Genomic DNA, 56,518 nt, shown 5'->3' on the forward strand with positions numbered 1-56,518 from the left:
TCACACGCCGCCGGCGGGTCTGAAGATGACCAACACCCAGCACTACAACGCCTATATGTCGGGCGACCTGAAGCCCTTCATGCCGGAAGGCGCGGCGACCCCTCCGGGCGGCTTCATCGCCATGCCCCCGCCGCTGGCCCAGGACGGTCTGGTCACCTACGACGACGGCACCAAGGCCACCAAGGACCAGATGGCCAAGGACGTCGCCGCCTATATCGCCTGGGCGTCCGAGCCCCACGCGATCGAGCGCAAGCAGGCGGGTCTGGGCGTGCTGGCCTTCCTGGCCCTGTTCGCCGGCGTGACCTATGTCAGCTACCGCCGCATCTGGAAGAACGTGGCCCACTAGGGCGCGCCTTCCTCGCCAAATGATCAGCCCGCCGGAGTTCGCTCCGGCGGGTTTTTTCATGCCCACAGTTCTGGAGGGCAGGGGGAGGTGCATTCCGATCCGACCCTTGCTAATCCGCTGGCATGATCGCTCGCCTTCGCCCCGTCCCGTTCGACCTCGGTCCCGTCCACTTCGTCGGCATCGGCGGTATCGGCATGAGCGGCATCGCCGAGATCATGCTCAAGATCGGCTATTCGGTTCAGGGCTCGGATGCGAAATCCAGCGCCAACACCGAGCGGCTGGAGAAGCTGGGCGCGAAGATCTTCATCGGCCATGACGCCGCCCATGTGACCGAGGGCGTCTCGGCCGTGGTCTATTCGACGGCGGTCAAGGCGACCAACCCGGAGATGATGACGGCTCGCGAGCGCCGCATCCCGCTGGTCCGCCGGGCCGAGATGCTGGCCGAGCTGATGCGGCTGCAGTTCTCGATCGCGGTCGGCGGCACCCACGGCAAGACGACCACCACCTCGATGGTCGCGGCCCTGCTGGACGCGGCGGGTTTCGACCCGACGGTGGTCAACGGCGGGATCATCAACGCCTATGGCACCAACGCCAAGGTCGGCGACGGCGACTGGATCGTGGTCGAGGCGGACGAGTCGGACGGCAGTTTCCTGCGCCTGAAGTCGACGGTGGCCATCGTCACCAATATCGACCCCGAACACCTCGACCACTACGGCGACTTCGACAAGGTGCGGGCCGCCTTCGTGGACTTCGTCGAGAACATCCCCTTCTACGGCTTCGCCGCTGTCTGCCTCGACCACCCCGAGGTCCAGCGTCTGGTGGCCTCGATCGATAACCGGCGCCTGGTCACCTACGGGCTGAACCCGCAGGCGATGGTGCGGGCCGAGGGCTGCGAGATGGGGCCGGACGGCTGCCGCTTCGACGTGGTCTTCCAGTCGCGCGATCCGAGCGTCGAGCCGACCCGGATCGAGGGGCTGCACCTGCCCATGGCCGGCTGGCACAATGTCTCCAACGCGCTGGCCGCCATCGCCGTGGCGCGCGAGCTGGACGTCTCGGACGAGGCGATCAAGTCGGGTCTGGCAGGCTTCGGCGGGGTCAAGCGCCGCTTCACCACCACGGGGGTCGTCAACGGCGTGCGCATCGTCGACGACTATGGCCACCACCCGGTCGAGATCGCCGCCGTCCTGAAGGCCGCGCGTCAGGTGACCGAGGGCAAGGTCGTCGCGGTCATGCAGCCGCACCGCTACACCCGGCTGCGCGATCTGATGGAGGAGTTCTCGACCAGCTTCTCGGACGCCGACGTGGTTCTGATCGCCGACGTCTATCCTGCGGGCGAGGCCCCGATCGAGGGCGTGGACAAGAACGCCCTGGTCGACGGCGTGCGCCGCTACGGCCACCGCCAGGTCTCGGCTCTGGACAGCGTCACCGCCCTGCCGCGCATCGTCGCCGAGGCCACTTCTGCGGGCGACGTCGTGGTCCTGCTGGGCGCCGGCGACATCACCAGCTGGGCCTACGCCCTGCCGGCGCAGCTGGAAGCGCTGGGGTAGGGTGACCGACTGGTACTCCCGCCCGGTCCTGTTCGTCGCGGACATCGAGCGGTCGGTGGCCTTCTATCGGGGGCAGCTCGGGTTTCGCGAGGACTGGCGCTACGACGAGGACGGCGGGCGGCTGATCGTTCAGGTGAGCCGTCAGGAGTGCGAGCTGATCCTGTCGTCGCAATGGCCGGACAAGGTGGGCGGCGGGCTGATCTTCGTCTCGCTGGATCTCGACCTGCTGTCGGCGACGCGGGCCGAGTTCGAACGGCGCGGGGTGTCAGTCGAGGACGGCCATTGGGGTTATCCGCTGATGATCGTCACCGATCCCGACGGCAACCAGCTCTACTTCCCCTATCCGGCGGATGACCAACCCGCCGCATGATCTCTGACCTCTTGCCTTGGCGAGCCCGAGCGGGCATCGCAGGCCGATGAGCGACTGGCGAGACACCCTTCCTTCCGTGCGCGGCAAGCTGCTGCGCGACGAGCCGCTGGGGCCCTTCACCTGGTTCCGGGTGGGCGGGGCGGCCGAGGTCCTGTTCATCCCGGCGGACGCCGACGATCTGGCCGACTTCCTCAAGGGTCTCGACGCCGCCGTGCCGGTTCTGGTGCTGGGCGTGGGCTCCAACGTCATCGTGCGCGACGGCGGGGTCGAGGGCGTGGTCATCCGTCTGGCGGGCCGTCCGTTCGCGGGCGTGACGACCGAGGGCGAGACCATCACCGCCGGGGCCGGGGCGCTGGACGCCATGGTCGCCAAGGCTTCGGCCAAGGCCGGGCTGGCCGGGCTGGAGTTCTATGCAGGCATTCCGGGGACCATCGGCGGCGCCCTGACCATGAACGCCGGCTGCTATGGCTCGGAGACCAAGGACATCCTCGTCTCCGCCTGGGGCCTGACGCGGGCCGGGGCGCGGGTCGACTATACGCTGGCCGACTTCGGCTACACCTACCGCCACTCCGAGGCGCCCGCCGACATCATCTGGATCGAGGCCGTCTATCGCGGCGCGCCAGACGCGCCTGAGGCCGTCTCGGCCCGCATCGCCGAGATCACCTCGCGCCGCGAGACGACCCAGCCGATCCGCGAGAAGACCGGCGGCTCCACCTTCAAGAACCCGCCCGGCCATTCGTCGTGGAAGCTGGTCGACGAGGCGGGCTGGCGCGGCAAGCTGCACGCCGTGACCGGGGGAGGGGCCATGTTCTCGGACCTGCACTCCAACTTCATGATCAACCCCGGCGAGGCGACCGCCGCCGACATCGAGGGTCTGGGCGAGGCCGTGCGCGCCGACGTCCTGGCCAAGACCGGCGTCCAGCTGGACTGGGAAATCAAGCGGATCGGGCGGCCGGCCTGATCCGTCATCCTCGGGCGGCTACCGACGGATGGCGGAGGGCTGAGGTCCGCTAGATGGTAAGGTCGGCTTACGACCCATTGCGGACATCGACCCGCTCGCGCATCATCGCCTTATGAAACGAACGTTCCTCGCTAGCTTGGCCGCCGGAATGTTCCTAACGGCACTAACATCTTGCTCACCGAGCACCCGCATATCTCTGCGCAATGAGACCGGGTCTGAGGTCGCAACGCAGGTAAACGGCGAACTCATCCGCCTTGCCTCAGGGGAAACCAGCAAGGCTTTCATTCTGGCTTGGGGCAACCAAGGCCACTGGAACAAAGAAGTCCGAGCCGGTGATTGCGCCTACATTTACATGGCTCGAGGCTATGAGCAGGAGCTAAACCTTCCGCGAGCGAACATGGCGCAGGGGCCTACCGTGTTGATCCTCGATGCAGATTTTCGGCTCACTGCGACGAGTGAGAATGGGGAACCCTTGGGATTCGTCATGCCGGAGCGCCGCTGCGGGTGATCTATCTTTCGTTTCACGGTTTCAAAGGCTGCTAACCACCCTTAGCTGCCATCCGGCACGTCCGCTCAGGAGGGAATTGCAGGTCGCGGTAGTTCGCGTGGTGGCCGTTGCCCGCGTGTGGTGACGCTTCGGCGTTCGCCGTCGCTTTCCGATTTTGTCGAACCGTGGGTCCTCGGGACGAGCCCGAGGATGACGGAGGTGGGGAACGGCGGCGGCATCTAACTTTTGGCCTTTGGCCTCGTTCGCGTCGTCTTCATTGACGAGGTGTTAAGGACGTTTCGGTCATTGAGGTCAGACCTCCCGGAGCGCTCCATGTCGTCGTCCAAACCCTTTTCCGAATTGCACGTCGCCGTCCTTCTGGGCGGGCTGTCGGCCGAGCGCGAGGTGTCGCTGGTCTCGGGCAAGGGCTGCGCCGACGCCCTGGAAGGGCAGGTGGCCAAGGTCAGCCGCGTCGACGCGGGCCGCGATCTGGCCGCCGTCCTGACCGCGCTCAAGCCCGACGTCGTCTTCAACGCCCTGCACGGCGCCTGGGGCGAGGACGGTTGTGTCCAGGGCGTGCTGGAAACCCTGGGCATTCCCTATACCCACTCCGGCGTCCTGGCCTCGGCCCTGGCGATGGACAAGAACAAGTCCAAGGCCGTGTTGAGGGCCGCGGGCGTCGCCGTGCCCGGCGGCGGCCTCTATGACCGGCATCAGGTGGCGCGCGAGCATGTCATTCCGCCCCCCTATGTGATCAAGCCGAACGCCGAGGGCTCCTCGGTCGGGGTCTTTCTGGTGCGCGAGGGCGCCAACCGTCCGGTCGCCGAGGTCGGCGAGGACAGCTGGACCTATGGCGAGACGGTGATGGTCGAGCCCTACATCCCCGGCAAGGAGCTCTGCGTCGCCGTTGTTGGGGAAAAGTCGGGCCCGCGCGCCCTGACCGTGACCGACATCACCCCGACGAAAGGCTTCTACGACTACGAAGCGAAGTACGCCCCGGGCGGCTCCACCCATGAATTGCCTGCGGTTTTGCCGCCGCACGTGTTCGAGAAGGCCCTGCGGCAGGCCGAGCTGGCCCACGCCGCCATGGGTTGCCAGGGGGTTTCGCGATCTGACTTCCGTTATGACGATGTTAAGGACGAATTGGTCTTTCTGGAGGTCAATACGCAGCCCGGCATGACGCCGACCTCTCTGGTGCCAGAGCAGGCCGCCTACGTCGGGATGTCCTATCAAGACCTTGTCCGGTGGATCGTGGAGGACGCCTCATGCCCGCGGTAGTACGCGGCGGCCGGCGACAGATTTCGAATTCGGCTCCGAAGCGTGGCGCGTCTCCTTCTGCGAAGAAGGGCGGTCAGCGCGGGGCCCGTAACGCTCCCGTCGTCGCCGGCAAGTTCGCCGCCGTCGGCAAGCTGGATCTGTCGCCCCGCGCAGTCGTCATCTCCATCGTCGCCGGTGTCTGCGTCCTGGGCGCGGTCCTGGCCACGGGCGCTCGCGCCGAGCGCATCGGCGCCTCGATGGGCCGCGGCATGGACAGCCTGGCGACCGGCATGGGTCTGTCGCTGCGCCGCGTCCACATCACCGGCGCCTCGGCCGAGGCCACGCCCGCGATCCGCGCGGCCCTGGACGTTCACGCCGGCCAGCCGATCACCAGCCTCGACCTGGCCGCCATGCGCGACCGGGTGCAGGGCGTGGGCTGGGTCGAGGAGGCGCGCGTCGTGCGCCTGCTGCCCGACACCCTGATCATCGAGGTCAAGGAGCACGACCGTCTGGCCGTCTGGCAGACCGGCGGCCAGAACTACGTCATCGACAGCCACGGCAAGACCATCCCCGGCGCCGACGCCGGCCGCTATCCGGCCCTGCCGCTGGTGGTGGGCAAGGGCGCCGATGTCGCCGCCGCCGAGCTGCTGCCGCTGCTGGCCCAGCGTCCACGCCTGATGGGCCGGATCGACGCGCTGGTTCGCGTCGACGAGCGCCGCTGGGACCTGAGGCTCAAGGACGGCAGCCTCATCATGCTTCCGGCCATGGGGCTGGATTCGGCCCTGATCCGTCTGGACGCGCTGGATCAGCGCGAGCGGCTGCTGGACCTCGGCTTCTCGCGCGTGGACCTGCGCGCCGAGGATTCCGTCGCCGTGCGCCCGGGTCGTACGGTTGCTGCCGTGCAAACTGCGGCTCCGGCCGAAGACGACGTCTGAGTACAGGGTAGGGCAGGGACGATGACCGGACGCAAGAACGACGCTGTGGCCGAGGCCGCCAAGGCCAACCGCGCGCCGGTCGTGGCCGCGCTGGACCTGGGCCAGTCCAAGGTCGCCTGCTTCATCATGAAGCCCGACGGCGTGCGCCACGCCGACCGCACCATCCGCGTCGCCGGCGCCAGCCATGTCCAGTCCAAGGGCGTGAAGGGCGGCTCCATCATCAATATGGACGAGGCGGCGCAAGCCATCGGCCATGCGGTCGAGCGCGCCGAGCGCGCCTCGGGCGCCCCCGTGTCCGGCGTCATCGTCTCCACCGCCATCGGCCAGATGGCCAGCCACCGGGTTCAGGCCCGGGTGTCGGTCGGCGCCCATCCTATCGGCGACGCCGACCTGGCCCGCGCCATCGGCATGGCCCTGGCCCAGATCCGCCTGCCCAACCGCCGCCCGATCCACGTCCTGCCCATCGCCTGGTCGGTGGACGGGGCGCGCGGCGTGCACGACCCGCGCTCGATGCGCGGCGGCTCGCTGGGCCTCGACCTGCTGGTCGTGTCCATGGCCGAAAGCGCCTTCGCGTCGCTGAGCCACTGTCTGGAGCTGGCCCACCTCGACCTGCAGGGCGTCGCCGCCGCGCCGGTCGTGTCGTCCCTCGCCGCCCTCGAGGAGGACGAGATGGATCTGGGTTGCGTCTGCATCGACATGGGCGGCGGCTCGACCAGCGCCGCGGTCTGGAGCGGCCGGTCCCTGCTGCACATCGAATCCGTCAACGTCGGTGGCGATCACGTCACCGCCGATATTGCGCGCGGCCTGTCGACGTCCAAGGCGGGCGCCGAACGGCTCAAGACCCTGCACGGCTCGGCCATGGCCTCGGCCAATGAGGACCGCGAGATGCTGGAAGCCCCGCCGCGCGGCGAGGATCCGGCCGCCGGCCCCGTCATCGTGCCCCGCGCCATGCTCAAGACCGTGATCGCCCCGCGCGTGGAAGAGACGCTGGAGCTGCTGCGCGATCGCCTCCGCAATGCGGGCGTGGCGCTGGATCCCGGCGCAAGCATCGTCCTGACCGGCGGCGCCAGCCAGCTGAACGGCGTGCGCGAACTGGCCATCCGGGTGTTCGACCGTCCGGTGCGTCTGGGCCGGCCCCAGCGCGCGCCCCACCTGGCCGACGCCGCCTCGGGCCCGGCCTTCTGCTCCTCGGCGGGCGTCCTGCTGCGCGCCGCCTATGGCCCGCGCGAAGCCGTCTCGGCCCGCAAGCTGATGTCGCGCCAGATCACCGCCGCCGACGCGCCCAAGGTCCACCGTGGCAATATCGTCGCCCGGGCCGCCGGCTGGCTGCGCGAAAACCTCTGAGTCTCCGCCCCGGAGGCGCATCCGCGCCTGCCTCTCACGCGGCGAGATTGTGGCCGCGCCGCCGTTCGCGGAACGCGGGGCGGTCGCCATTAACGCCCGTCCGTCGCCCAAGTGTGACAGACCGCCGTTCGCAAACGCAAAAAACTTTTAAAAATCAGTGGATGGACCGTCGCACTCCCGTGGCAAGACTGTGTCCCCTTTGTAACAGAAGTTCCGCGCAGTAGCCGTATTGCGGTCGCAATGCTTGCGGGAGCGCTGTTTTCCTCTAATCCCGATGACAACTCGTAAGCCGACTCTCCTCGGGTTGCGGTTCTGTTTTAACGGTTGGGGCCTATCCACATGCTGCTTCGCAACTACCTCTTCGGCACGACGATCATCGCGGGCGTTATCGCTTCCGCGGCGCCGTCGTTCGCCCAAACGACGTCGACCTCGTCGACCTCGTCGTCGTCGTCCTCCTCGTCGCAAGACCAAACCGCGACCGAAGTGCAGGAAGTCACCGTCACCGGTTCGCGCATCCGCGGCGTGTACAACTCGCCGTCGCCGGTCACCGTCGTGACCAAGGACGAAGCCACCCTGCAGGGTCTGGCCTCGACGACCGAGCTGCTGCAGAGCAACCAGATCACGGGCGGCACCTCGCAGATCAACAACCTCTACACCGGCTTCGTCACCAACGGCGGCCCCGGCGCCAACACCATCGGCCTGCGGGGCCTTGGCCCGACCCGCACCCTGCTGCTGCTGAACGGCCGCCGCGTCGCTCCGGCCGGTTCGCGCGGTTCGGTCGGCTCGGCTGACCTGAACGTCCTGCCCTCGGCCCTGATCGCCCGCGTCGAAGTCCTGAAGGACGGCGCCTCGTCGATCTACGGCTCGGACGCCGTCGCCGGCGTTATCAACATCGTCACCCAGGACAACCTGGAAGGCTTCGTCGTCGAAGGTCAGTACAACGCGACCACCGACGCCAACGGCAACGGCGACAAGTCGCGGATCTCGATCTCGGCTGGTCACCAGTTCGACAACCTGAGCCTGATCGCTTCGGTCGAGCGCTACGACAGTGAAGCGACCCTGGTCGGCGACCGCGAGTTCGCGCGCTGCCCGACGCAAGGCTTCACCGACGGCACGGACACCATCGACCCGCTGACCGGCAAGTCGAAGTGCTTCTCGATCGACAACGGCGGCGTCACGATCAACACCCTCGGCATGGCCAACCGGGCGGCCATCGGCGCGACCGGCACCCCGGCCCCCGGCGTTCTGGGCACCTACAACCGCTTCCGTCCGAACTCGGCCGTGACCACCGGTCTGGTCGGCTTCGAAGGCGTCGGCGGCACCGGCCTGAGCACCGACATCCGCGACACCTACGACCCGCGCATGCTGGACGCGACCCTGTTCTCGCCGGTCACCACCACGACCGCCTTCCTGGGCGCCACGGCTCACCTCGGTTCGGCCGAAATCTACTCGGAAACCCTGTTCAACCGTCGTGAGTCCTCGCAGCTCGACTACCGTCAGCTGACGCTCGACTACGCCGTCGGCAGCCTGCTGATCCCCTCGAACATCGCCGCCGGTGGCGCGATGTCGGTCGACCAGGGCCTCAACGGCGGTCGCAACGTCCAGGCTCGCGCCTTCATCGGCTTCGGTCTGTATGAAGCGACCCAACAGGTCGATTTCGGCAAGCAAACCCTCGGCGTCCGCGGCGATCTGCCGTTCCGCGACTGGCACTATGACACCTACGCCAGCTACACGCGCTCCAAGTCGGAGTACATGTACCAGCAGTTCCTGACGTCGCAGCTGATCGACTCGCTGAACGTCGTCGCCGCTCCGGCCGGTTTCGACTCGACCCTGACCCGTTCGGGCAACGGTCCGGCCGGCGCCGTCACCGTGACCTGCGCCGTCAACCTGACGAACCCGCTGGCCCGCTGCGTTCCGGCTCCGTTCCTGAACAACGACACCATCGGCGGCAAGCTGCCCCAGAACTGGCTCAACAACGTCCTGCGTCCGGTCATCGGCACCACGGAATACACCGAGACGGTCTTCAGCGGCGGCATCGACGGTTCGCTGTTCACCCTGCCGGCCGGCGACCTGCGCTTCTTCCTGGGCGCCGAGTACCGCAGGGCTGACATCGACGACACCCCCGGCCTGGATTCGCAGAACGCCAACACCTACAACTTCTCCACTGCCGCCATCACGCGCGGTAAGGATGCGGTGCGGGAGATCTTCGGCGAAATCGAGGTTCCGCTGCTGGCTGACCTGCCTTTCGCCCACGATCTGACGCTGTCGGCGTCGGCCCGCTGGACCGACTATGACTCGTACGGCGACGACACCACCTACAAGCTCGGCCTGAACTACTCGCCGACCGACTGGCTGCTGTTCCGCGCCACCTACGGCACCTCGTACCGCGCCCCGGCGCTGTTCGAGCAGTTCCTGGGCGCCACCGCCGGCTTCCTGGCCAGCTCCAACGACGTCTGCAACAACTACGAAGCTCCGACCGTCAACCCGAACCGGGCCGCAAACTGCGCCTCGCAAGGTCTGCCGGTTGGCTTCACCCAGACGTCCAGCGTTCGTCAGCTGACCGCTGGCGGCGCCGCCGCGGGCCTCTCGGCTGAAACCTCGACCAACTTCACGGGCGGTCTGGTCATCACTCCGCCGATCCCGGAAGCTCTGGGTCGTCTGTCGTTCGCGGTGGACTACTACGAGATCAAGCTGGACAACTCGGTCGCCAACGTCAGCACCGCCTACATCCTGTCGCAGTGCTATAACTCGCCGACGGCCGACTTCGCCGCCAAGGCCGGTTATTGCGCCTTCGTCAGCCGCGACCCGGCGACCCGTGCTCTGACCGTCATCAACGGTTACGTGAACATCGCCACGAACCAGGTGAAGGGCATCGACTACAACGCTCGCTACACCAAGAGCGAAGTCTTCGGTGGCCGCGTCACGGCCAACCTGGCGGTTACGCAGTTCCTGGAACGCTACTCCAAGCTGTTCCCGACGGACCCGACCTATGACGTCATCGGCAGCCTGAACGACCCGGAGTACACCGCCCAGTTCGACGTGAGCTACGCTCGCGACAAGTGGCGCGTCCGCTACGGCGTCGAGTGGGTTTCGGCGGTGTCCGACGAAGGCCTCTACGCTGCCCAGAACGGCGGTACGAGCCTCGCCGCCAACGGCATCAACTCGAGCCTCAGCGACTACTACCTCCACAATGCGTCGATGCAGTGGGCTGACAAGGACATCACGGTCACCGTGGGCGCCCGCAACCTGTTCAACACCAACCCGCCGTCCGGGTCGGGTTACTGGACGGGCGGCATCGGCAACTCGCCGATCTACTCGGGCTACGACTTCGTTGGCCGCACGGTCTTCGTGAACGTGTCGAAGAGCTTCTAAGCCTCTTCGAGAGACTGAAAGAGAGGCCGGCGGACCCTGGGTCCGCCGGCCTTTTCTTTGCCTGACGACCGGGCGGCGAAGCTCGCCTGAAGGGGGAGAAATGACGATTATCCCCGTCCTTCCTGCGGCTCAGGTTAACGAAATCGTTCGACGGCCACCCGACTCACGCTAGTCGGTAACCTTCTCTTAACGGTGACGGGTGTTTCCTTAACGGGCCCGTTAACCACTGCGAATCGGCGGGGATTTCGCAGTGGCCGTTCAGGGGGCAGGGTCGGAAGGTCGGAAACAGAATTATGTCTACTCTCTCGCTGGTGCGGCCGCAGGCCACGGAACTGAAGCCCCGGATCGTCGTCTTCGGCGTCGGCGGCGCAGGCGGTAACGCGGTCAACAACATGATCGACGCCGGCCTTGAAGGGGTCGAGTTCGTCGTCGCCAACACCGACGCCCAGCACCTGAGTTTCGCCAAGACCGATCGCCGTATCCAGCTGGGTGAGACCATCACCCAGGGCCTCGGCGCCGGCGCCCACCCCGAAGTCGGCATGAACGCCGCCGAGGAGAGCGCCGACGAGATCCACGCGCACCTGGACGGCGCGCACATGGTCTTCATTACCGCCGGCATGGGCGGCGGCACCGGCACCGGCGCCGCGCCGATCATCGCCAAATGCGCCCGCGACCGCGGCATCCTGACCGTCGGCGTCGTGACCAAGCCCTTCACCTTCGAAGGCCGTCACCGCATGCGTCTGGCCGATGCGGGCATCGCCGAGCTGCAACGCTACGTCGACACCCTGATTGTCATCCCGAACCAGAACCTGTTCCGCGTCGCCAATGAGCGGACCACCTTCGCCGACGCCTTCGGCATGGCCGACCAGGTCCTGCACTCGGGCGTGCGCTCGATCACCGACCTGATGATCCTGCCGGGCCTGATCAACCTCGACTTCGCCGACGTCCGCGCCGTCATGTCCGAAATGGGCAAGGCGATGATGGGCACGGGCGAGGCCACCGGCGACGATCGCGCCCTGCTGGCCGCCCAGAACGCCATCGCCAACCCCCTGCTGGACGAGACCAGCCTGAAGGGCGCCAAGGCCGTTCTGGTCAACATCACCGGCGGTCTGGACATGACCCTGCTGGAAGTCGACGAGGCCGCCAACGCCATCTCGGCCGAGGTGGACGGCGACGCCAACATCATCTTCGGCGCGGCCTTCGATCCGGCCCTGGACGGCAAGATCCGCGTTTCGGTCGTGGCCACCGGCATGGACGAGGGCGTCGCCGCGCGCATCGAGCCGACCGCCGCCCCGACCTTCGCCGACACCCGTCGTCCGGCTGCGCCCTACGCCGCCAGCCGCGCCGAGCCGGTCCGCCACGAACCCGTTCGTGAACCGGTCCGCGAGCCTGTCCGGTCCGAGGCCTATCGTGCGCCCGAGCCGGCCCCCGTCGTTCCCAGCTTTCAGTCGACGGCTTCGGCCGTAGCTCCGACTGCCTCGACCGTCGCCGCGCGCGCGCCTGAGCCGGCTCCCGTCGTCCATGCCCCGGAGCCGGTGATCCATCACGTCGCCGAAGAACGCACCTTGGCGCCGATCGTCGATCCGTGGGTCGAGGAGTTCGAATCCGACCGCGGCCGCCGTCCGGCCGCCGCCACGCCGGCCGATCAGGGCGACCTCTATATGGAGCGCTCGCAACCGGCCGCTGAGCCCGACTACGCCGAACCGGCCTATGACGACCGCGATCACCGCAAGAGCGGCTGGAGCCTGTTCGGTTCGAAGAAGCCGGCCCGTCCGCAGCCCACCTATGTGCAGCAGCCCGCGCCGCAGATGCGCTCGAACGCCTCGGCCCAGCCGATGCCCGAGCCTCAACCGGCCGCCGAGGACGACCTTGAAATCCCGTCCTTCCTGAGGCGTTTGGCCAACTGAAAGGCCGCCCCCAAAAGCGATTGAGTTCTGCGAACGCCCCGGGAAATCCGGGGCGTTCTGCATTTCAGCGTTCTGTTAACCACGGAAACAATCCGAAACCCGAGTTTCGTTTTCCGCTTGAGGGTCGTCCGTTAGACAGATCAACGACCCGGACCGTCTGCGTCCGGGCCGGGGCCTTTTCCGAAACGAGACACCGCCTTTGCCGCCACGCCATGATCATCGCGAACGGACGATCGTCGCACCCGCCATTATCGCGGGCGTCGGCGTTCACACCGGTGAGCGCGTGCGTCTGGCCATCCGTCCGGCCGCGCCGGGCGTGGGCATCGTTTTCGTCCGCACCGACATCACCGACCGCGACAACCGCATCCCGGTCTCGGGCGACGCCGTCATCGACGCCCGCCTGAACACCATGATCGAGAACGCCGAGGGCGTTCGCCTGTCGACGATCGAGCACCTGATGGCCGCCTTCGCCGCCCTGGGCATCTCCAACGCCGTGGTCGAGGTCGACGGGCCGGAACTGCCGATCCTGGACGGTTCGGCGCTGCAGTTCGTCCAGCTGCTGGATCGCGCCGGCTTCCGCCGCCAGTCGACCCCGGTCCGCTATATCGAGATCCTGGAGCCGATCCGCGTCACGGAAGGCGACAAGACCGCGGCCCTGCTGCCCTGCGACCGCTACGAGATGCGGTTCGAGATCGATTTCGACAACGCTGTCATCGGCAACCAGGTCGTGGACTTCGTCGTCGACGAGGAAACCTTCCGCACCGAGATCATGGCCGCCCGCACCTTCGGCTTCGCCCATGAGGTCGAGGCCCTGCGCATGGCCGGTCTGGCCCGTGGCGGTTCGCTGGAAAACGCGGTCGTCATCGACGGCGACGAGATCCTGAACCCCGGCGGCCTGCGGATGGAACGCGAGTTCGTCCGTCACAAGGCCCTGGACGCCATCGGCGACCTGTACGTTCTCGGCGCGCCCCTGCTGGGCCGCTACGAAGGCTACAAGGCCGGTCACGCCGTCAACAACCTGCTGGTCCGCGCCCTGCTGGCCAATCCGCAGAGCTGGCGTGAAGTCGTCCGCGTCCCGGAGCTGGCCGAGGTCGGCTGACCCCTGCCGGGTTCGCCCGGTCTTTCTGACATTCCCTCAGGCCGCGTTCTTTCGAACGCGCTCGTTCTGTGCGTTTGTATACAACCTATAGTTAAACTTCCGCGTGTACGGTCGCTTCATCAAGAGGGGGCGTCATGTACCGGAAGGCCATCAGGACAGCGCAGAACTGGTTCCCGGGGCTGAGGGAGGCCAAGAACCGGTTCTACCACTGGTCGCGTTCGACCTTCGGACTGCTGCATGACCGCGACTTCGCCCTGGTGGGTCGGTTGCCGGTGCGGGCGGACGATCTGTTCATCGACGTCGGCGCCAACCGGGGTCAGAGCATCCTTTCGCTGAAGCGCGTGCGGCCGGACGCAGCGATCGTGTCGTTCGAGCCCAACCCGGCCATGTTCCGCTGGCTTCTGGCCCGGTTTGGTGGGCGGGAAGGCGTGCGGCTGGTCAATGTGGGCCTCGGGCGGCGGGCCGAATGGCGCACCCTCTATACGCCGCGCTACGGCGGCTTCGCCTATGACGGGCTGGCGACCTTCTCGGCAGAGGCGGCGCGGGCCTATCTGTCGCCGGAGACGCTCTACGGCTTCGACCCCGACAGGCTGACCGTCGAGGAGGCGGAGTGCGAGACACGCACCCTCGATTCCTTCGACCTGAAACCGACCTTCATCAAGATCGATGTCGAGGGGCTGGAGCACGAGGTCCTGGCCGGCGGCGCCTTCACCCTGATCGCCAACGAGCCCGTGCTGATGGTCGAGCGATTTCACGACAATCCGACGCTGGCGCCGATGCTGGCCTCGCTCGGCTATATCGAGGTCAGGCCGGAAGGGCGAGGCTTCACGCGCGGCCATACGGACAGCGAAAACATGATCTGCATGACGCCCCGGCGGCTGGCCGAGGTGCAAGCCGCTCTTCAAGCCACGTCTTCAACCCCGGTGGCCTCTCAGGCCCCGTCCGATCTTGTGAGCGCCCGATGAGCCTGATGCGACGCGTGCGGAAACTGACCTCGCAACCGGCGTTCCGGGCCGAGCCCGCGCGGGTGCTGGCCCGGGCGGGGGTGCTGGCCGCGACGGTGGCCATGGGCCGGGGCGCGGCCTTTGATCTGACGCCGAAGGGCGGAGAGCGGATGCGCACCCCGGCGGACCTGAAATACACCTCCATCACCGCCTTCCTGCTGCGCGACTGGGTCGAGCCGGAACTGCGCGAACTGGAGCGGCTGCTGCGGGCCGGCGACGTCTTCATCGATGTGGGGGCCAATATCGGCCTCTACGCCCTGAAGGCGGCGCGGCTGGTCGGGCCGACGGGGCGGGTGCTGGCGCTGGAGCCGGGCGAGGCTGCGTTCGGGCATCTGACGTCCAATCTGGCGATGAACGCCTATCCGTGGGCGAAGCCGCTCAAGCTGGCGGCCTCGGACCGGGACGGGGAGGCGGTGCTGCACCATGTGCCGCTGGGCGACGACCCCCAGGCCTTCTCCCTGATCGCCAATGCGGCGACGACCGACGGCGAGACGGTACGGACCCTGACGCTGGACAGTCTGGTTGCGTGCGAGAACCTGTGGCGCATCGACCTGATCAAGATCGATGTCGAGGGCGCCGAGCCCATGGTCATCGCCGGGGCCAGCCGGACGCTGAGCCGGATGCGGCCGGCGGTGATCTTCGAATGCAACGCCTGGATCAACGCCGGCGGGGCCTCGGGCGCGGCGAGCGAGACCTGGGACATGCTGGCGGAGGCGGACTACCGCTTCTTCCGCCTGAAGGACGGGGCGTTCGGCGAGATCCCGGCGCCGCCCGCCGACTTCTGCAATGTGCTGGCCGTGCACCGCGAAGAGACGCCGCCGTTCGAGCGGTGACTACTTCTTCTTCGCCGGCTTCGACTGGTTCAGGGCGATGGCCGCGCGGACCAAGGCCTTCAGGGCCTCGCCGTCGATGGTCGCGCCCTCGGGAATGTCTATGGCGCGGCGGACGTTGCCGTCGAGGCTGGAGTTGAACAGGCCCTTGGGGTCGGGCAGGGCGGCGCCCTTGGCGAAGGTCAGCTTGACGACGGCCTTGTAGGTCTCGCCGGTGCAGATCATGCCGTCGCGATACCAGACGGGAACGCCGCGCCATTTCCAATCCTCGGTGACTTCGGGATCGGCCTCGAGGATCAGGGCACGGCAGCGGGCGAGGGTCTCGCCACGCCAGTCGCCCAGCGCCGCGATCCGGCCGTCGATGAGTTGGGAAGGTGTCGGGGCGTCTGTCATGACGCCAGATTTACACCTGCGGCAGCCTGCGTCGAGCCGTGACGGCGAGGGCGAGGGCGCCGCCGATCCAGATGGTCGCGCTGGCCAGGGCCGCCCCGACCGCGCCCCACACTGGAATGGCGGCGAAGCAGAGCACTGTGCAGGAGACCAGCTGCCACAGGCTGAGCCGACGCAGGATCCGGCCCTCTCCGGCCATGGCCAGCAGGACGTCGCGCGAAGGCAGCACGCAGAAGACCAGCTGGCCGCAAAGCAGGATCAGCAGGACCGGGACGCCGCGCGTCGCCTCGACATCGAGCAGGCCGAGAACGGGAGCGGCGCCGATCGCCATGGCCGCGATCAGGGGCAGGCAGAAGGCCAGCGTCAGGCGACGGTTATGGCGCACGGCAGCCTTCAGCGAGGGCCAGTCAGCCAGCCGGTAGCAGCGGGCGAAAGCCGGGGCCGAGAGGACGCCGAGGCTGAGCACCACCGTGGTCACCAGCATGGACAGGCGGCTGGCGAGGCTGAAGACGCTGACCGAGACCGGATCGGCCAGGGCGCCGAGGATCAGGACCGGCAGGCTGAGCAGACTCGCCTGCGACACCTCGACCACCAGCAGGGGGCGTGCGCCGTGCCACAGGCTGGGCAGAGGCTGTAAGGGTGGGGCCCAGTCCGGCGGGGTGGTCAGCCGCCTCCGTTCGCGAAGGACGCAGGCGAGGCCGAGCAGGACGCAGACCCCGAAGGCGGTGGCATAGGCGATCAGCAGCCGGGTCAGGTCGCCCGCGCCCAGCATCAGGGCCGTCAGGCTGAGCGCCGGGGCCAGGGCGTTCATGACCATCTGCCCCGCCGCGCCGCGCTCCAGCCCGATCAGGGCATAGGCGAGGGCGTAGGCGAGGTTCTGGAGCGGGATGATCAGGGCGGCCAGCCTCAGCACCCCGATCATGTCCGGCTGGCGCAGCAGGTCCTGGGCGACGATGGGGGCCGCGAGGAAGAGCAGGGCTCCCGCCGCCGCGCTGGCCATGCAGATGGCCGCTGACCCGGTCAGGATGGCGCGTGCGGCCGCCGCCCCATCGCCGACGGCCAGCTCGGCCGCGACATGGCGGGTCAGGGGGCGCTCCAGCCCCAGCCGGGCCACCGTCGAGACGATGTGGACGACGCTGAGCGCGAGGAAGAACCGGCCCGCGTCGTGCCCGCCCAGCGCCCGGGCCGCCAGGGCGTAGAGGCCGAACTTGGCCGCCGCCTCCAGAGCCCGCGCGCCCAGCGACAGGACGACATGGACCCGGGCTCGGGTGAGGACGGGAAGGGCGGTCGCGGTCACGGGCACAGGCTCCGGCGGCTGGATGCAACTCGTTTACCTTCTTGATGCTACCCAAACGTGTATAAATGAGTCGTCCGCAACCGGGCGACGATCCGGGGTTGGGTCTTGGTCGCAGCGGCTGGAACGTGGACGGAAGAGGGCGCCGCGCAGGCTTGTGCCGTGCAGGCGGGCGTGGGGCCGACGTCGGCCGTGCGCGGCGCCTGGTCCCTGCGTGATGGCCTGACCCATCTGTTCCGTGAGGGACGGCTGGTGCTGGCCTGTCTGGCCGGCGGGCTGGCTCTGGGCTTGGTCGTCGCAGTCGTGACACCGCCGAAATTCACGGCCGAGAGCCTGCTGCTGCTGCGCGTCGGGGCGACCGAGGCGGCGCAGGAAGGGTTGAACGGACCCCAGGCCTTTCAGGGGGCGGAGGCGGTGCAGCGGGTGCTCCAGTCCGACGCCCGGATCCTGCACAGCGAGCCGGTGATCCGCGCGGCGCTGGAGGCGACCGACGGGACCACCCGACCTTCTGCGCGGGCCATGGCGAGGTTCTCGAAGGCCCTGAAGGTCGAGGTCGATCCCGGCACCAATATCCTGCGCGTGGCCTTCGCCGACCCGGACCGGGCGCGGGCGCTGCGGGCGGTTCAGGCTGTGGTCGACGGCTATGTGGCGCGGCGAGCGGGACTCTATGTCAACGGGGCGCGGGCGCGGCAGGATCAGGAGATCGACCGCTATGTCGCCGACCTGAAAGCGACCGAGGCGGACATCCAGACGGTGCGCGCCGACCATGGCGTGCTGGACGTCGAGACCGACATCCGGCTGGCGTCCGACCGGCTGGACGGGCTGAGCCAGAGGGCGGCCCAGACGCGCGAACGGCTGGGCGTGGTCCGGGCCGAGCTGGCGGCCACAGGGCGGACGCTGGCGGCGACGTCCGATCGGGTTCTGGACAGTCAGGAACGCACCAATTCGACGCCCAATGACGAGGCGAGGAACACCCTGCTGAGGCTGCGGCAGGAGCGGGCCCATGTGGCAGGACAATACGCCCCCGACTGGCCCGGTCTGGTCGAGCTGGACGCCAAGATCGCGGCCGCCCAGGCCCAGATCGTCGAGAACGCCCAGGACATCCGCTCCAGCGACCGCACGGTGCGCAATCCGGTCACCGACATGCTGGCCCAGCGCCGCGCGGCCCTGACCGTCGAACAGGCGGCCCTGACGCGGCAGTCGGCGGAGCTGGCGGGGCAGGTGGCGGCGGCCGAGGCGCGGGTGCGCGACCTGGCCCAGGCCGAGATGCGACTGCACGATCTGGAGCGCAGCCGCAGCGCGTCGGAGACCATCTATCGCACCCTTCTGGTCAGCCGCGCGGGCTCCTCGCTGGAGGATCAGGCGGTCGACGATCACAATACGACGCTGCGCATCGTCCAGCCGCCGACGGCGCCGATGGCCGGACGGGAGCTGAGGCCGGCTCTGGTGCTGGCGGGTCTGTTCGCCGGTCTGGCGGCGGCGGCGGTGGCGGTGACCCTCGCCGTCGTGCTGCGCCAGACCTTCGTCACCCCGGACGAGGCCGAGGGGGCGCTGCGCCTGCCCGGGCTGATGATCTTCGAGAGCGAGGCGGCTGATCCCGGCTCGCCCGAGGGACAGACGGCGGTGCGGCGGCTGGCGTCCCTCCTGACCGAAGGTGTCGACGGCCGGCCCGCGCGGGTCGTCCAGATCGTCGGCGAGGGACCGCAGAAGAGCCGCATCGGCCTGGCCCTGGCCCAGGCGTTGGCGACCTCGGGGCGGCGCGAAGCCGTGCTGCTGCTGGATCTGGATGCGGCGGACCACTACCGGCGCAAGGCCTCGGCGACGACCCTGCGCCGCCTGCCGATCGCAGCCCATCATCTGGACGTGGCCCGCTCCAGCCTGCCGGGCCTGTGGGTCGCGACGGGGGAGGCGGAAAGTCTGAACATCGTCGGCGGCGTCACCGCCGTCGAGGCCGCGCCCGAGACCTTGATGGAGGTCCTGCGCGGCGCCTTCGGCCGGGTCGTGGTGGTCGGCCGCGCCGACGTCGAGGCGCCTGATGCGCGTCGTCTGCATCCGCTGGTCGACGCCACGGTGATGCTGGTGGCGGCCGAACGCACGCGGGGACCCGTGGCCTTGCGGATGCGCGAGGCGGTGCTGGCGGCGGGCGGCGACCTGCTGGGCTTCGTCTTCACCGGGCGACGCAAACACATTCCGGAGGCGATCTACCGATGGCTTTGAAACGGCTTCTTCCGCTGGCGCTCCCCGTTCTTGCGAGTTTGGCGGCTTGCGGGACCACCCAGGACATCCGACCCGTCGAGCGGGAGCCACAGGGCTTCGCGCCGTGGAGCGAGGCGGCGCCCGTCTATCGGCTCGGCGTCGGCGACCGGCTGAAGGTCGACTTCCTGATGACGCCGGAGATGGCCCAAGAGGCGGCAGTCGAGCCCGACGGCTTCATCAGCCTGAAGGCCACGGGCAGGGTCGAGGCCCAGAACCGCACGGCCGCCGAGCTTCAGACCGCCGTCGCCGCGGCCGCCGAACCCCGCCTGCGCCATCCGGTCGTGACCCTGTCGGTGACCGAGGCCCGGGCGGCGCGGATCATCGTCGGCGGGGCGGTGTCGCGGCCGGGCGTCTATCCCCTGCCAGCGCGGGCCTCGACGCTGGAGGCAGTGATGCTGGCCGGGGGCTTCAGCCCCGAGAGCCGCATGGATCAGGTAGTGATCATCCGCCAGAGACCGGACGGGCCGCCCATGCTGAGAACCGTCGACATGCGCCGCTTCGTCTCCAGCGGCGCGCCGGGCGAGAGCCTGACGCTGGCGTCGGAGGACATTGTCTTCGTGCCGCGTAGCCGCGTCGCCGAGGTTAATCTGTGGATCGACCAGTACGTCAACCGGATGCTGCCGTTCAGCCGCAACATCTCCTACACCAACAGTCTGGAGGGGGTGCGATGAGCGACCTTCTCCCCCGTCGCCGCTTTCTCGGCGTGGCCTTCACGCCCCTGACGCTGGAGGCCGCGACCCGGGCGGTCGCCGACCGGCCAGAGACCGCGCCCTTCGCCTTCGTGGTCACGCCCAACGCCCAGCATGTGGTCGCCGCCTATTCGGGCGAGACCCGGTTTCGCGGACCGCAGGGTGCGGCCTGGATGGTGCTGAACGACAGCCGGATCCTGAGGCTGTTGTCGCTGGGCCTGTTCGGGCGGGACTTCCCGCTGGCGGCGGGCAGCGACCTGACCGCGCGCCTGTTCGAACTCGGGGTGCCCGGGGATGCGCGCCTGACCCTGATCGGCGGCGATGCGGAGGTCGAGGCGCTGCTGCGGTCCCGCTTCGGCCTGAGCCGCATCGCCCGCTTCACCCCGTCGATCGGCTTCTGGCGCGATCCTGAGGAGGTGGAGCAATGCCTGCGTTTCGTGCGCGACCATCCGGCCCGCTATGTCTTTCTGATCGCCGGAGCGCCGCAGAGCGAGATGCTGGCGATGCGGCTGGCGCAGATGGAGGGGATCACCGGTGTCGGTCTGTGCGTCGGCAGCGCGCTCAACTTCCTGACCGGGCGGGTGAAGCGGGCGCCGTATTGGGTGCGGGCGGCGACGCTGGAGTGGGCGTGGCGGCTGGCCCAGCACCCGCGCGGCCATTTCCGCCGGGTCTTCATCGAGTCCGCCCCCATCCTGTGGATCGCCCTCAAGGAGCGGCTGAGGACGTGGAGCGGGGCGGGGCCCTCGCCGGCGTGAGCGCGCACCCGCGCGGACGAGTGCTGGGTCTTGTTCGGGAGCAGCCCCGGCATCCGGTCTGGCCCGCCGCATGGGGACGCACGGCCCTGCTGGTCCTGACCCTGCCGATGTTTGCGGGCCTGTTTCAGTACGTCATCGACGCGCCGGTCCTCTATGGCCTGTCCAAGGTCTGGCCCGTTCTGGTTCTGCCGCTGACCCTGATCGCGGCTGCGAGGCTGAAGCCGGGCTATCAGCCGCTGCTGCTGGCCGCCCTGGCCTGGCTGCTGGCCCTCGTCCCCTTCATCAGCATGGGCCAGCTGGGAAATGACGTCCTCGGGGCGGTGGCCTCGACGGTGAAGATCTGGCCCCTGAGCGGGGCGCTGGCCGGGGCGGCGGCGCTCAATCTGCTCAGGCCGTCGGGGCGTGAGCTGTCGCGGGCGGTGATGATCCTCTGCGCGGTGACCTTCGCCTTTCTGGTCGGGGCGTGGTTCCTCGCGCCCGACGAGGCGTTCAACGGCACCATCGAGACGACCAAGGTCTTTCTGACGGACCTTGAGCGTGGCCGCCGGATCAATGCCCCGATGATGTTCGGCGTGCTGGGCCTGTTCGTCCTGAACCGGTCGTTCTGGGCGCGGCCCGTGGTCTGGAAGCCGGTGCTGATCGGTCTGGGCCTGCTGGCCATGGTCTGTATCTACAAACAGCGGGCCCAGATCGCGGGAACGGGGCTGGTGCTGGTTCTGGGCGCGGCCCTCAGCCTCGGCCGGTGGCGCGGGCCGGCCCTGATCGCTCTGGCGGCGGGCGGGTTCGCAATCCTGATCCCCGCGCTTCTGTGGCTGCAGGGTGGGGCGGCGACCGAGGGGCTGGGCGGCTCCCTGACCATGCGCCAGACCGAGGCCGAGGCGGCGCTGCGTTTCCTCAACGACCAGCCCTGGCGCTGGATTACGGGCGTGGGCTCGGCGACCCGGATCGGCGGGGTGACGATGGGCGACATCGTCGGCACGCCCTTCTTCTTCCCGTCCGACCTCGGCTGGCTGGGGGTGGTGTTCGAATACGGGCTGGTCGGCGCGGGTCTGATGCTGGCCCTGCACCTTTGGGCCGTGCGGCAGGCGTGGGAGGGGGCGCGCCGGGGCGGGACGCTGGAGCGGGCCCTGTTCGACTACGCCCTGTTCCTGATCGTCGTGTCGTCGATCGTGTCGGTGGTCCTGTCGCCGGGCGAGCTGGCGACGGTGCTGGCGCTGGGGTGGTGGCTTAGAACACCTTCGGCCCGGCCATATGCAGGGTCAGGGTCTTGATCATGATCCTGAGATCCAGCTGTAGCGACCAGTTGCGCATATAGTGAAGGTCGAGATCGACGCCGCGTTCAGCCTTTTCCAGGGTATCGATCCCGCCGCGCATGCCGTTGATCTGGGCCCAGCCGGTGATGCCAGGCTTGATCTGATGACGGGCGGCATAGCTGCGAACGGCCTCGGAATAGGCGCCGCTTCCGACGCGCATGCCCGCGACATGGGGGCGGGGGCCGACGATCGACATCTCGCCGCGCAGGACGTTGAGCAGTTGGGGCAGTTCGTCGATCGAGGTCCGGCGCAGCAGGGCGCCCAGCCGGGTGATGCGGGGATTGTCACGCACCTGTCCGCCCGCGCCGTCGTCGGCGGCGTCCACAGTCATGGTCCGGAATTTGTAGATGCTGAAGGGGCGGCCGTTGAAGCCGATCCGGTCCTGTCGGAACAGGACGGGGCCGCCGCCAGAGACTTTCAGCGCCGCCGCCGCCCCGATCAGGATCGGCGAGACGGCGATCAGGCCGATCGTCGCGACGGCGTAATCCTGTGCCGTCTTCACCAGTCCCTGCGTGCCCCGGAACGGGTGGCGGGTCAGCTGCAAGGCGGGCAGGCCGGCAACCTGGGTCAGGAGGCTGGAGCGGGTCAGGAAGCCGGGCCGCTCCAGCGGCGTGACGACGTCGGCGGAAATCCACTGCAGCTGGTCGCCCAGCGCGAAGATCCGGTCCGACTGGCTCCACGGCAGGGCCAGGACGATCAGGTCGATGCGGCTGGTCTGGGCCAGGGCGCGCAAATCTGTGATCCGGCCGACCACGGGCGAGGGGGAGGCGTCGTCGAACAGGCCGACCAGTTCGAACTCCCTGTGCCACTCGGGTTGGCGCACATTGCGGATGACCTCGCCCGCCAGCGGGGTCGCGCCGACCACGGCGACGCGGCGACGCAGCAGGCCCTGACGGCGCAGGATATCGATGCCCATGGCCGATCCGATGCGGCCCAGGCTCAGCCCGGCGAGGACGCCGAGCAGCCAGACCAGAAGCCAGTGGTTGGAGTTGAGCGCCGCCGGGGCGAAGGCCCAGACGACCAGCCGGTCTGTCGCGGTCGCGGCGATCAGTCCCAGCGCGATGTCCAGCCCCTGCGACCGCACCCGATGATACCGCTCGACCCGATAGCCGCCCCAGATCTGGACCACGGCGACGAAGACGGCGGCGCCGACGGCGGCGGCGATCAGGATCTGCAGCAGGGACAGGGGCGCGGGATGGGGCGCGCCCATCAGCCAGAAAACCAGGGTGACGCCGAGGATCATCCCGGCGTCGGCGACCATCACCAGCCGGTTGATCATGCCCAGCGACACCCGGATGAACCGCATAGAGGGGCGCACGGGCCGCCGGGTGCGTCGGCGTCGCTCGGAGACCGGGCGGCCGTCGGGGCCGGTCAGGACGTCGCGAAGAGGATAGGAGGTCATGGTCGGGAACGCTGCGAAACAATCAGGGGTGGTGTCGTGGATCTGCCGACCGTCTTTCGGGCGGGGCTGAAAGCGGCCAGCAGGGGGCGTTCGAGGGTGACGTGCAGGGCCCAGCCGGCGAGGGAGGTCACAACCACCCCTGCCGCCACGAACAGCCAGGGCGACAGGGCGGTCAGGCCCGCGGCACGCCAGCCCTGGGCCATGGCCGAGAGCAGAACCGGATGGATCATATAGAGGGGGTAGGAGGCGTCGCCGATGCGCTTGAGCCAGGGCAGGACCGGCAGCCGGCCGTGCGTCTCCCAGCAGACCAGTCCCCCGATCAGCAGGGTCGCGGGCAGGGCGAAGGCGATCAGGCGGGCATGGTTCTGCGGATCGATCAGCAGGCCGCCGATGAACAACAGCGAGCAGCCGGTGACGAAGCCGTAGGGCCCCTGACGTTTCCACCGCTCGGGCAGCCGCTCCAGACCGAGCGCCAGCAGGATGCCGAGCGCGAACTCCAGCATGAAAGGCGAGGCGTAGAAATGGGCGATGGGCGGCAGGGGCAGCAGTGAGGCTGCGCCCAGAATTCCAAGGAATCCCAAAAGGATAGGGGCGCGTCTTCGCGCCGCCAGCGGCAGGGTCGCGGCGAGGGCGAGGTAGAAGAACATCTCATAGTTCAGGGTCCAGCCGGGGATCATCACGGGCTTCAGCCCTGCGCCCTCGGCCGGATTGGGCCAGGCGACGAACAGATAGGAGGCGATGATGTGGGCGGGGTCGAACCGGGCGCTCTGCAACAGCTGCGGCGCGACCAGAAGCAGGCCGACCATCAGGCTGGTCAGGACCCAGTAGAGGGGCACGACCCGGATCAGCCGCTTCTTCAGGAAGGTCGCCGGGGAGACCGGACGCCGCGACAGGATCAGCCACATCACATAGCCGCTGATCACGAAGAAGATCTCGATCCCGGCCTGGAGGACGGTGGTTTCCTTGAGGCCCATCTGGCCCTGGGCGTGCCAGACGACGACGCCCAGGGCTGCGGCGGCGCGCAGGTACTGGACCGATAGCAGTTCGGTCGGAGGCGAACGCGATGCGCCCCCCGGCGCCCCGCCTCCCTGATCTCCGCTCAGCTCGACCATCCGCGCATCCCTCGTGATTGCACGTATAGGTTGCGTCAGAGAAGTTGATTAATCGTGTCGGCCAGGAACGGCCGGGCTCAAGACCGGCCTCAGCGCGCCGAGAGGCTCAACTGCACCACATTGGTCCGCCCGGTCGCGAACCCGGCCTCGCAATAGGCGAGGTAGAACAGCCACTGGCGGTCGAAGACGGTGGTCATCCCGCTCTCTTCCTCCCGGAACCGTCGGGCCCAGAGATGCAGGGTGCGGGCGTAGTCCTGGCCGAAGCGGGTCGTGGTCTCGATCCTCAGGCCGTGGGGTTCGATCACGTCCTTGAGCACCGCCTCCGAGGGCAGCATCCCGCCGGGGAAGACGTATTTCTGGATGAAGTCCACCCGGCCGCGATAGCCGGCGAACAGGTCGTCGCGGATGGTGATGATCTGCAGCCCCGCCTGACCGCCGGGCTTCAGCCGGTTGCGGACGACGTCGAAATAGGTCGGCCACCACTTCTCGCCGACGGCCTCGAACATCTCGATGGAGACGACGCGGTCGAAGGTCTCGGTGACGTCGCGATAGTCCTGCAGGCGGATATCGACCTTGTCCGACAGCCCCGCCTTCGCCATCCGCTCGACCGCGAAGGCTTGCTGGGACGGCGACAGGGTCAGGCCGACGACGCGGCAGCCGATCTCGCCGGCGGCGTATTCGGCGAACCCGCCCCAGCCACAGCCGATCTCAAGCACCGTATGCTCGGGCTTCAGGCCGATGCTGGCCGCGAGCGCGGCGTATTTCTCGCGCTGGGCGTCCTCCAGCGACTGCTCCGGCCGCGTCCACAGGGCTGAGGAATAGGTCATGCTGGGATCGAGCCAGCGCTCATAGAAGGCGTTGCCCAAGTCGTAGTGGGCGATGATGTTCTTCTTCGATCCGCGCCGGGTGTTCAGCTTGCCGAGGCGGTGGACGACCCAGTTGACGCCGCGCCCGACGACATTGCCGCTGGCGAACTGGTCCAGCCGTTCGAAATTGTCGGCGAAGACGGCCAGCAGGGCGGCCAGATCCGGCGTATCCCACTCGCCCGCCATATAGCCCTCGGCCAGACCGATATCGCCGGCAGCCAGGGCCCGGCCCATGGTCTTCCAGTCGTGAACGATCAGGCGCGCGGGATCGGGGGAGGGTGGCCCGAAGCGGTATTCCTGACGGTCCGGTGTCTGGATCACCAGCCCACGCCCGCGCCAGTCCTGACCGACCTTGCCGAGCACCCAGAGCAGAAGCTTGCCGGGTTTCGGCGCACGGATCGCGCGGACGTCGAGGGTGTCGTGGATCGAAGGGGCCGTCATGAAGATCTCCGCGCGTTCACGCGTCCGGTCGGACGGGTGAAGCTACGGATTAGCCGCGGAAAGGATGCGCCTTTTTTTGGAACATCCAGACGCCGTGCAGCTTCGTAGCTGACTTCGTCCGGCCAAACGCCGGTCTGCTCGTGAGCTGTCATGTACGATCGACCTTCGCCCGTTCAAGAGACCCCGAAATCACGGCGTCGTGTCGCTGTGGTGGGCTCCGGCGTGTCCGGCCTGTCCGCCGCCTGGCTGCTGTCCCAGGCGCACGACGTGACGCTCTATGAATCCGGCGACCGGCTCGGCGGTCATGCCTGCACCATCGACGTGCCGACGGGCGACGGCGTGATGCCCGTCGATACGGGCTTCATCGTCTTCAACGAGCCCAACTATCCGAACTTCACCGCCCTGCTGGACTATCTGGATGTGCCGTCGAAGGCCGCACACATGTCCTTCGCGGTCTCGATGGACGAGGGCCGGTTCGAATATTCCAGCCATGGCGCCCGGGGCCTGTTCGCCCAGAAACGCAATCTGTTCAGCCCCGACTTCTGGCGCATGCTGATCGACCTGAAACGGTTCCACCGCACGGCAGAAGCCGACCTCTGCGACCTCGATATCTCGCTCTGTTCGCTCGGCGACTATCTGGATCAGGAACGCTACGGCGCGGCCTTCCGCGACCGGCACCTGCTGCCCCAGGCGGCGGCGATCTGGTCGTCGTCCTCCTGCCAGATGGCCGACTATCCGGCCGCGGCCTTCATCCGCTTCTACCGCAATCACCGCCTGCTCGAGGTGGATCTGAAGCCCAACTGGAAGACGGTCGACACGGGCAGCCGCGCCTATATCGACGCCCTCGCGCGCGAGTTCCGTGGCGGCCTGTCGGTCGGCGATCCGGTCACGCGCATCGTGCGTCGTCCGGGGCGGGCGATCATCCATACGGCGTCCGGCAAGCAGGAGGTTTATGACGCCGTCGTTCTGGCCACTCATTCCGATCAGGCGCTCGCCCTGCTGGACCAGCCGACCACCGAGGAGACCCGCCTGCTTGGCGCCATCCGCTACAGCAGCAACCGCGTCGTCATGCACAGGGACCCGAAGCTGATGCCGAAGCGGCGCGCGGCCTGGGCGGCGTGGAACTATGTGGGCGGCAAGGCCTCGCGGCGAGGCGAGAGCCACCCCAGCGTCACCTACTGGATGAACCTGCTGCAGGGCCTGCCGGGCGATCCGGTCTTCGTGACCCTGAACCCCGAGATCGAGCCGGATCCGGCGACAATCATCGCCGACCATGACTTCGATCACCCGATCTTCAACGCCGCGGCCCTCGCGGCCCAGCAGGAGCTCTGGTCGCTGCAGGGCGTCAATGACACCTGGTTCGCCGGCGCCTGGTTCGGATCGGGCTTCCACGAGGACGGGCTGCAGGCCGGTCTGGCGGTCGCCGAGGCTATCGGCGGGGTGCGCCGTCCGTGGACGGTCGCGAACGAGAGCGGCCGTATCCCGCTGACCGTGCCGGCGGCGGCCGCGCCCGAGGCGACCCCGGCATGACCCAGGCGACCGCATCGGGGATCTACACCGGCAAGGTCGCGCATTGCCGCCTGCGCCCGCGCGCGCATTCGCTGAAGTACCGGATCTTCATGCTGCTGATCGACCTTGATGAGGCGGCCGGTCTGACCGGGCGGCTGAAGTGGCTGGCGCGCGGAAAGTTCGGCCTGATGTCGCTGAACCTTTCGGACTTCGGCGACCGGTCGCAGACGCCGTTGCGTGACCAGATCGAGCGCAGCCTGGCCGAGGCCAACATTCCCGGCGGCGGGCCGATCCGGCTGCTGACCATGCCGCGTATCCTCGGCTACGGCTTCAACCCGCTCAGCGTCTTCTTCTGCCATGACCGCGACGGACGGCTGACGGCGATCCTTTACGAGGTGTCCAACACCTTCGGTCAGCGACATTCCTACCTGATCCCGGTGGTGACAGCGGACCGGGCCATACGCCAGTCGGTCGCCAAACAGTTCCACGTCTCGCCCTTCATGGACATGGACCTGAGCTACCGCTTCTCGGTCATCCCCCCGACCGGCGCCGATGACGAGATCGTCGGCGTCTCCATCACCGTCGAGGACGGGGAGGGGCCGATGCTGCTGACCAGCTTCTTCGGGGAGCGGGCGGCGCTGACCGACCGTAATCTGATGCGAGCCTGGATCACCCATCCCCTGCTCACGTTGAAGGTCATCGCCGGCATCCATTGGGAGGCCATCCTGTTGATCCTCAAGGGTCTTCGCCTGCGTTCCGGCCGTGTGCCGGCGACGCCCGTCACGGTCGGCCAGCCGATCCCGGCGACACAAGGAAGCTGAACCCGATGCTGAAACTCCGCACCGCCGTCATGGCTCTCGCACTGGCCTCCGCGATCCCGGCCCTCGCCATCCCCGCCGTCGCCTCGGCCGAGGCGCCCCAGCCGCGCAGCCATGTCGATCTCGATCGCTTCATGGGCCGCTGGTACGAGATCCTGCGCACCCCGAACGACCACCAGCGCAACTGCTGGGCCGCCAGCCAGGTGTGGTCGCGGCGCGGCGCCGACCGCTTCACCATCGCCCAGACCTGCCATCAGGGCTCGCGCACCGGCCGGACCTCGACGGTCAACACCAGCGCCCGGGTGCTCGACAGCACCACCAACGCCAAGTTCGAGGCCAGCTTCTTTGGCGGCCTGATCCGCCAACGCTACTGGGTCATCGAGGTCGCGCCCGACTACAGCTGGATGATCGCCACCACGGCCGACGGCCAGTTCCCGGCCCTGCTGTCGCGCAGCGCGACGATGTCGGCGGCCGAACAGGCCCGGCTGACCGCGCGGATGGGCCAGCTGGGCCTGCCGACCCGTCAGCTCGAACCCTCGGGCCACTGATCATGGTGATCGCGCTCCTCTTCGCCTTTCACTTCATGGCCGTCGTCATGGTCACGGCCTGGGCGGTGTCGCTGAAGACTGACAACACCGGCTGGATCGACGTCTTCTGGACCTTTGGCACGGGCGTCAGCGGCGTGGTCGTGGCCCTGAGCCCATGGGCTTGGGGGGAGGGGGGCGGAGCGCCCTCTGAACGCCAGATCCTGGTCGCGGCCCTGGTCGCCGTCTGGTCGATCCGGCTGGGCTTCTACATCGCCGTCCGTGTCGCCAGAAGCGCCGAGGACACGCGCTATGTGATGATGAAAGAAGAATGGGGCGGTCGCTTCCAGGCCAATCTGTTCGGCCTCGCCATCGTCCAGGCGCCGGCGACGACCCTGTTGTGCGCCTCCATCGCCGCAGCGGCCTTGCGTCCCGACGCCGGGCTGACGGCGGAGGACCTTGTCGGCGCCGCCATCCTGCTGATCGCCATCCTCGGCGAGGGCCGGGCCGACAGCCAGATGAAGGCCTTCAAGGCCGACAAGGCCAACCACGGCAAGATCATGGACAAGGGCCTGTGGGGCCTGTCGCGCCATCCCAACTATGTCTTCGAATGGCTGGGCTGGGTGGCCTATCCGATCATCGCCATCGACCTGTCGGGCGCATGGCCATTGGGCTGGCTCAGCCTGATCGCCCCCGTCGTCATGTATCTGATCCTGACCCGGCTGACCGGCGTCCCGCCGCTGGAGAAGGCGATGCTCAAGTCCCGGGGCCAGGCCTTCGTCGACTACCAGAACCGCGTCGGGGCCTTCTTCCCCCGACCCGCACGCAAATCCCCGACATCCGCAGGAGCGACCCGGTGAGCCTGATCTCGAACAGCGTCAACAAGCTTCAGGACGCGCCCTTCCCGGATTTCCTCACCCGGCCGGCCATCGCGCTTCTGGTCGCCAATGCCCGCAAGGCGCTGAAGACCCCGCCGGCCGACGCCGAGGCGACCTTCGCGCGCGAAATGGCCGAACGCCCGGTCGCCGAGTTCACCGACGCCGCCAACCAGCAGCACTACGAACTGCCTGCACGCTTCTTCGAGCTGTGCCTCGGCAAGCACCGTAAATACTCCAGCTGCTTCTACGAGAGCGAGGACGCGTCCCTCAGCGAGGCCGAGGCCAGCGCGCTCAGGATCACCTGCGAGCACGCCGACATCCAGGACGGCCAGAGCATTCTTGAACTCGGCTGCGGCTGGGGCTCGCTGTCGCTGTGGATGGCCGAACGCTATCCGAACGCCAACATCACCGCCGTCTCCAACTCGCACAGTCAAAAGGCGTCGATCGACGAGACGGCGCGTCGGCGCGGCCTGACCAATCTCACGATCATAACCGCCGACATGAATGTCTTCGCCATCGACAGGACCTTCGACCGGATCGTCTCGGTGGAAATGTTCGAGCATATGGCCAACTGGCGGGCCCTGCTGGGCAAGGCGCGCGGCTGGCTGAAGCCCGAGGGGCGGATGTTCATCCACGTCTTCAGCCACATCGACGCGCCGTACCGGTTCGAGGTCTCGGATCAGAGCGACTTCATCGCCCAGCATTTCTTCACCGGGGGCGTCATGCCCAGCCACGGCCTGATGCGCCAGTACGGCGACCTGCTGACGGTCGAGGACGAATGGCGCTGGTCGGGGACCCACTATCAGCGCACCGCCGACGGCTGGCTCGACAATTTCGACATGCACGAGGAAGAGATCCGGGGCCTGATGGCGTCGGTCTACGGGGCCGCGAACGCTCCCTTGTGGATGCGCCGCTGGCGCCGGTTCTTCATGGCCACCGCCGGCCTGTTCGGCGACAGCGACGGTCAGGTCTGGGGCGTCAGCCACTACCGGCTGAAGAGGGCCTGAGCATGCTCAAATATCTCGCGGCCTACGGCTGTTCGGCGCTCGTCGTCCTTGTCATGGACGGGGTCTGGCTGACCGTCATGGGCGACAAGCTCTATCGCCCGGTGCTCGGCGACTTCATGGCCAAATCGGTCAATCTGCCGGCCGCCGTCGCCTTCTATTTCATCTATCTGGCCGGGCTGACCTTCCTGGCGACCGTGCCCGCCCTGCGCGAGGGCTCGGTCGTCCGGGCGGTGGTCAACGGCGCCGTCTTCGGCTTCGTCGCCTATGCGACCTATGACCTCACCAACCAGGCGACCCTGACGCGGTGGAGCACCACCATCACCCTGGCCGACATGGCCTGGGGCACGGTGATGAGCCTGATCGCGGCGACCGCCGGCTATTACGGATCGCGCCTTCTGGTGAAGTGATCACACCTCTTTTTGAGGCCCGTCTTGCGGCGGCTGCGAAGCCGTGCGACCGATGCATCGTCTTGAAAGCAGTGTAAAAGCCGACGCATGGACGCCGACCTCAGCCGCCAGGCCCTGAACGCGAACCTCAGGCTGGTGGCCGGTGGGGACAGGGGCGCCCTGCAGGCTGTGTATGACGCCACTTCATCGAAACTATTCGGGGTGGTGCTTCGTATCTTGAACGATCGAAGCGAGGCAGAGGACGTGCTGCAGGAAGTCTACATCTCGGTATGGACCAAGGCGGGCCAGTTCGACGAAAGTCGCGCCAGCCCGATCACCTGGCTGGCCGCCATGGCGCGCAACCGCGCCATCGACCGTCAGCGTCAGGTGGGCCGCCGCGTCAGCCGCCCGATCGAGGACGCCGAGGACATCGCCGACGACCGCGAGTCCGGCCTCGATGCGGTTCTGCGCTCCGAAACCTCCACCCGGCTGGACGGCTGTATCGCCGAGCTGGAGGACCAACAGCAGAAGGCGCTCAAGACCGCCTTCTTCGACGGCCGCACCTATGAGGATGTGGCGACCCTGTTCGGCGTGCCCACCGGCACGATGAAGAGCTGGATCCGCCGCTCCCTGATCAAGCTGAAGGCTTGTCTCGGCGGATGACCGATATTCAACCGACTGTCTCCACCCCCGACCAGGACGCCGCCGAATATGCGCTGGGCGTGACCACGGCCGAACAGCGCCGCGAGGCCGAGCGGCGCATCGCCTCGGACCCGGCCTTCGCCGGTCTGGTCAGCGCCTGGGATGAGCGTTTTGCCCCCCTGATCGACGCCATCCCCGAGAAGACCCCGCCGCGCGTGGTCTGGATGCGGATCGCGGCCCAGCTGGGTCTCGCCCCCGCCAAGCCGGGCGTCTGGAGCAATATCCAGATCTGGCGCGCCGCGACCGCCGTCTTCGGTGTGGCCGCCGCCGCCGCGGTGGTCGTCCTGCTGGCCTATCCGAAGACCGTCGTGATCCCCGCGCCGCCGCAGGCTCCGGCCCAGGACGCCTCCCTGACCTCGGTCGGCCTGCTGAAGGGCGAGGAAGGTCCCGCCAGCTTTGTCGTCACCCTCGACCGGGCCAACCGCCGCCTGACCATCGCTCCGGTCACCGGCGCGAGCCCGAGCGACAAGTCGTTCGAGATGTGGATCCTGCCCAAGGGCCAGAGCCCGATCTCGCTCGGCGTGATGGACGGCAAGGACGTCGTGACCATCGACACCGACAAGCTGATCGGCCCCGACGGGTCGCGCGCCACCCTGGCCGTGTCCGTCGAACCGCTGGGCGGCTCGCCCACCGGCCTGCCGACCGGACCCGTCGTCGCCAGCGGTCAACTGCAGCCCATCTGACGCCGCGAAACTGGCGTTCCGTCCGGCCTTCGCGCAACATGGCGCGACCAATGCGTCATACGCATTTGCCAAAGGAATGCTACCGGTGTCATAGACACCCGACGAACCGTCGAGACCGTCGTCAGACACGGTCCTGCGCCGCGATCACCCCAGGAAGCGCCCGCCAGGGTCCGGCGGCGCAGTAGAGCCGTACCGATGAGCCATCCGCTGAGACTGAACCCCGACCGCCTGTTTCCGGTCGACGCCGACACGCGCGGCCTGGCCCGTCGTCTGTATGCGGAGATCAAGGATCTGCCGATCATCAGCCCGCACGGCCATACGGATCCGTCGTGGTTTGCGCTGAACGAGAATTTCGCCAATCCGGCCGAGCTGCTGATCACGCCCGACCACTACGTCTTCCGCATGCTGCACTCGCAGGGGATGGCGATGGAGGACCTGGGGGTTCCGCGCGCTGACGGCGGCCCGGTCGAGACCGATCCCCGCACCATCTGGCGCCGGTTCGCAGAGAACTATCACCTGTTCCGCGGCACCCCGTCGCGCATGTGGCACGACTGGGTCTACGCCGAGGCCTTCGGCATCGACGTGCGCCTCTCGGCCGAGACGGCGGACCACTATTACGACGTCATCGACGCCGCCCTGAAGACGGACGCCTTCAAACCCCGCGCCCTGTTCGATCGCTACAACATCGAGGTCCTGACCACGACGGAGAGCCCGACGGACACGCTGGAGCACCACAAGACCATCCGCGCCTCGGGCTGGAAGGGGCGCGTCCTGACCGCCTATCGCCCTGACCCGGTGCTGGACCCCGACTACGAAGGCTTCCGCGACAATCTGAAGGTCTTGGCCGAACAGACCGGCTGCGACACCACGACCTGGGCCGGCTATCTCGACAGCCTGCGCGCGCGCCGCGCCTTCTTTGCGGAGATGGGCGCGACCTCGACCGACCACGGCCACCCGACCGCCTTCACCGCCGACCTGTCGAAGGCCGAGGCCGAGGCCCTGTTCCAGAAAGTCTCGACCGGCCCGGTCTCCGCCGCCGACGCCGAACTGTTCCGCGGCCAGATGCTGACCGAGATGGCCGCCATGTCGGTCGAGGACGGACTGGTGATGCAACTGCACCCCGGCTCGTTCCGCAACCACTCGGCGACGGTGTTCAACCGCTTCGGCCGCGACAAGGGCTGCGATATCCCGACGCAGACGGATTACGTGCGCGCGCTCAAGCCGCTGCTGGACCGGTTCGGATCGGACACCCGCCTGACCCTGATCCTGTTCACCCTGGACGAGACTTCGTACAGCCGCGAACTGGCCCCGCTGGCCGGCCACTATCCGGCGCTGAAGCTGGGTCCCAGCTGGTGGTTCCACGACAGCCCCGAGGGCATGCGCCGCTTCCGCGAGCAGACGACCGAGACCGCGGGCTTCTACAATACCGTCGGCTTCAACGACGACACCCGCGCCTTCCTGTCGATCCCGGCGCGTCACGACGTCGCCCGGCGCATGGACTGCGGCTTCCTCGCCAAGCTGGTGGTCGAACACCGGATGGAGGAGGACGAGGCCCACGAGCTGGCCCACGCCCTGACCTATGGTCTGGTCAAGGCGGCCTACAAGCTGTGACACGGCTCTCCGACGCCACGCTGGCGGCGACCCCGGCCGCCAAGCCCGCCTACGACCGTGGTGCCGTGAAGACCGGCGTCGTCCACCTCGGCATCGGCGCCTTTCACCGGGCTCACCAGGCGGTGGTGTTCGACGATGCTCTGGCCGGCGGCGACCTGCGCTGGGGCGTGCTCGGCGCGTCGCTACGGTCGCCCGGCGTGCGCGATCAGCTGAACCCGCAGGACGGCCTCTATACGCTGGTGGTCCGCGACGGCGCCGACGAGCATCTGCGCGTCATCGGGGCCGGGCAGGGGGTTCTGGTCGGACCGGAAGATCCGGCCGCCCTCGTCGCCGCCATGGCGCATCCGGACGTCCACCTCGTCACCCTGACGGTGACCGAGAAGGGTTATCGCCTCGATCCCGCGACCGGCGACCTGATGGTCGAGGACCCGGAAGTCGCCGCCGATCTCGCCGACATCTCCGCGCCCCGCACCGCGCCCGGCTTCGTCGTCGCGGCCCTGCAGGCCCGCAAGGCCGCGGGGCTCAAACCCTTCACCGTCATCTCCTGCGACAACCTTCCCCACAATGGCGCCCGCATCCGCGCCGGGGTGCTGGAGATGGCGCGGCGTATCGATCCTGACCTCGCCGACTGGATCGCCGCCGAGGGCGCCTTCCCCCAGACCATGATCGACCGGATCGTCCCCGCGACCATCCCTGAGGACATTGAAAAGCTTACCGGCCGTCTCGGTGTCGAGGACCAGGGCATGGTCAAGGCCGAGCCCTTTACCCAGTGGGTGATCGAGGACCGGTTCGCCGGGCGGCGGCCGGATTTCGCCGCTCTGGGCGTGCAACTGACCGACGCCGTGGCTCCGTGGGAGGACGCCAAGCTGCGTCTGCTCAACGGCGCCCACTCGGCCGTCTCCTACCTCGGCGCCCTTTCGGGGCATGAGCATGTGCATGAGGCCGTGGCCCAACCCGCCTTCAAGGCTTTCATCGAACGGCTGTGGGACGAGGCGGAGACGACCCTGAATCCGCCGCCGGGCCTCGACATCGCCGCCTATCGGCAAGAGCTGATGGCGCGCTTCTCCAACTCGGCCCTGATGCACCGCACGCGCCAGATCGCCATGGACGGCTCCCAGAAGCTGCCCCAGCGCCTGCTGGCCGGCACTGCCGAACGTCTGGCGGCCGGGCAATCCATCGACGCCCTGGCTCTGGGCATCGCCGCCTGGATGAAATGGCAGTCGGGCGTGACCGAGAGCGGCGAGGCCTTCGTCGTCGATGACCCCCTGGCCGCCAGGACCGCCGAACTGTTGGCCGGCGCCGACACCGACGAGGCCCGCGTCGCGGCCCTGCTGACCCTGTCCGCCGTCTTCCCGCCCGCGCCGGCTGCCGATCCGGCGTTCGTAAAGGCTGTGACGGGCGCCTATCTGTCGCTCAGCACAAGCGGCGCGGTCGAGGCCGCCCGGCTTGTGACGGAGTAAGCCATGTCCCGCGTCCTGATCCTCAATCCCGCCGACGACATCGCCGTCGCGCTGGACGACATCACCGCCGGCGAGACGCCCGAGGGCCTGAACGCGCCCGCCCGCGCGGACATCGCCCAGGGCCACAAGATCGCGCGCCATGCTGTCGCCGAGGGCGGTCTGGTCCGTCGCTATGGTCAGGTCATCGGTCGGGCAAAGTCGGCGATCGAGGCCGGAGACCACGTCCACGTCCACAACCTGGCCATGGCCGATGACGGTCGTGAGGCCGAGGTCGGCGCCGACGTCCATCCGCCGAAGGCTCTGGACGGCGCGACCTTCCAGGGCATCGTGCGCAAGGACGGCCGCGTCGGCACGCGCAACTATATCGGCGTCCTGACCAGCGTGAACTGTTCTGCCACCGTGGCGCGCCGCGTCGCCGACGCCTTCCCCGATTCCAGCCTGCCCAAGGGCGTCGACGGCGTCGTGGCCTTCACCCATCAGGGCGGCTGCGGCGGGTCGTCCCTGTCGACCGATGTCGAACTGCTGCAGCGGACCCTGGCCGGCTATGCCCGTCATCCGAACTTCGCCGCCATCCTGATCGTCGGTCTGGGCTGCGAGGCCAACCAGATCCCCGACTGGCTCAGGAAGTCCGAGCTGGAGACGGGCACCACCCTGCGCGCCATGACCATTCAGGAGGCTGGCGGCACCGCCCGCGCCATCGAGGCCGGGATCGAGATCGTGCGCGAGCTGGTTGATGAGGCCGCCAAGGTCGAGCGTCAGACCGTGTCGGCGTCGCACCTGACCGTCGGCCTGCAATGCGGCGGCTCGGACGGCTGGTCCGGCGTCACCGCCAACCCGGCGCTCGGCGCCGCCGTCGACCTGCTGGTCGCCCACGGCGGCTCGGCCATGCTGTCGGAAACGCCCGAGATCTGGGGCGCCGAACACCTGCTGCTGCGCCGCGCGACCTCTCAGGACGTGGCCGACAAGCTGAACGCCCGTCTGGAATGGTGGCGCGCCTACGCCGACAAGCACGGGATGGAGCTGAACAACAATCCGTCGCCGGGCAATCTCAAGGGCGGTCTGACGACCATTCTGGAGAAGTCGCTGGGCGCCGTGGCCAAGTCGGGCTCGACGCCCCTGACCGACGTCATCGGCTATGCCGAGCCGCTGAAGACGCAGGGCCTGACCTTCATGGACAGCCCCGGCTACGACCCCTGTTCCGCCACCGGCCAGATCGCCTCAGGCGCCAATCTGATCGTCTTCACCACGGGCCGGGGCTCGGTCTTCGGGGCCAAGCCGGCGCCGTCGATCAAGGTCGCCTCCAACGCCAAGCTGGCGTCGTGGATGGATGAGGACATGGACATCGACGCCTCGCCCGTCCTGACCGGGACCCCGATGGCCGAGGTCGGTCGCGAGATCTTCGAACGGATGCTGGCGGTTGCGTCAGGTGAGCCGTCCAAGTCCGAGGCGCTCGGCATCGGCGACAATGAGTTCGTGCCCTGGGCGGTCGGCGCCTATCTGTGACCGAGCGAGGCCGTTGACGCTGTTTCGTATCGGTGATCTTTAACCATCATGACCCAGCGCGCCGCCGTCCTCGCCAGAACGATCCTGACCGTTGCGGTCGGCGCCGCCTTCCTGGCCGGCTGCGGCGGGTATGGCTATCACCGCCATGGCGACGGTCGGTACTATCCGCCGGGCCCGCGGTCGAATTCGGGCCCGTCCTCGCCGCCCGCGCCCCTGCCGCCGCCGCCGCAACCGAGGCTCTAGGCGCTAGCGCCCGTTCCTAGCGTGTCGCCAGCGAGACCAGCAGGGCGATCACCAGCAGAATGCAGACGCCCTGCCAGAACCGCACCGGGTCGCGTTCGATCAGGGACGGCGGCTGGGGCGGGGTCACGGCGACGGCGCTGCCGCTCTCCAGCACATGGATCAGCTCCTCGACGTCGGCGAAGCGGTCGGCCGGATCGACGGCGATGGCGCGCAGCAGGGCGGCCTCCAGCCAGGCGGGCATGTCCGGCCGCAGCTGGGTCGGCGGGATCGGCTTTTCGAACTTCGGCCGCTGCGGCAGCTCGACCTGACCGCGCGGATAGTCCTTGGCGAACAACCGGTAGAGGGTGACGCCCAGCGCATACTGGTCGGTCAGGGCGTCACCGGGATTTCCGTCGAACAGCTCGGGCGCCATGTAGCCGGCCGTGCCCGGGGCCTCGCCTTCGGTGAAGTCCTCGACCTTGGGCAGGCGGGCGACGCCGAGGTCGATCAGCTTCAGGCCGCCATTCTTCTCGAGGATGACATTGTCCGGCTTGATGTCGCGGTGGGCGATGCCCTGACGGTGCAGGGCCGCGACGCCGCGCGACAGGCGGATGGCTTCGCGCACGCCGGGCTGGATATCGAGAGGCCCGTCGTTGGCCAGACGGGCGTGCAGGGTGCGGCCCTCATAGAAGGGCTGAGCGATGTAGAGCCGGCTCTGGCGGCCGGGGTCCAGCGTCAGGGTTTTGCCGACATACGGGCTGTCAATGCGCCGGCCGATGAAGCTCTCGCGCAGGAAGGACAGCCGCGCTCCGTGCTCGCTGAGCAGGGCCGGCTTGGGGAATTTGAGCACGACCGGCGTCGGGTCGGCGCCGTCCTTCGCCAGGAAGACGCGGGTGTATTTGCCGTCCGACAGCAGCCGCTCCAGCCTGAAGCCATCGACATTGTCGCCCGCGTCGGGGGGCGGGAGGATCGGCAGACCCTCGGCCTCGACCCCGATGGCCTCTGAGTCGAGCGGGCCCAGCCGGATGACGTCGATGACGATGGCCGTGGCGTTGTCAGTGGCGCCGTTCAGCGTCGCCTGATCGACGATGCACTGGGCGTCGGCGTCGGGCGAGGCGCGGCGGCCCAGCAGTCGGGTCAGGGTCTCGTCATCGACCACGCCGTGGACGCCGTCGGAGGTCAGGAGGAAGCGGTCATAGGGCTTCAGCGGCACGGGCCGGACGTCCAGCCGGACATCGGCCTCGATGCCGACGGCGCGGTAGAGGACGTGGCTCAGTCCCGGCTGGGACAGGACGTGGTCCTCGGTCAGTTGCGTCAGGACGCCGTCGCGGAAATGCCAGGCCCGGCTGTCGCCGACGTGGAGCACAGTCGCTTCGCGCCCGCGCAGGACGAGGGCGGTGAAGGTGGTCGCCGCCCCCTTCATCTCCGGGTCGGTGCGGCCCTTGGAGTGGAGCCAGCGGTTGAAGCCGAGCAGGGAGGCGACGCCGGCGGCCGCGATCCCGCCCAGCGGGCTCTTGGACAGATAGCCGTCGATGAAGCTGCGGGTCGCCAGTTCGGCGGCGATGCGGCCGCCTTTGGAGCCCGAGACCCCGTCGGCGACGACCGCCACGATGCCGTGCAGCGCCTGTTCCGACGGCGTGCCCAGATGGACGGCGCCGAAGTCCTGGTTGTCCGCGCGCGGCCCCAGGGCGGTGGCGAAACCCGCCGCGATCTCCAGCCTGCCCGACGCGTCCATCGCCCGATCCCCTCAAGGCTCCCATGGGGCGGGAACAGGACGCGTCGTCAAGTCCCTCAGGCTTCCAGCGCCTCGATCAGGTCGCCCATGTTCTTGATGAAGACGGCGGTCGAGATGCCGTCGACGGGGAAGTCAGTGTTGTAGGGCGAGACGTCCCACAGGTCGCCGACACGGGTGGTCTGGTACTCGCCGCCGGTCACCGCCTCGGGCGAGGGGCCGTTGTACGGGTTGGAGGTGGTGGTCAGGGGCGTGATCCAGGCGCCGTTGCCGTCCAGCTTCGACAGGACGGCGGCGATCGCCTCTGGCGCCGGGGCGCGTTCGCGGCGGGCGTCGGTGGACATGTCCCAGACGCTGACGTCGCGCAGGGTGAAGTATTTGGGCAGCTTCAGCGACCCGGCCTTCGCCTTGAGCGGAGAGGCGGCGATCAGGGCCGCCGGATCCATGGCGGCCGCCGCCTCATACTCGCGGCGGATGGCGGCGGTGTCGACGTTCCGGAACGAGCCGTAGTGGACGATCAGATTGTTGGGGTTCGCATCGGCGTAGTAGTGGCCGTTGGCGATGTTGGACCCCTTGCGGTGGATATAGACCGGGGTGTTCGAGCCTTCGAGGATGAAGGTTGGGTGGGTCCGGCCCGGCGCGATCAGGTTCTGGGGTGTCTTGACCTGATCGAGCCAGTTCAGGGCCTCGGGCAGGCGCTCCAGGAATTTCCGGTCGCCCGTCAGCTTGTAGAAGCCGATCATCGAACGGATGTTGGCCGCCGTCGTATGGGTGGCGAAGGCCTGGGGCTCGATGGTGCGGGCCGGGGCGGGCTTCAGGGTGTCAGGGAAATGCTGCAGACCCCAGGCCGGCTGGGGCATGGGCTGCTGGGTCTTCACATAGATGTCCATGCCGCGCTCGATGGCGTCGACCAGACGGGCGTCGTTCGAGCCCAGGGCCTGATGGGCATAGAGCAGGAATTCGAGGTTCTCGCCCGCCACATCGTCGTTGAAGGTGATGTAGGGAGTGTAGTCGGCGTGACCGTGCAGGCCGCCGTTCTCGACGAACGGGAAGCGCTGCGGCCAGCCGCCGTTCGGATACTGGGCGTCGAGGACGAACTGGATCGCCTTGTCGAGCGGGGCGCGATACTTGCGCTCGCGCTTCTCCAGATAGACGCGCAGCAGCAGTTGGGACGCCTCGGCGGTGCCGGCGTCATCGAAGGTGGCGTTGCCGTAATAGCGCTGGAATTCTTCCAGCCGCCAGGCGTTGCCGCCGATTTTCGCATACCAGTCCTTGAGGCTCTCTTCGCCGGCGGTGTCGATACAGTAATTCCAGCCCCCGCGCGGATGCTGGCCGGCGACCAGGGCGTCGGCGGCGGCCTTGGCGGCGGTATAGAACTGCTCGTCGCCGGTGGAGTGATAGGCGTCCAGATAGAGGTGACCCACGGTCGCTGTGCCCGGAGGCTGGACCCAGATCATCGTCGGCTTGGCTTCCAGCTCGCCCCAGCGGCGCGAGAAGTCGGGCAGGACCTGCCAGACATAGCCGCCGCCCACGGCGACCTTGTCGGTCATGAAGGCCGTGGCCTTCTTCATCGCCGCGATCACGGCGGTCCTGTCGGCGGGCGGCGCGGTCTGGACGGTGCGGGCGAGGGCGGGGGTGGCCGAGGCGACCGCGGTCGCGGCGGCGGCGGACAGGAGGGCGCGGCGATTCATCTGCATGACGGTGTTTCCATTTCCCGGGGAGAGCTCTTCGCGGCCCTTCGACGGCGCGGATACAAGCACCGATGACACCGGTTTCCTAGGGGGAATTTTAGGAGAACGGCGGGTGGTCAATACAGGCTTCCCTCTCCCGGCGGGAGAGGGCTTGAGCCTCCGGGAGCGCAGCGATCGGCAAGGCGAAAGGGTGAGGGGCTGGCCTCTGGTGTTGAGGGGCGGCTCACGCCGACTGACACGCCAACCCCTCATCCGACCCGGCTCCGCCGGGCCACCTTCTCCCGCCGGGAGAAGGGCGTGATTTACCGCCCTCACGCGCCATCGCGCTGAAGCTGTCGGGGGCCCATTCCAGTGGAGGCTGGGCGGAGCGACGGGCCTTCGCCCGGGACCGATAGGGTATGTGTGTTTCGGCAAAGACAAATCGCTCCGCACGGACGGTTTTCGACTGCGCCGAGGGCCTGGCTTCGCTCTTAACGAACGCCCCGTCTGCGCGCCGTGGGCGGCGGAGGCGACGACCTCCTGCCGGACCGGTACGGGTACTCCTCCCCGCCCCTGAGCCTTCCGGACTTTCACCGGCTCGACTTCGCGTCCCCGTTCGTCTTTCGACGTCCAGGTCGCGCCCACTCCCTCCGTTCCCGCCGCCGCTTCGGATCGCCGGCCGAGCGAGCCCCCTGACGACAGGACCCGAGCATTATAGGCGGGTTTTGGGGCGTGCTTAGCTGAATGGGGCGGGGAGGGCGGAAACCCGGGAAATCGTTGGGATTGGGGAGGGGGATTGTGATGGCTGGAGGGATTGGGCTCGCTTTGACGTCCTTTAAAGCATCAAGTCGGAGCTGAGGGGCAGCGGCCAACGCGGTTGCGTTGGCCGCCACGCCGTTAGGCTGCCTGCTGCTCATAAACCGTGGAGTTGTACGAGGCCTTCATGATGTCCACGCCGCGTTGGCAGTCCGCTTTCGCGACATAGCTTTCGCTGCTGACGCTGATGGCCTTGCCGTTGGACGCATAATAGGTCCAGCGCCAGTAACCGGCAGAGTCTTTGAACATGTAGTAGCAGGGGTAGGTCAGGCCATTGGCCATTTGGGTCGCTCCTATCGAGCAGGGCGACTCAGGCTTGACACTGGACCGGGGGAGACTACATCGTCCCCCTTGCGAATTGGGCCAGTCCTTGCCGCCCAAGTCAGTTGGATGGCAAGCGCCTAACTCTGGAAGCCGTTGGGTTGCACCCCGACGGCTTCTTTCGTTTCAGCGTCGCTGATTCGTATCCCCGATTCCGCAGGCACGCGCAATAGCACTCGCCCTGATCGAGTGCTTAACAAAAGCTTAAAAACCACACATTCTGGTGGTTTGATGCGGGGTGGCCTACTAGATATGGTGTAAGATCGTACGATTCTCGCCCAGCATCAAGTTGGCAATGTATTGAAATTCATTGTGAATTTCATGATGCACGCTTTGTCCACAGCTCCGTCCACAGGGGTGTGCACATGCGCCAAAAATTCTTATGGATCAAAGCGAGAAAGGGTCTCTCAGCCCACCTTCACCCGCGTCGCCGCCTCGGGCAGATCCTCCCCGAACGCCCGCTGATAGAACTCGGCGATCGTCGGGCGTTCCAGCTCGTCGCACTTGTTCAGGAAGGTCAGGCGGAAGGCCAGGCCCACGTCGTTGCCGAAGATGATGGCGTTCTGGGCCCAGGTGATGACGGTGCGGGGCGACATCACGGTGGAGATGTCGCCGTTCATGAAGGCGTTGCGGGTCATGTCGGCGACGCGGACCATGGCGGCGATGCGGCGCAGGCCGTCGGCGTCCGACCATTCGGGCACCTTGGCGGCGACGATGCCGGCTTCGACGTCATGCTCGAGGTAGTTCAGGGTGGTGACGATGTTCCAGCGGTCCATCTGGCCCTGATTGATCTGCTGGGTGCCGTGATACAGGCCCGAGGTGTCGCCCAGACCGATGGTGTTGGTGGTCGAGAACAGGCGGAACCAGCGGTTCGGACGAATGACGCGGTTCTGGTCCAGCAGGGTCAGGCGACCCTGCGCCTCCAGCACGCGCTGGATCACGAACATCACGTCCGGACGGCCGGCGTCATATTCGTCGAACACCAGGGCAATCGGGCGCTGCAGAGCCCAGGGAAGCATGCCCTCGCGGAATTCGGTGATCTGCTTGCCGTCCTTCAGGACGATGGCGTCCTTGCCGACCAGATCGATCCGCGAGACGTGGCTATCGAGGTTCACGCGAACCAGCGGCCAGTTCAGCCGGGCGGCGACCTGTTCGATGTGGGTCGACTTGCCGGTGCCGTGATAGCCCTGAACCATGACCCGACGGTCGAAGGCGAAGCCGGCGCAGATGGCGAGCGTCGTCTGCGGGTCGAAGCGATAGGCCGGATCGACCTCGGGCACATGGCTGTCGACCGTGTCGAACATCGGCACGACCATGTCGGAATCGACGCCGAAGGCTTCGCGCACGGTCACCTTGCGGTGCGGTTCGAACGTCAGGAGGGGATCGGGGGTCGCGTCGAGGAGGGAGGCCATAATCCTGCGATTAGCGCACGGCTGTCGGGTGGTCGAGACCCAGACCGCGCTTAAGCGCCATATCGACGAGACCGGGAATGGAGGCGGCGATCGGCGGGGCGATCCGCTTGGCGAAACGGGCGCCGGCCGACTGGTCGGTGACGAAGCCGGTCAGGCCGTGGGAGGTCTTCACCCATGCCGAATCGACGGCGTGACGCAGTCGGGAATAGTCGGCGATGCGGGAAAGGTCGCCCTGCAAGGCGTCCACCGCGCAGGCGGCGAAGACGAAGGCGTCCTCGATGCCCAGGTTCATGCCGCGTCCGCCGATGGGCGAATGGATATGGGCCGCGTCCCCGGCCAGGGCGACCCGGCCGACGGCCATGGTCGGGACCATCCGGTGCGAGACCCTGAACTCCGAGGCCCAGCGCACCTCCCCGGCCGACCAGCTCGCGGGCAGGCGAGGCAGCAGGGGTTCCCCGAATCCGATCAGCCGGAAGGTCCCGCTGGAAAAGGGCAGGGCGATGATCGGGCCGCTGCGCTGAAAGTCGATCCGCGCCTCGTCCGCCGGCGCGCCGGCGATGTCGACGTCCATCAGATGCCAGGGCAGGTCCGACGCGTCGCCGGGGAAATCGAGGCCCAGGGCGTGACGCACGGCCGAATGGGCCCCGTCGGCGCCCAGCAGCAAGGCGGCGGTGACCGTCTCGCCGGTCGACAGGACGGCGGTCACGGCGTCGTCGGTCTGGCTCAGGCCGGTCAGGCCCGCGCCGCGTTCCGGACGCACGCCGAGGTCCGCCAGCGCCTCGGCCAACAGCCGTTCCGTCTCGGCCTGGGGCAGGATGGTCATGGGCCGACCCGGGGCGACCCGGTCCCAGTCGGGACGGATCGTGGCGCTGACCCGGCCTTCGTGAGCGACGCGGATCGTGCTGATCCTCTGGCCCTCGGCGCGGATGCGGTCGGCGACCCCCGTCGCCTGAAGCAGTTCGAGGGTGCGCGGATTGACGGCCAGGGCCTTGGAGGTGGTGGTAGGCGCGGGCGCCGCGTCGACGATCCGCACGGCGACGCCCGCCCGCGTCAGGAACAGCGCCGCCGCCAGTCCCGTGGGACCGGCGCCGACGATCAGGACCTGCGGGTCGGGCGCGCTCATACGCTGGAGGTTATTCCGCGCTCAGGTCCACGTCCACATTGCCGCGCGTGGCGTTGGAATAGGGGCAAACCTGGTGGGCGGCGGCGATCAGGCCGTCGATGGTCGCCTTGTCGAGGCCGTGGTCGGTGACCTTGATGGCGATGTCGAGGTTGAAGCCTTCGCCGCGGGTGTTCGGACCGATGCCGACCGTGGTGTGGATCTTGGTGTCCGGACCGACCGGCGTGCCCGCCTTGCCCGAGACCAGACGCAGGGCGCCCATATAGCAGGCGGCGTAACCGGCCGCGAACAACTGCTCGGGGTTGGTGCCCGCGCCGCCCTTGCCGCCCATCTCGGCGGGCAGGGACAGCAGGACGTCAATCTTGCCGTCGTCGGTGGTCGAGCGGCCTTCGTCGCGGCCGCCGCCGGTGGAGGTGGCGTGAGCCTTGTACAGAATGTTCATCGGGGAACTCCTTTCTGGGCCGTCGCGCCGGCGAGTTGTTTATCGCGATAAACATCCTCTAGGCCTGCCGTTTCGCCGAGTCCAGTGAAAAGTTTGCGACGCAATCCATTATTGTGATAAATGATCGGACATGGAAATGCTGTCCCCCGCTTCGATGTCCCTCGACGACCATCTGTGCTTCGCCCTCTATTCCGCCTCCATGGCGGTGACGCGGCTCTACAAGCCCATGCTGGACGAACTGGGCATCACCTATCCCCAGTATCTGGTGCTGAACGCGCTCAAGGATGCGGGTGCGGGCGAGGACGCCTTTCTCACGGTCGGCGGCCTGGCCTCGCGGCTGGCGCTGGAGCCCTCGACCATCACGCCCCTGGTCAAGCGGCTGGAGGCGGCGGGTCTGGTCACCCGCACGCGCAGCCTCAAGGACGAACGCGAGGTTCAGGTGCGGCTGGCGGAGACGGGCCGGGAGGTCATCGCCCGCTCGACCTGCCTCGCCGAGGCCCTGCTGGCCAAGTCGGACATGGCCGTCAGCGAGCTCGGCCAGCTGCGTGATCTGGTGCGCGAGTTCCGGACGAAGGTGGCGGCCTAGGCCGCCATTCTTCAGGCGGCGAGGCCCGCCTTCTTCAGCGTCTTGTAGGCCTTGATCACGCGAACCAGCTTGGCCTCGGCCCCGCGGTCGCCGCCGTTGTGGTCGGGGTGGCAGCGCTTGAGCAGGGCGTGATAGGCGGCCTTGATCTCTTCCTTGGTCGCGCCGGGCTCCAGGTCCAGGTCGCGCAGGGCGCCGCCCTCGATCTTGCCGACGCGGTGGACCGGTTCGGCAGGCGCGGGCGCGTGTTCGCCACGACGACCGAACAGGCCGTAGCTGTCGCGCCACGAGCCCTCGCCGGTATTGTTGGCCGTGCCCATCTTGGCCGCGAAGGTCGCGGCCTCGCGCGAGTTTTTGGAGGCCTTCATGTCCCAGGTCGGACGCCCGCCGGTCATGGCCTCGTTTTCCTTGGCCGCCCGGATCTGGGCCTCATTCATGCCGGCGTAGAAATTCCAGGCCTTGTTGTACTCGGCCGCGTGGGGCTGGCAGAAATTATAGAAGTCGTTCAGCCGCTCGCGCGATTTCGGCGCACGCGCCGTCGCCGCCTTGGAGCAGTCGGGGTGGTCGCACGGCTTCTCGCCGGGCTTCAGACGCAGGACATCCTGTTCCGCCTCAGCCTCTCCGGGCTTCGACGGCTTGATCCGCATGTCCTTGAAACGGGGTTTGTATTCGAATGACGCAGCCATTGTCCCAAGTGTAGGGTGGATTTGGACCTCATCAAGGACACATCGATGCCGGACGGCCCTATAGCGACGATTATCCGGGAAAAATTGGTTTCAGCCCTGTCGCCGACCCTTCTGGAGCTCGAAGACGACAGCTGGCGGCACGCCGGTCACCATCATGAAGGCGGAATGGACGCCAAACCGGGCGGTGAGAGCCATTTCAACCTGACGGTTGTATCCGAATCCTTTGAGGGACAGGGGCGAGTCGCGCGTCAGCGCACCATCAACGCCCTGCTGGCCGAGGAACTGGCGGGGCCGGTTCACGCGCTTTCCATCCGTGCGCTGACGCCTTCCGAATCTGAAAACAAAACGTTCACTTCGTCTTAGACACTTATACGTAGCGTGTGCCCGGGCGGTTCAGTTTTCCGGGAATATCAATGGTCGGATCCGAGGGTATCGGCAAAGGGCTTGGCGGGGGTGCGGGTGACGCAGCCCAGGCCCTGACCGCCATCCTGCAGACCCAGTATCTGCGTTACCTCATCATCGCCAGCTGGGCCGTGGGCCTGCTGGGGACGATCGGCTGGCGCACGGCGCTGACCTGGTTTGTGGTCACCCTGACCGCCGGCGCCATCCGTGGCGCCTTCGAAAAGCGTATGGCCGACAAGGTCGGGGCGGGCTGGGGCTTTGTCTTCCCGGCGGTCGCCACCGTCACCACCGGCGCCTGGGCCTCGGCCCCGCTGCTGGCCTGGTTCTCGGGCGAGCCCTTCGGCCAGGCCCTGGCCGTCGCCCTGCTGATTTCCGGCTATGTCCTGGTGTTCGCCCAGCTGCGCGGCGCCCCGCGTCAGGCCATTGTCATCTCCTCGCCCTACGGCGTCGCCGGCCTGGTCATCCTGGCCAGCCTGTGGGGCGGCCCGCTGTTCTGGCCCTTCCTCAGCGTCCTGCCGTTCACCGCCGCGGGCATGTTCGTCCTGGTGACCATGAACATGCTGCGCGAAGAGCGCATCCGCGCATTCCAGGAGCATCAGGCCCATCTGATCGAGGAGCTCGAGGGCGCCCGCGACAAGGCCGACGCGGCCAACAACGCCAAGTCCAGCTTCCTCGGCGTCATCTCGCACGAGCTGCGCACCCCGATGAACGGCGTGCTCGGCGCCGCCCAGCTGCTCAGCGCCACCCGGCTTGAGACGACCCAGCGCGACTATCTGTCGATCATCCGCAACTCGGGCGACAACCTCCTGAGCCTGCTCAACGACATCCTCGATATGACCAAGATCGAGGCCGGCAAGATGACGTTCGAGACCGTCGACGTCTCGCTGGACGACCTGCACCGCCGCGTCACCGGCCCCTTCATGGCCCAGGCCGAGGCCAAGGGCATCGACTTCGTGGCCCACTTCGAGGGCGAGACCCCGTCAATCGTGCGCGGCGACCCGCTGCGCGTCTGCCAGGTGATCCAGAATCTGCTGTCCAACGCGGTGAAGTTCACCGAGCGAGGCGCCATCAACTACACCATCCGCTCGACCCGTCTGTCGGACCGTCGCGTGGCCTTCGACTTCGCTATCACCGATTCCGGCGCGGGCATCAGCCCCGAGGATCTGGCGCGGCTGTTCCAGCCCTTCACCCAGGTGGACGCCTCCTCGACCCGCCGCTTCGGCGGCACGGGCCTGGGCCTGACCATCGCCCGGCGCATGGCCAACATCATGGGCGGCGACATCACCGTGGAATCGACCGTGGGCGAGGGCTCGACCTTCACCTTCTCGGTCCAGGCCGAGGTGGTCGAATGGAGTCCGGTCGAGGCCGCCGTGGCCATCGACGCCGAGATTGACGAGGGCCAGGCCCTGAACGTGCTGGTGGTCGAGGATCACCCGGTCAACCGCATGATCCTGGAAGCCTGGCTCGGCTCGGCCGGCCACACCACCGCCTCGGCGGAGAACGGCCAGATCGCCGTGGACATGGCCGCCGACCAGGCGTTCGACCTGATCATCATGGACGTCAACATGCCGGTGATGGATGGCCTCAGCGCCACCCGCCTGATCCGCGAAGCCGGCGCCAACGCCGAGACCCCGATCGCCGTCCTGTCGGCCTCGGCCCGCAGCGAGGATCATGCCGCGGGTCTGGACGCCGGCGCCGACGCCTATCTGAACAAGCCCATCGATTTCGCCGCCCTGGCGGTTCTGATGAACAGGGTCGGCGGCGGCCGGTCGGCAGTGCGCGCCGGCAGCGAACAGGGCGAAACCGCGGCGGCGGCCTGAACCTAACCTTACCAGAGGTGTTCAGACCCGGCTCAAGGGCCGGTGACTAGTCTGAGGGCAGGTCGAAGGTTCGGCTGTCCAAGGATCTCGTCACCATGAAGAAATTTATCACCACCGCCGTCGCCGCCGCCATCGCGGCCGGTTCGCTGGGTCTGGCCTCGGCCGCCGGCGCCCAGTCGTACGGCCGCCCCGATCATCGTCAGGAACAGCGCCAAGACCACCGCGACGATCGTCGCGATGACCGCCGGGACGCTCGGGACGACCGCCGTGACGATCGCCGGGATGCCCGGGATGACCGTCGCGACTATCGTCAGGACCAGCGCGCCTATGCCCGCTATCAACGCGCCGAGCGCCGCTACAACGCCGGTCGCTGGCAGCAACCGCGCGGCACCCGCTATCAGGTCTATGGCTACGGCCAGCGCCTGCCGAGTTCGTACAACGCCTATGTCGTCAACGACTACAACCGTTACGGCCTGCGGGCCCCGCCGCGCGGCTACCACTATGTCCGCAACGGCAATGACGTGGTCCTGGCCGCCGTCGCCGGGGGTCTGATCACCGCCGTGATCGCGGGCCTGTTCAACTAGGGCCTGGCGCCTGAACGTTCGAAGCGCCCCGGAGGGAAACCTCCGGTGCGCTTTCGTATGCTCCGGTGTGTCGCTCTGTGTCCGGGTTTGTCCGTCCGGAAACAGAGGGGCGGATGTTCGGTCCTGCGCTGAACCGGGAAAAACGACGGCCTCAGGAACGGCTCAGGTGGCGGGGCCTAGGGTCTGTTCATGGCTCTGGAACAAAGGAGATCGCCATGAACAAGAAGATCGTCACCGCCGCGCTCGCCGCCGTCATCGCGAGCACCAGCTTCGGGGTCGCCTCGGCTGCCCCGGCGCAACACCGCGGCCCCGCGCCGCACGCCCAACCAGCCCGTCCGGCCCCGCCCGCCGTTCGACCGGCTCCGGCGCCGCAGTCCTACGGCCGCTGGCAACAGGCGCAACGCCGCTACTCGGCGCCGCGCTATGTCGCCCCGCGCGGCTATCAGGCCCGGGCCTGGAGCTACGGCCAGCGGATGCCCGCCCAGTACCGGACGCGCTCCTATGTCGTGACCGACTACGGCCACTACGGCCTGCGCGCCCCGCCGCGTGGCTACCAGTACGTCCGCAGCGGCAATGACGTGGTCCTGACCGCCGTCACGACCGGCCTGATCACCGCCGTCATCGCCGGCCTGTTCAACTGATGAGGTCGAAAGCCGCCCGGTCCTTCCCGCGAGGGGAGGGCCGGGATGGCGGTTGTTCGGGGGCAATATCCTGAAGTTTTACATCATTTTACAACGCCTATAACTTTGGTGGGATAAAAGCCTGGCTGTCGACGCGCCGGGATGGGCTGCGGATTGCGCGACCAACTCACTATTCAGTTCCCGCAATACTGTGTCAGGACAGATATGCGTCGTAAGGCTTTTCAAATGCCGGAGATTCCTCCGGGCGTCGTCTTTTCCGCCGTGGTCGTCGTCATTGCGGGCCTGGTGCTGATGCTGTTCAGCTCCGGTTGGCCCCAGGCCTTGATGGCGCGGATGTCGGGCGGCGGTGAGGATGCGGCGATCGAGGCGCGGCTCGTCGTCCTGCGCGAGGGCCGTACGCCGCCGGTGCAAGCCTTGTCCCATGCCGACGCCCTGATCGCCTGTTCCGAGGCCCAGGATTTCGCCGTCCGCATCGCCCAGAGGGACAATGTCGAGGACTCCGTTCTGGCGACGCGGGAGATGCGGCGCGTCTGCCAGCCCTATTTCGACTCGGCCGCGCAATAGCCGCCGACCGGTTCATTGGCAGACGCTTGATCCGAAACGATTAGGGGCCAGAGTCGTTGGCTTCGGGTCGCGCCTGGCGACCTTGTCTGGACGTCACGCCTCTTGCGCGCCTTCGCCGAGCTTCTGGATCGCCTGTCCCTGACCTCTTCGCGCAATGCGAAGCTGGTTCTGCTGCGCGACTATCTGAAGGCGACGCCCGATCCGGACCGGGGCTGGGCCCTGGCGGCCCTGACCGGCGACCTGAGCTTCGATGCGGCCAAGCCGGCGATGATCCGGCGGGCGGTGGAGGCGCGGGTGGATTCCGTGCTGTTCGGCTGGTCCTACGACTATGTCGGCGACCTGGCCGAGACCGTCGCCCTGATCTGGCCCGGCGATCCCGACCGGCGGCCCAACCGCGAGCCCGAGCTGTCCGAGGTGATCGAGGCCTTGAAGGCGGCGAAGCGGGGCGAGGTTCAGGGGCTGATCGAGGGTTGGCTCGATGCCCTGGCGCCCAAGGGCCGCTGGGCCCTGCTGAAACTGGTCACCGGGGGTCTGCGCGTCGGCATGTCGGCGCGGCTGGCCAAGACGGCGGCGGCGATGATCCGGCCGGCCTCTGTGACCGAGCCGCCGGAGCCGGGCGGCGGCGAAACCGTCACGGCGCTGGACCCCGTCGACGCCTCGGACATCGAGGAGGTCTGGCACGCGGTCGAACCGCCCTATGCCGACCTGTTCGCCTGGCTGGAGGGCCGGGGAGAGCGGCCCAGCCCCGACGCGCCCGGACGCTTCCGCCCGGTCATGCTGGCCGTCGCCATCGACGAGGCGGTGGATTTTCCGAAGCTCGATCCCGCCGACTATGCCGCCGAATGGAAATGGGACGGCATCCGGGTGCAGGCGGTGCGCGAACAGGGCGTGGCCAAACTCTATTCCCGTACGGGCGACGAGATCTCGGGCGCCTTTCCCGACGTCATGGCCGGCCTGACCTTCGAGGGGGCAATCGATGGCGAACTGCTGGTGTGGAGGGACGGGGAGGTGGCGCCCTTCGGCGACCTGCAGCAGCGGCTGAACCGCAAGACGGTCGATGCGAAGCTGATGGCGGCGCACCCGGCGGCGGTGGTCGCCTATGACCTGCTGGCCGAGAACGGCGAGGATTTGCGCGGTCTTCCCTTGCGCGAACGCCGTGCGCGGCTGGAGGCCCTGATCGCCGGACATGAAGGCGACCGGCTGCACCTGTCGCCGGTGGTCGACTACGACAGCTGGGAGAGCCTCGGCGTGCTGCGCGCCGATCCTCCGGTCGGGGCGGCGGCCGAGGGGCTGATGCTGAAACGCTGGGACAGCGCCTATGTCGCCGGCCGCCCGAAGGGGCCGTGGTTCAAGTGGAAGCGCGACCCGCACACCATCGACGCCGTGATGATGTACGCCCAGCGCGGGCACGGAAAGCGCTCCAGCTTCTATTCCGACTTCACCTTCGGCGTCTGGACCGAAGAGGGGGCGCTGACCCCGGTCGGCAAGGCCTATTTCGGCTTCACCGACGAGGAGCTGAAACTGCTCGACAAGTTCGTGCGCGACCACACCATCGAACGCTTCGGCCCGGTGCGGTCGGTGCGGGCCGAGCGGGATTTCGGCCTGGTGCTGGAGATCGCCTTCGAGGGGCTGAACCGCTCGCCGCGGCACAAGTCGGGCGTGGCCATGCGCTTTCCGCGGATCAGCCGTATCCGCTGGGACAAGCCCGCGCGCGAGGCCGACACCCTGACCTCGGTCATGGATCTGCTTGACGCCATCGAGAGCGGCGGCGGCCGGGTGGCGAAAGTCGCCTAGTAGCGCGCGTTCAGCCGGCCTTCGACGATATTGTCCGCGAACCGGTCATAGGCGCGGTCGGCTTCTTCCCAGGTGTTGAAGCCGAAGACGTCGGCGATACTGGACGTATAGCGCGAATAGCTGACCGGCAGACGCTGGCCGTCGGCGGTGATGATCTCGCCCTCGATGGCGACGCCGCCGATGGAGACGCTGTGGAACATCGACAGGCCGGGCTTGTCGATGGTCTGCTGTACGGTCGGATGGTTGGGCTTGAGGTCGGTCATGACCAGATTGATCCGGGCGCCCGGATAGGCGCCGCTGCGGGCCAGGGCGCGGCTGACGGTTTCCGCCAGCGCCTCGCGCTGTTCGGTGACGTCGCGCTCGCCCAGCTTGGGCGCATCCTTGATGAGGTCGCCGCCGATGGTGACCGTGACCTCGGGGGCGGGGGCCTGAAGGGCGGCCGGTTCGGCGTGAGCCAGAGACGCGGCTGCCGTGATGGCGGCGAGAGGGGCGAAGAAGGCGAACCTGCGCATGACGAACTCCTGATCCTGTCGACCAACCCTGTCGGAAGACAAGATGATCCTTGCGGCCGCGCTTCGCCAGAGGCCGCGCCGAAAAGTGATCGGGCCCGCCCCTATCCCGGCAGCCGGATCAGGGCCTGAAGTCCGCCCATGTCGCTGCGCGCCAGGGTGATGTCGCCGCCGTGGCCGCGCGCCACGTCGCGGGCGATGGCCAGACCCAGACCCACGCCCTTGGAGTTCTGGTTGCGGCTCTCGTCGAGGCGGGAGAACGGGGTGAAGGCCTCGTCGTACATGTCCTCGGGAATGCCCGGGCCGTCGTCGTCAACCGCGATCTCCAGACCGCCCGAAGGCAGGGCCCGCGCCGTCAGTCGTACATGCTCGCCGTGCGAGGCCGCATTGCCCGCCAGATTGTTGATCGCCCGGCGGAAGGCGATGGGGCGCAGCGCCGCCGTCAGGCCGTTGGGCGCTGAAACCTGAACCTCGGCCCCGGCGCGGCGGGCGTCATCGCCGGCGGCCCTCAGCATGGCGCCGACATCGACCGTCTGGGCCGCTTCCCCGGCTTCGCCACGCGCGAAGGCCAGGTATTCGTCGATCATGTGCTCCATCTCGTCGATGTCGCCCTTCATGTCGTCGGCGCGCTTGAACGGCGGGGCCAGGGCCAGCTCCAGCCGCAGCCGGGTCAGGGGCGTGCGCAGGTCGTGGCTGACCGAGGCCAGCAGGGCCGTGCGCTGGTCGATGTGGCGCTGGATCCGGTCGCGCATGGCCATGAAGGCGGTCGCGGCCTGACGCACCTCGCGCGCGCCGTGCGGCTTGAACCGGGGCTGGATCTCGCCACGCCCGAAGGCCTCCGCCGCCTCGGCCAGCCGCTCGATGGCCCGGACCTGATTGCGGATGAACAGAATGGCCACCGACATCAGCAGAACCGTCGCCAGCATCAGCCACAGGACGAAGATATGGGCCTGGGTCGCCACCGCCCGCTCGCGCGGGGCGATGATCCGGAGGACGCCGTTGGGCTCCTGCACCTGGATGTCGACATAGGCGGGGTAGCGGGTCGTATCGAACCAGAAGGGCTGGTCCAGCCGGGCGTTCAGCGCCTTCTCCAGCGTCCGGTCGACAATGCCGATGGCGCCGCGCCGTTGCTCGGTCGGCAGGGTCTCGTCCTCGATCAGGGCGACCGAGAGCTGCATCGACTTCTGGGCGCGTTCGGTGATGACGGCCAGGTTCTGCGGCGTCGGCTCGTCGCGATAGCTTTCCGATGCCCAGGCGATGTCCCCCGCCAGCCCGTCGGACAGCCTTGCGGTGACCCGCTGCCAGTGGGCGTCGAAGAAGGCCCAGGTCACCGCCCCCTGCATGATCAGGATCGGGGCCACGATGATCAGCAGCGACCGTCCCCAGAGCGACGACGGCACCCGGCGCTTCAGAAAGCGCCCCCAGACGGCGAGGGGGGTGAACCTCATGAGGCGGGGCAGGGCTGGGCGGGACCCTGTTCGAGATAGAGGCGCCAGGCGCGATACCCGTCGGCGGACAGATGGGCAAAGCAGGCGCGGGCGGCGGCCTCGCGGGCGGCATTCCACCGATCGTCGGGCGCGCCATAGGTGACGACAGTGCGGGCCGTGCTCTGGGCCATGAGCCGCGTCCAGTCCGCCTCCATCGCCCGCCAGGCGACGGGGTCGAGCTGGGACCAGCGGCTGCACACCGAGGACGCGAGGTGTCCCTCCTGGATCAGGACGGCCTTCACCCAGGCATTGCTTCGGCCTTGCTGCCCCTCGACCGTCGGGTCGCAGGGATCGGCGATGACCTGATCAGGGGAGGCGGGTTCCCACCGCGGTTCCGCGATCGGCGTCTGGATCGCAAGGCCCAGCGCCGAAACGCCCGTCAGGATGAGGGTCAGCGCCACCATCGGGTCAGTCCGGCGCCAGCATATATCCCACGCCGCGCACGGTCTGGAGGTAGCGCGGGTTCTTCGGATCGGCTTCCAGCTTGCGGCGCAGGCGGGTCACCTGGACGTCGACGGCGCGGCCGGTGATGTCGGCGGTGTCGGGCGACAGGTCCATACGCTCGACCGGGGAGTGGGCATGGATGGCCAGGGTCTTGAGCAGCTGGGCCTCGGCCTCGGTCAGGCGCATCGGGGCGCCGTCGCGGGTCAGCTCAAGCCGTTCCATGTCGAAGGACGCCGGCCCCAGCTTGATCTCGCGCGGCGTCAGGGGCTTGCCCCCGGTGCGGCGCAGGATGGCGTCGACGCGCAGCGACAGCTCCTTGGGGTCGAAGGGCTTGGACATATAGTCGTCGGCGCCGCGCGACAGACCCTCGATCCGGTCCGAGGCCTCGCCGCGTGCGGTCAGCAGCAGGACGGGGGTGCGCGACAGCTGCGCCTTGTTGCGGACCCAGCTGGTCAGCTCCAGCCCGCTCTCGCCCGGCATCATGACATCCAGCACGACCAGGTCGAACTCGATCAGCTCCATCAGGCGGCGGGCGGCGGCGGCATGGGCCGCGCCGGTGGTGCGATAGCCCTCGCGCGCCAGATATTCCTTCAGCAGTTCGCGAATGCGGTCGTCGTCGTCGACGATCAGCAGATGGCGGCCCACTCCGGCTCCAGCGACCGGGCCCGACCGGCCGCCCCGTGAATCAGTACTCATGGTCGAATCTCATACCCCAGTCGCCATCCGGCCGCGCGCCAGCCGGACAGACGAATCTATACGACGGACCGGCGTCCCAGGCCAAGTTTCGGGTTTTCCGCCGTTTCTCGCCCCAGCGACGGTGCGGGCCGCATCGCCGCCGCCCAACTGTCGCCCGCGTGGGTTGGTGTACGCCGTAGATACAACCTTAACAGTTCGCTGCGATCCTGAGCCTGTCATACAGGTTTGGGTCATGTACGTCGAGTTGTCAGCCGAGGATTGCCGCGATCAGGCCCGGGAGTGTTTCGCTCACGCGGTCGCCGAGCCCGACGAGCGGCGCCGCGAACAGCATCTGCGCGACGGCGAGATGTGGATGTCCCGCTGGCGCTTCTGGACCTCGAGCAACGCGCCCACGGCCTATGTTTCCGAAGGCGGGACCCGAGCGGCCTGAGGTTTCGTCGCCTTTGTCAGGTAAATCCTGATCCCGGGGGACTTGCGGCCCGGCGCGCCTTCGCGTTCAAGCGGAGATCGGCTCTCCGAGGGGGAGAGGTCAGGGATCGTCGCTTCATGTTCAGCATGCTGAACCTCCAGAGCCTGTTCGGGCTCGTGGTCATCGTCTTCGCCTGCTGGGCCATTTCGGAGGACCACAAGGCCTTTCCCTGGCGGCTGACCCTCGGCGCCATCGGGGTGCAGGCCATTCTGGTGCTGGCCCTCTTCGCCATTCCGGGCTCGCAGGTCGTGCTGGCCGCCATCACCGGCGCGGTCGATGGCCTCTCGGTCGCCACGGCCCAGGGCGCCAAATTCGTGTTCGGCTTCCTCGTCGACGGCAAGCAGGACGCCCCCTACTACCTGACCAACGCCGACCCGAAGGTCGCGGCCCCCTTCACCTTCGCCTTCAACGTCCTGCCGATGATCCTGGTGATCTCGGCCCTCTCGGCCCTGCTGTGGCACTGGAAGATCCTGAAGTGGATCACCCACGGCTTCGGCTTCCTGTTCCAGAAGACCATGGGGCTGGGCGGCGCCTCGGCCCTGGCCGTCGCGGCCAACATCTTCCTCGGCATGATCGAGAGCCCGATCGTCATCCGCGCCTATCTGGACAAGCTGACCCGGTCGGAAATCTTCCTGATGATGGTCGTGGGTCTGGCCACGGTCGCCGGTTCGACCATGGTCGCCTATGCCGCCATCCTGTCGCCGGTCCTGACCAACGCCGCCGGCCACGTGCTGGTCGCCTCCATCGTCTCGGCCCCGGCTGGGGTGCTGCTGGCCCGGATCATCATCCCCGAGAAGCCGGGGCAGGGCGGGGCGGTCGCCGACTACAACACCGCGCTGAAGTATGACTCGGCCATCGACGCCATTTCCAAGGGCACGGCCGACGGCCTGATGGTGGTGATGAATATCTCGGCCGTGCTGATCGTCTTCGTGGCGCTGGTCGCCCTGGTGAACATCATGATCGGCGGCATCGTGATCATGGACGCCCCGCTGACGCTGGAGCGCATCCTCGGCTGGATCTTCATGCCGGTGGCCTGGCTGACGGGG

The 56,518-nt window shown here is 68.0% G+C and carries 53 protein-coding genes (2 of these 53 cut by a window edge); 37 read left to right on the top strand and 16 right to left on the bottom strand.

Annotated features, from left to right (window positions below):
• The 12 genes from AC07U0_RS15610 to AC07U0_RS15665 all read left to right on the top strand — a co-directional run.
• Positions 1–346: the 3' portion of a cytochrome c1 gene (locus AC07U0_RS15610; protein WP_494720891.1), read on the top strand. 515 nt of this gene lie to the left of the window's left edge; only the last 346 of its 861 coding nucleotides appear in the window; the start codon falls outside the window, past its left edge; its stop codon occupies positions 344–346.
• Positions 347–468: 122 nt separating this feature from the next.
• On the top strand, positions 469–1,893 hold the full coding sequence (gene murC, locus AC07U0_RS15615) for a UDP-N-acetylmuramate--L-alanine ligase (protein ID WP_494720892.1): 1,425 nt from the start codon (positions 469–471) through the stop codon (positions 1,891–1,893).
• A gap of 1 nt (position 1,894) precedes the next feature.
• Complete coding sequence (locus AC07U0_RS15620) at positions 1,895–2,263, top strand: glyoxalase superfamily protein (RefSeq protein ID WP_494720893.1); 369 nt, start codon at positions 1,895–1,897, stop codon at positions 2,261–2,263.
• 46 nt (positions 2,264–2,309) lie between these two features.
• Positions 2,310–3,224, top strand: a complete 915-nt coding sequence (gene murB / locus AC07U0_RS15625; RefSeq protein WP_494720894.1) for a UDP-N-acetylmuramate dehydrogenase — start codon at positions 2,310–2,312, stop codon at positions 3,222–3,224.
• Between the two features lie 820 nt (positions 3,225–4,044).
• On the top strand, positions 4,045–4,989 hold the full coding sequence (locus AC07U0_RS15630; RefSeq protein WP_492033521.1) for a D-alanine--D-alanine ligase: 945 nt from the start codon (positions 4,045–4,047) through the stop codon (positions 4,987–4,989).
• Complete coding sequence (locus tag AC07U0_RS15635) at positions 4,977–5,903, top strand: cell division protein FtsQ/DivIB (RefSeq protein ID WP_494720895.1); 927 nt, start codon at positions 4,977–4,979, stop codon at positions 5,901–5,903. The genes AC07U0_RS15630 and AC07U0_RS15635 overlap by 13 nt, the downstream gene beginning before the upstream one ends.
• Positions 5,904–5,924: 21 nt before the next feature.
• Positions 5,925–7,247 carry a cell division protein FtsA gene (gene ftsA / locus AC07U0_RS15640; RefSeq protein WP_494720896.1) on the top strand — a complete coding sequence of 441 codons (1,323 nt, stop codon included), beginning with the start codon at positions 5,925–5,927 and terminating at the stop codon, positions 7,245–7,247.
• 339 nt (positions 7,248–7,586) lie between these two features.
• Entirely contained in the window at positions 7,587–10,619 is a 3,033-nt protein-coding gene (locus AC07U0_RS15645; protein ID WP_494720897.1) for a TonB-dependent receptor domain-containing protein, read from the top strand.
• A gap of 293 nt (positions 10,620–10,912) precedes the next feature.
• Positions 10,913–12,526: a cell division protein FtsZ gene (gene ftsZ, locus AC07U0_RS15650; protein ID WP_494720898.1), complete on the top strand. Its 1,614-nt coding sequence runs from the start codon at positions 10,913–10,915 to the stop codon at positions 12,524–12,526.
• A gap of 199 nt (positions 12,527–12,725) precedes the next feature.
• The gene (gene lpxC / locus AC07U0_RS15655) at positions 12,726–13,625 is read left to right on the top strand and encodes a UDP-3-O-acyl-N-acetylglucosamine deacetylase (RefSeq protein ID WP_494720899.1); all 900 of its coding nucleotides are present in this window, start codon (positions 12,726–12,728) and stop codon (positions 13,623–13,625) included.
• Positions 13,626–13,759: 134 nt separating this feature from the next.
• Positions 13,760–14,590, top strand: a complete 831-nt coding sequence (locus tag AC07U0_RS15660; protein WP_494720900.1) for an FkbM family methyltransferase — start codon at positions 13,760–13,762, stop codon at positions 14,588–14,590.
• Complete coding sequence (locus tag AC07U0_RS15665) at positions 14,587–15,462, top strand: FkbM family methyltransferase (RefSeq protein ID WP_494720901.1); 876 nt, start codon at positions 14,587–14,589, stop codon at positions 15,460–15,462. The genes AC07U0_RS15660 and AC07U0_RS15665 overlap by 4 nt, the downstream gene beginning before the upstream one ends.
• On the opposite strand, the gene AC07U0_RS15670 is transcribed toward AC07U0_RS15665, so the two are convergent.
• Positions 15,463–15,852 carry a DUF1801 domain-containing protein gene (locus AC07U0_RS15670; protein WP_494720902.1) on the bottom strand — a complete coding sequence of 130 codons (390 nt, stop codon included), beginning with the start codon at positions 15,850–15,852 and terminating at the stop codon, positions 15,463–15,465.
• Positions 15,853–15,862: 10 nt separating this feature from the next.
• The gene (locus tag AC07U0_RS15675) at positions 15,863–17,146 is read right to left on the bottom strand and encodes a lipopolysaccharide biosynthesis protein (protein WP_494720903.1); all 1,284 of its coding nucleotides are present in this window, start codon (positions 17,144–17,146) and stop codon (positions 15,863–15,865) included.
• A gap of 159 nt (positions 17,147–17,305) precedes the next feature.
• Between AC07U0_RS15675 and AC07U0_RS15680 the strand changes: the two genes are divergently transcribed.
• From AC07U0_RS15680 to AC07U0_RS15695, 4 genes are read left to right on the top strand one after another with little or no spacing between them, the layout of a single operon-like run.
• Positions 17,306–19,360, top strand: coding sequence for a GumC family protein (locus AC07U0_RS15680; RefSeq protein WP_494720904.1), 2,055 nt, complete (start codon positions 17,306–17,308; stop codon positions 19,358–19,360).
• Entirely contained in the window at positions 19,351–20,070 is a 720-nt protein-coding gene (locus AC07U0_RS15685; protein ID WP_494720905.1) for a polysaccharide biosynthesis/export family protein, read from the top strand. The genes AC07U0_RS15680 and AC07U0_RS15685 overlap by 10 nt, the downstream gene beginning before the upstream one ends.
• Positions 20,067–20,843 (top strand): WecB/TagA/CpsF family glycosyltransferase, encoded by a 777-nt coding sequence (locus AC07U0_RS15690; RefSeq protein ID WP_494720906.1) that lies wholly within the window; start codon positions 20,067–20,069, stop codon positions 20,841–20,843. The genes AC07U0_RS15685 and AC07U0_RS15690 overlap by 4 nt, the downstream gene beginning before the upstream one ends.
• On the top strand, positions 20,840–22,114 hold the full coding sequence (locus tag AC07U0_RS15695) for an O-antigen ligase family protein (protein WP_494720907.1): 1,275 nt from the start codon (positions 20,840–20,842) through the stop codon (positions 22,112–22,114). Before AC07U0_RS15690 ends, AC07U0_RS15695 begins: the two co-directional genes overlap by 4 nt.
• Here the strand turns inward: AC07U0_RS15695 and AC07U0_RS15700 are convergent.
• From AC07U0_RS15700 to AC07U0_RS15710, 3 genes are all read right to left on the bottom strand, one after another.
• Positions 22,071–23,558, bottom strand: a complete 1,488-nt coding sequence (locus AC07U0_RS15700) for an exopolysaccharide biosynthesis polyprenyl glycosylphosphotransferase (RefSeq protein WP_494720908.1) — start codon at positions 23,556–23,558, stop codon at positions 22,071–22,073. The two genes, AC07U0_RS15695 and AC07U0_RS15700, sit on opposite strands and share 44 nt — an antisense overlap.
• Positions 23,555–24,670, bottom strand: a complete 1,116-nt coding sequence (locus AC07U0_RS15705; RefSeq protein ID WP_494720909.1) for an acyltransferase family protein — start codon at positions 24,668–24,670, stop codon at positions 23,555–23,557. The genes AC07U0_RS15700 and AC07U0_RS15705 overlap by 4 nt, the downstream gene beginning before the upstream one ends.
• An 89-nt stretch (positions 24,671–24,759) precedes the next feature.
• Positions 24,760–25,977 carry a class I SAM-dependent methyltransferase gene (locus AC07U0_RS15710; RefSeq protein ID WP_494720910.1) on the bottom strand — a complete coding sequence of 406 codons (1,218 nt, stop codon included), beginning with the start codon at positions 25,975–25,977 and terminating at the stop codon, positions 24,760–24,762.
• 150 nt (positions 25,978–26,127) lie between these two features.
• On the opposite strand from AC07U0_RS15710, the gene AC07U0_RS15715 reads away from it, so the two are divergent.
• The 12 genes from AC07U0_RS15715 (at position 26,128) to AC07U0_RS15770 (ending at position 37,301) form a co-directional block, all read left to right on the top strand.
• Positions 26,128–27,507, top strand: a complete 1,380-nt coding sequence (locus AC07U0_RS15715; RefSeq protein ID WP_494720911.1) for an NAD(P)/FAD-dependent oxidoreductase — start codon at positions 26,128–26,130, stop codon at positions 27,505–27,507.
• A complete protein-coding gene (locus tag AC07U0_RS15720) occupies positions 27,504–28,307 on the top strand; it encodes a DUF1365 domain-containing protein (RefSeq protein WP_494720912.1) in 804 nt (267 codons plus the stop codon). Before AC07U0_RS15715 ends, AC07U0_RS15720 begins: the two co-directional genes overlap by 4 nt.
• A gap of 5 nt (positions 28,308–28,312) precedes the next feature.
• On the top strand, positions 28,313–28,852 hold the full coding sequence (locus AC07U0_RS15725; RefSeq protein ID WP_494720913.1) for a lipocalin family protein: 540 nt from the start codon (positions 28,313–28,315) through the stop codon (positions 28,850–28,852).
• A 2-nt stretch (positions 28,853–28,854) separates the two neighbouring features.
• The gene (locus AC07U0_RS15730; protein ID WP_494720914.1) at positions 28,855–29,688 is read left to right on the top strand and encodes a DUF1295 domain-containing protein; all 834 of its coding nucleotides are present in this window, start codon (positions 28,855–28,857) and stop codon (positions 29,686–29,688) included.
• The gene (locus AC07U0_RS15735; RefSeq protein WP_494720915.1) at positions 29,685–30,713 is read left to right on the top strand and encodes an SAM-dependent methyltransferase; all 1,029 of its coding nucleotides are present in this window, start codon (positions 29,685–29,687) and stop codon (positions 30,711–30,713) included. The genes AC07U0_RS15730 and AC07U0_RS15735 overlap by 4 nt, the downstream gene beginning before the upstream one ends.
• 2 nt (positions 30,714–30,715) lie before the next feature.
• Entirely contained in the window at positions 30,716–31,120 is a 405-nt protein-coding gene (locus AC07U0_RS15740) for a DUF2177 family protein (protein ID WP_494720916.1), read from the top strand.
• A gap of 87 nt (positions 31,121–31,207) precedes the next feature.
• Positions 31,208–31,762: a sigma-70 family RNA polymerase sigma factor gene (locus AC07U0_RS15745; protein WP_494720917.1), complete on the top strand. Its 555-nt coding sequence runs from the start codon at positions 31,208–31,210 to the stop codon at positions 31,760–31,762.
• Positions 31,759–32,484 carry an anti-sigma factor gene (locus AC07U0_RS15750; protein WP_494720918.1) on the top strand — a complete coding sequence of 242 codons (726 nt, stop codon included), beginning with the start codon at positions 31,759–31,761 and terminating at the stop codon, positions 32,482–32,484. Before AC07U0_RS15745 ends, AC07U0_RS15750 begins: the two co-directional genes overlap by 4 nt.
• Before the next feature lie 195 nt (positions 32,485–32,679).
• A complete protein-coding gene (gene uxaC, locus AC07U0_RS15755) occupies positions 32,680–34,095 on the top strand; it encodes a glucuronate isomerase (protein ID WP_494720919.1) in 1,416 nt (471 codons plus the stop codon).
• Complete coding sequence (locus tag AC07U0_RS15760) at positions 34,092–35,555, top strand: mannitol dehydrogenase family protein (RefSeq protein ID WP_494720920.1); 1,464 nt, start codon at positions 34,092–34,094, stop codon at positions 35,553–35,555. The genes uxaC and AC07U0_RS15760 overlap by 4 nt, the downstream gene beginning before the upstream one ends.
• 3 nt (positions 35,556–35,558) lie before the next feature.
• Positions 35,559–37,058: a UxaA family hydrolase gene (locus AC07U0_RS15765; RefSeq protein ID WP_494720921.1), complete on the top strand. Its 1,500-nt coding sequence runs from the start codon at positions 35,559–35,561 to the stop codon at positions 37,056–37,058.
• Positions 37,059–37,106: 48 nt separating this feature from the next.
• Positions 37,107–37,301, top strand: a complete 195-nt coding sequence (locus AC07U0_RS15770; protein WP_494720922.1) for a hypothetical protein — start codon at positions 37,107–37,109, stop codon at positions 37,299–37,301.
• Between the two features lie 16 nt (positions 37,302–37,317).
• Here the strand turns inward: AC07U0_RS15770 and AC07U0_RS15775 are convergent, their stop codons facing one another.
• From AC07U0_RS15775 to AC07U0_RS15800, 6 genes are all read right to left on the bottom strand, one after another.
• Positions 37,318–39,015: a bifunctional protein-serine/threonine kinase/phosphatase gene (locus AC07U0_RS15775; protein ID WP_494720923.1), complete on the bottom strand. Its 1,698-nt coding sequence runs from the start codon at positions 39,013–39,015 to the stop codon at positions 37,318–37,320.
• A gap of 56 nt (positions 39,016–39,071) precedes the next feature.
• On the bottom strand, positions 39,072–40,709 hold the full coding sequence (locus tag AC07U0_RS15780; protein ID WP_494720924.1) for a pectate lyase: 1,638 nt from the start codon (positions 40,707–40,709) through the stop codon (positions 39,072–39,074).
• A gap of 870 nt (positions 40,710–41,579) precedes the next feature.
• Positions 41,580–41,780: a YegP family protein gene (locus tag AC07U0_RS15785; RefSeq protein WP_494720925.1), complete on the bottom strand. Its 201-nt coding sequence runs from the start codon at positions 41,778–41,780 to the stop codon at positions 41,580–41,582.
• Positions 41,781–42,226: 446 nt separating this feature from the next.
• On the bottom strand, positions 42,227–43,231 hold the full coding sequence (gene cobS, locus AC07U0_RS15790; RefSeq protein WP_492949607.1) for a cobaltochelatase subunit CobS: 1,005 nt from the start codon (positions 43,229–43,231) through the stop codon (positions 42,227–42,229).
• 10 nt (positions 43,232–43,241) lie between these two features.
• A complete protein-coding gene (locus tag AC07U0_RS15795; RefSeq protein WP_494720926.1) occupies positions 43,242–44,354 on the bottom strand; it encodes an FAD-dependent oxidoreductase in 1,113 nt (370 codons plus the stop codon).
• A gap of 10 nt (positions 44,355–44,364) precedes the next feature.
• On the bottom strand, positions 44,365–44,793 hold the full coding sequence (locus AC07U0_RS15800; RefSeq protein WP_494720927.1) for an organic hydroperoxide resistance protein: 429 nt from the start codon (positions 44,791–44,793) through the stop codon (positions 44,365–44,367).
• Positions 44,794–44,929: 136 nt separating this feature from the next.
• Between AC07U0_RS15800 and AC07U0_RS15805 the strand changes: the two genes are divergently transcribed.
• Positions 44,930–45,379, top strand: coding sequence for a MarR family winged helix-turn-helix transcriptional regulator (locus AC07U0_RS15805; RefSeq protein ID WP_494720928.1), 450 nt, complete (start codon positions 44,930–44,932; stop codon positions 45,377–45,379).
• Between the two features lie 11 nt (positions 45,380–45,390).
• Here AC07U0_RS15805 and AC07U0_RS15810 read toward each other — a convergent pair whose 3' ends face one another.
• The gene (locus tag AC07U0_RS15810; protein WP_494720929.1) at positions 45,391–46,062 is read right to left on the bottom strand and encodes a J domain-containing protein; all 672 of its coding nucleotides are present in this window, start codon (positions 46,060–46,062) and stop codon (positions 45,391–45,393) included.
• Positions 46,063–46,107: 45 nt separating this feature from the next.
• Between AC07U0_RS15810 and AC07U0_RS15815 the strand changes: the two genes are divergently transcribed.
• The 6 genes from AC07U0_RS15815 (at position 46,108) to AC07U0_RS15840 (ending at position 51,867) form a co-directional block, all read left to right on the top strand.
• Entirely contained in the window at positions 46,108–46,425 is a 318-nt protein-coding gene (locus tag AC07U0_RS15815) for a BolA family protein (protein ID WP_494720996.1), read from the top strand.
• Between the two features lie 50 nt (positions 46,426–46,475).
• On the top strand, positions 46,476–48,284 hold the full coding sequence (locus AC07U0_RS15820; protein ID WP_494720930.1) for an ATP-binding protein: 1,809 nt from the start codon (positions 46,476–46,478) through the stop codon (positions 48,282–48,284).
• Positions 48,285–48,379: 95 nt separating this feature from the next.
• Positions 48,380–48,868, top strand: a complete 489-nt coding sequence (locus AC07U0_RS15825; RefSeq protein ID WP_494720931.1) for an RcnB family protein — start codon at positions 48,380–48,382, stop codon at positions 48,866–48,868.
• Positions 48,869–49,083: 215 nt separating this feature from the next.
• Positions 49,084–49,509, top strand: coding sequence for an RcnB family protein (locus AC07U0_RS15830; protein ID WP_494720932.1), 426 nt, complete (start codon positions 49,084–49,086; stop codon positions 49,507–49,509).
• Between the two features lie 225 nt (positions 49,510–49,734).
• Positions 49,735–50,073, top strand: a complete 339-nt coding sequence (locus tag AC07U0_RS15835; protein WP_494720933.1) for a hypothetical protein — start codon at positions 49,735–49,737, stop codon at positions 50,071–50,073.
• 102 nt (positions 50,074–50,175) lie between these two features.
• Complete coding sequence (locus AC07U0_RS15840) at positions 50,176–51,867, top strand: cisplatin damage response ATP-dependent DNA ligase (RefSeq protein WP_494720934.1); 1,692 nt, start codon at positions 50,176–50,178, stop codon at positions 51,865–51,867.
• Here the strand turns inward: AC07U0_RS15840 and AC07U0_RS15845 are convergent.
• From AC07U0_RS15845 to AC07U0_RS15860, 4 genes are all read right to left on the bottom strand, one after another.
• Complete coding sequence (locus AC07U0_RS15845; RefSeq protein WP_494720935.1) at positions 51,864–52,379, bottom strand: hypothetical protein; 516 nt, start codon at positions 52,377–52,379, stop codon at positions 51,864–51,866. The genes AC07U0_RS15840 and AC07U0_RS15845 overlap by 4 nt on opposite strands.
• A 101-nt stretch (positions 52,380–52,480) precedes the next feature.
• A complete protein-coding gene (locus AC07U0_RS15850) occupies positions 52,481–53,824 on the bottom strand; it encodes an ATP-binding protein (RefSeq protein WP_494720936.1) in 1,344 nt (447 codons plus the stop codon).
• Entirely contained in the window at positions 53,821–54,267 is a 447-nt protein-coding gene (locus AC07U0_RS15855) for a hypothetical protein (RefSeq protein WP_494720937.1), read from the bottom strand. Before AC07U0_RS15855 ends, AC07U0_RS15850 begins: the two co-directional genes overlap by 4 nt.
• A gap of 4 nt (positions 54,268–54,271) precedes the next feature.
• Positions 54,272–55,003, bottom strand: coding sequence for a response regulator (locus tag AC07U0_RS15860; RefSeq protein WP_207871058.1), 732 nt, complete (start codon positions 55,001–55,003; stop codon positions 54,272–54,274).
• 232 nt (positions 55,004–55,235) lie between these two features.
• Between AC07U0_RS15860 and AC07U0_RS15865 the strand changes: the two genes are divergently transcribed.
• Both AC07U0_RS15865 and AC07U0_RS15870 read left to right on the top strand, forming a co-directional pair.
• A complete protein-coding gene (locus AC07U0_RS15865; RefSeq protein ID WP_494720938.1) occupies positions 55,236–55,433 on the top strand; it encodes a hypothetical protein in 198 nt (65 codons plus the stop codon).
• A 116-nt stretch (positions 55,434–55,549) separates the two neighbouring features.
• A protein-coding gene (locus tag AC07U0_RS15870) for a NupC/NupG family nucleoside CNT transporter (protein WP_494720939.1) crosses the window boundary here: on the top strand, positions 55,550–56,518 show its 5' portion. Its footprint extends 321 nt past the window's final position; only the first 969 of its 1,290 coding nucleotides appear in the window; it begins with the start codon at positions 55,550–55,552; its stop codon lies off the right edge, out of view.

Source organism: Brevundimonas sp. GW821-FHT02A10 (assembly GCF_059422025.1).

Excerpts from the sequence above, each read along its gene's own strand:
- AC07U0_RS15765 (WP_494720921.1), top strand. The coding sequence starts at position 35,559 with ATGTCCCGCGTCCTGATCCTCAATCCCGCCGACGACATCGCCGTCGCG.
- AC07U0_RS15670 (WP_494720902.1), bottom strand. The coding sequence starts at position 15,852 with ATGACAGACGCCCCGACACCTTCCCAACTCATCGACGGCCGGATCGCG.
- AC07U0_RS15660 (WP_494720900.1), top strand. The coding sequence starts at position 13,760 with ATGTACCGGAAGGCCATCAGGACAGCGCAGAACTGGTTCCCGGGGCTG.
- AC07U0_RS15780 (WP_494720924.1), bottom strand. The coding sequence starts at position 40,709 with ATGCAGATGAATCGCCGCGCCCTCCTGTCCGCCGCCGCCGCGACCGCG.
- murC (WP_494720892.1), top strand. The coding sequence starts at position 469 with ATGATCGCTCGCCTTCGCCCCGTCCCGTTCGACCTCGGTCCCGTCCAC.
- AC07U0_RS15825 (WP_494720931.1), top strand. The coding sequence starts at position 48,380 with ATGAAGAAATTTATCACCACCGCCGTCGCCGCCGCCATCGCGGCCGGT.
- AC07U0_RS15865 (WP_494720938.1), top strand. The coding sequence starts at position 55,236 with ATGTACGTCGAGTTGTCAGCCGAGGATTGCCGCGATCAGGCCCGGGAG.
- AC07U0_RS15635 (WP_494720895.1), top strand. The coding sequence starts at position 4,977 with ATGCCCGCGGTAGTACGCGGCGGCCGGCGACAGATTTCGAATTCGGCT.
- AC07U0_RS15705 (WP_494720909.1), bottom strand. The coding sequence starts at position 24,670 with ATGGTCGAGCTGAGCGGAGATCAGGGAGGCGGGGCGCCGGGGGGCGCA.
- AC07U0_RS15745 (WP_494720917.1), top strand. The coding sequence starts at position 31,208 with ATGGACGCCGACCTCAGCCGCCAGGCCCTGAACGCGAACCTCAGGCTG.
- cobS (WP_492949607.1), bottom strand. The coding sequence starts at position 43,231 with ATGGCCTCCCTCCTCGACGCGACCCCCGATCCCCTCCTGACGTTCGAA.
- AC07U0_RS15795 (WP_494720926.1), bottom strand. The coding sequence starts at position 44,354 with ATGAGCGCGCCCGACCCGCAGGTCCTGATCGTCGGCGCCGGTCCCACG.
- AC07U0_RS15665 (WP_494720901.1), top strand. The coding sequence starts at position 14,587 with ATGAGCCTGATGCGACGCGTGCGGAAACTGACCTCGCAACCGGCGTTC.
- AC07U0_RS15630 (WP_492033521.1), top strand. The coding sequence starts at position 4,045 with ATGTCGTCGTCCAAACCCTTTTCCGAATTGCACGTCGCCGTCCTTCTG.
- AC07U0_RS15820 (WP_494720930.1), top strand. The coding sequence starts at position 46,476 with ATGGTCGGATCCGAGGGTATCGGCAAAGGGCTTGGCGGGGGTGCGGGT.
- AC07U0_RS15700 (WP_494720908.1), bottom strand. The coding sequence starts at position 23,558 with ATGACCTCCTATCCTCTTCGCGACGTCCTGACCGGCCCCGACGGCCGC.
- ftsA (WP_494720896.1), top strand. The coding sequence starts at position 5,925 with ATGACCGGACGCAAGAACGACGCTGTGGCCGAGGCCGCCAAGGCCAAC.
- AC07U0_RS15750 (WP_494720918.1), top strand. The coding sequence starts at position 31,759 with ATGACCGATATTCAACCGACTGTCTCCACCCCCGACCAGGACGCCGCC.
- AC07U0_RS15850 (WP_494720936.1), bottom strand. The coding sequence starts at position 53,824 with ATGAGGTTCACCCCCCTCGCCGTCTGGGGGCGCTTTCTGAAGCGCCGG.
- AC07U0_RS15815 (WP_494720996.1), top strand. The coding sequence starts at position 46,108 with ATGCCGGACGGCCCTATAGCGACGATTATCCGGGAAAAATTGGTTTCA.
- AC07U0_RS15800 (WP_494720927.1), bottom strand. The coding sequence starts at position 44,793 with ATGAACATTCTGTACAAGGCTCACGCCACCTCCACCGGCGGCGGCCGC.
- AC07U0_RS15710 (WP_494720910.1), bottom strand. The coding sequence starts at position 25,977 with ATGACGGCCCCTTCGATCCACGACACCCTCGACGTCCGCGCGATCCGT.
- AC07U0_RS15845 (WP_494720935.1), bottom strand. The coding sequence starts at position 52,379 with ATGCGCAGGTTCGCCTTCTTCGCCCCTCTCGCCGCCATCACGGCAGCC.
- AC07U0_RS15715 (WP_494720911.1), top strand. The coding sequence starts at position 26,128 with ATGTACGATCGACCTTCGCCCGTTCAAGAGACCCCGAAATCACGGCGT.
- ftsZ (WP_494720898.1), top strand. The coding sequence starts at position 10,913 with ATGTCTACTCTCTCGCTGGTGCGGCCGCAGGCCACGGAACTGAAGCCC.
- AC07U0_RS15690 (WP_494720906.1), top strand. The coding sequence starts at position 20,067 with ATGAGCGACCTTCTCCCCCGTCGCCGCTTTCTCGGCGTGGCCTTCACG.
- AC07U0_RS15785 (WP_494720925.1), bottom strand. The coding sequence starts at position 41,780 with ATGGCCAATGGCCTGACCTACCCCTGCTACTACATGTTCAAAGACTCT.
- AC07U0_RS15860 (WP_207871058.1), bottom strand. The coding sequence starts at position 55,003 with ATGAGTACTGATTCACGGGGCGGCCGGTCGGGCCCGGTCGCTGGAGCC.
- AC07U0_RS15720 (WP_494720912.1), top strand. The coding sequence starts at position 27,504 with ATGACCCAGGCGACCGCATCGGGGATCTACACCGGCAAGGTCGCGCAT.
- AC07U0_RS15835 (WP_494720933.1), top strand. The coding sequence starts at position 49,735 with ATGCCGGAGATTCCTCCGGGCGTCGTCTTTTCCGCCGTGGTCGTCGTC.
- murB (WP_494720894.1), top strand. The coding sequence starts at position 2,310 with ATGAGCGACTGGCGAGACACCCTTCCTTCCGTGCGCGGCAAGCTGCTG.
- AC07U0_RS15770 (WP_494720922.1), top strand. The coding sequence starts at position 37,107 with ATGACCCAGCGCGCCGCCGTCCTCGCCAGAACGATCCTGACCGTTGCG.
- AC07U0_RS15730 (WP_494720914.1), top strand. The coding sequence starts at position 28,855 with ATGGTGATCGCGCTCCTCTTCGCCTTTCACTTCATGGCCGTCGTCATG.
- AC07U0_RS15740 (WP_494720916.1), top strand. The coding sequence starts at position 30,716 with ATGCTCAAATATCTCGCGGCCTACGGCTGTTCGGCGCTCGTCGTCCTT.
- AC07U0_RS15805 (WP_494720928.1), top strand. The coding sequence starts at position 44,930 with ATGCTGTCCCCCGCTTCGATGTCCCTCGACGACCATCTGTGCTTCGCC.
- uxaC (WP_494720919.1), top strand. The coding sequence starts at position 32,680 with ATGAGCCATCCGCTGAGACTGAACCCCGACCGCCTGTTTCCGGTCGAC.
- AC07U0_RS15810 (WP_494720929.1), bottom strand. The coding sequence starts at position 46,062 with ATGGCTGCGTCATTCGAATACAAACCCCGTTTCAAGGACATGCGGATC.
- AC07U0_RS15645 (WP_494720897.1), top strand. The coding sequence starts at position 7,587 with ATGCTGCTTCGCAACTACCTCTTCGGCACGACGATCATCGCGGGCGTT.
- AC07U0_RS15855 (WP_494720937.1), bottom strand. The coding sequence starts at position 54,267 with ATGGTGGCGCTGACCCTCATCCTGACGGGCGTTTCGGCGCTGGGCCTT.
- AC07U0_RS15725 (WP_494720913.1), top strand. The coding sequence starts at position 28,313 with ATGCTGAAACTCCGCACCGCCGTCATGGCTCTCGCACTGGCCTCCGCG.
- AC07U0_RS15830 (WP_494720932.1), top strand. The coding sequence starts at position 49,084 with ATGAACAAGAAGATCGTCACCGCCGCGCTCGCCGCCGTCATCGCGAGC.
- AC07U0_RS15775 (WP_494720923.1), bottom strand. The coding sequence starts at position 39,015 with ATGGACGCGTCGGGCAGGCTGGAGATCGCGGCGGGTTTCGCCACCGCC.
- AC07U0_RS15685 (WP_494720905.1), top strand. The coding sequence starts at position 19,351 with ATGGCTTTGAAACGGCTTCTTCCGCTGGCGCTCCCCGTTCTTGCGAGT.